The 56,482-nt window shown below is 74.5% G+C and carries 51 protein-coding genes (1 of these 51 cut by a window edge); 25 read left to right on the top strand and 26 right to left on the bottom strand.

All coding sequences use genetic code 11. From position 1 onward, the window contains the following. A protein-coding gene (locus tag B9L22_RS19315; RefSeq protein ID WP_233140257.1) for a phosphoenolpyruvate carboxylase crosses the window boundary here: on the top strand, nt 1–2,253 show its 3' portion. Its footprint begins 357 nt before the window's first position; 2,253 of the gene's 2,610 nt are visible here — the last part of the coding sequence; the start codon falls outside the window, past its left edge; its stop codon occupies nt 2,251–2,253. Between the two features lie 326 nt (nt 2,254–2,579). Beyond that, nucleotides 2,580–2,945 (top strand): STAS domain-containing protein, encoded by a 366-nt coding sequence (locus B9L22_RS19310; RefSeq protein ID WP_021482430.1) that lies wholly within the window; start codon nt 2,580–2,582, stop codon nt 2,943–2,945. A gap of 52 nt (nt 2,946–2,997) precedes the next feature. On the opposite strand, the gene ppgK is transcribed toward B9L22_RS19310, so the two are convergent. Next, nucleotides 2,998–3,795, bottom strand: a complete 798-nt coding sequence (gene ppgK / locus B9L22_RS19305) for a polyphosphate--glucose phosphotransferase (RefSeq protein WP_021482429.1) — start codon at nt 3,793–3,795, stop codon at nt 2,998–3,000. Further along, a complete protein-coding gene (map, locus tag B9L22_RS19300) occupies nt 3,792–4,697 on the bottom strand; it encodes a type I methionyl aminopeptidase (protein ID WP_086151558.1) in 906 nt (301 codons plus the stop codon). Before map ends, ppgK begins: the two co-directional genes overlap by 4 nt. Nucleotides 4,698–4,766: 69 nt before the next feature. Between map and B9L22_RS19295 the strand changes: the two genes are divergently transcribed. Then, entirely contained in the window at nt 4,767–4,988 is a 222-nt protein-coding gene (locus B9L22_RS19295) for a hypothetical protein (RefSeq protein WP_086151557.1), read from the top strand. Next, nucleotides 4,985–5,902: an N-acetylmuramoyl-L-alanine amidase gene (locus B9L22_RS19290; RefSeq protein WP_158097230.1), complete on the top strand. Its 918-nt coding sequence runs from the start codon at nt 4,985–4,987 to the stop codon at nt 5,900–5,902. The genes B9L22_RS19295 and B9L22_RS19290 overlap by 4 nt, the downstream gene beginning before the upstream one ends. Before the next feature lie 21 nt (nt 5,903–5,923). On the opposite strand, the gene panB is transcribed toward B9L22_RS19290, so the two are convergent. After that, a complete protein-coding gene (gene panB, locus B9L22_RS19285; RefSeq protein WP_034653916.1) occupies nt 5,924–6,772 on the bottom strand; it encodes a 3-methyl-2-oxobutanoate hydroxymethyltransferase in 849 nt (282 codons plus the stop codon). Nucleotides 6,773–6,827: 55 nt separating this feature from the next. Continuing rightward, nucleotides 6,828–8,531, bottom strand: coding sequence for an NAD+ synthase (locus B9L22_RS19280; RefSeq protein ID WP_076405461.1), 1,704 nt, complete (start codon nt 8,529–8,531; stop codon nt 6,828–6,830). Nucleotides 8,532–8,648: 117 nt separating this feature from the next. On the opposite strand from B9L22_RS19280, the gene glnA (B9L22_RS19275) reads away from it, so the two are divergent. Continuing rightward, complete coding sequence (gene glnA, locus B9L22_RS19275) at nt 8,649–9,986, top strand: type I glutamate--ammonia ligase (protein WP_021483141.1); 1,338 nt, start codon at nt 8,649–8,651, stop codon at nt 9,984–9,986. Beyond that, nucleotides 9,983–13,138: a bifunctional [glutamine synthetase] adenylyltransferase/[glutamine synthetase]-adenylyl-L-tyrosine phosphorylase gene (locus B9L22_RS19270; RefSeq protein WP_086151555.1), complete on the top strand. Its 3,156-nt coding sequence runs from the start codon at nt 9,983–9,985 to the stop codon at nt 13,136–13,138. Before glnA (B9L22_RS19275) ends, B9L22_RS19270 begins: the two co-directional genes overlap by 4 nt. Before the next feature lie 20 nt (nt 13,139–13,158). On the opposite strand, the gene B9L22_RS19265 is transcribed toward B9L22_RS19270, so the two are convergent. Next, the gene (locus B9L22_RS19265) at nt 13,159–13,866 is read right to left on the bottom strand and encodes an NADPH-dependent F420 reductase (protein WP_086151554.1); all 708 of its coding nucleotides are present in this window, start codon (nt 13,864–13,866) and stop codon (nt 13,159–13,161) included. Nucleotides 13,867–13,889: 23 nt separating this feature from the next. Between B9L22_RS19265 and B9L22_RS19260 the strand changes: the two genes are divergently transcribed. Further along, nucleotides 13,890–15,485 (top strand): SLC13 family permease, encoded by a 1,596-nt coding sequence (locus tag B9L22_RS19260; RefSeq protein ID WP_233140253.1) that lies wholly within the window; start codon nt 13,890–13,892, stop codon nt 15,483–15,485. Nucleotides 15,486–15,605: 120 nt separating this feature from the next. Beyond that, on the top strand, nt 15,606–17,339 hold the full coding sequence (locus B9L22_RS19255) for an NAD(P)/FAD-dependent oxidoreductase (RefSeq protein WP_086151553.1): 1,734 nt from the start codon (nt 15,606–15,608) through the stop codon (nt 17,337–17,339). Between the two features lie 119 nt (nt 17,340–17,458). Here B9L22_RS19255 and B9L22_RS19250 read toward each other — a convergent pair whose 3' ends face one another. Both B9L22_RS19250 and glnA (B9L22_RS19245) read right to left on the bottom strand, forming a co-directional pair. Then, complete coding sequence (locus B9L22_RS19250; RefSeq protein WP_086151552.1) at nt 17,459–18,376, bottom strand: glycoside hydrolase family 19 protein; 918 nt, start codon at nt 18,374–18,376, stop codon at nt 17,459–17,461. A 178-nt stretch (nt 18,377–18,554) separates the two neighbouring features. Then, complete coding sequence (gene glnA, locus B9L22_RS19245) at nt 18,555–19,979, bottom strand: type I glutamate--ammonia ligase (protein ID WP_021480398.1); 1,425 nt, start codon at nt 19,977–19,979, stop codon at nt 18,555–18,557. Between the two features lie 262 nt (nt 19,980–20,241). Here glnA (B9L22_RS19245) and B9L22_RS19240 point away from each other — a divergent pair, with 262 nt between their 5' ends. Further along, a complete protein-coding gene (locus B9L22_RS19240; protein ID WP_031315289.1) occupies nt 20,242–20,718 on the top strand; it encodes an RDD family protein in 477 nt (158 codons plus the stop codon). A 108-nt stretch (nt 20,719–20,826) separates the two neighbouring features. On the opposite strand, the gene B9L22_RS19235 is transcribed toward B9L22_RS19240, so the two are convergent. From B9L22_RS19235 to B9L22_RS19215, 5 genes are all read right to left on the bottom strand, one after another. Then, the gene (locus tag B9L22_RS19235) at nt 20,827–21,570 is read right to left on the bottom strand and encodes a DUF4191 domain-containing protein (protein ID WP_086151551.1); all 744 of its coding nucleotides are present in this window, start codon (nt 21,568–21,570) and stop codon (nt 20,827–20,829) included. Nucleotides 21,571–21,580: 10 nt separating this feature from the next. Beyond that, nucleotides 21,581–22,591, bottom strand: a complete 1,011-nt coding sequence (gene lipA / locus B9L22_RS19230; protein ID WP_031315287.1) for a lipoyl synthase — start codon at nt 22,589–22,591, stop codon at nt 21,581–21,583. A 106-nt stretch (nt 22,592–22,697) separates the two neighbouring features. Beyond that, nucleotides 22,698–24,020 (bottom strand): MFS transporter, encoded by a 1,323-nt coding sequence (locus tag B9L22_RS19225; RefSeq protein WP_086151550.1) that lies wholly within the window; start codon nt 24,018–24,020, stop codon nt 22,698–22,700. An 82-nt stretch (nt 24,021–24,102) separates the two neighbouring features. Then, nucleotides 24,103–24,774: a lipoyl(octanoyl) transferase LipB gene (gene lipB, locus B9L22_RS19220; protein ID WP_086151549.1), complete on the bottom strand. Its 672-nt coding sequence runs from the start codon at nt 24,772–24,774 to the stop codon at nt 24,103–24,105. A gap of 9 nt (nt 24,775–24,783) precedes the next feature. Next, nucleotides 24,784–25,287, bottom strand: coding sequence for a MarR family winged helix-turn-helix transcriptional regulator (locus B9L22_RS19215; protein WP_233140252.1), 504 nt, complete (start codon nt 25,285–25,287; stop codon nt 24,784–24,786). Nucleotides 25,288–25,307: 20 nt separating this feature from the next. On the opposite strand from B9L22_RS19215, the gene B9L22_RS19210 reads away from it, so the two are divergent. Beyond that, nucleotides 25,308–27,686 (top strand): MMPL family transporter, encoded by a 2,379-nt coding sequence (locus tag B9L22_RS19210; RefSeq protein ID WP_086151547.1) that lies wholly within the window; start codon nt 25,308–25,310, stop codon nt 27,684–27,686. On the opposite strand, the gene B9L22_RS19205 is transcribed toward B9L22_RS19210, so the two are convergent. Next, the gene (locus B9L22_RS19205) at nt 27,599–28,312 is read right to left on the bottom strand and encodes an HNH endonuclease family protein (protein WP_233140250.1); all 714 of its coding nucleotides are present in this window, start codon (nt 28,310–28,312) and stop codon (nt 27,599–27,601) included. The two genes, B9L22_RS19210 and B9L22_RS19205, sit on opposite strands and share 88 nt — an antisense overlap. Before the next feature lie 172 nt (nt 28,313–28,484). On the opposite strand from B9L22_RS19205, the gene B9L22_RS19200 reads away from it, so the two are divergent. Both B9L22_RS19200 and B9L22_RS19195 read left to right on the top strand, forming a co-directional pair. Next, nucleotides 28,485–29,525, top strand: a complete 1,041-nt coding sequence (locus tag B9L22_RS19200; protein WP_086151545.1) for a Gfo/Idh/MocA family protein — start codon at nt 28,485–28,487, stop codon at nt 29,523–29,525. Between the two features lie 87 nt (nt 29,526–29,612). After that, nucleotides 29,613–31,133 (top strand): hypothetical protein, encoded by a 1,521-nt coding sequence (locus B9L22_RS19195; protein ID WP_086151544.1) that lies wholly within the window; start codon nt 29,613–29,615, stop codon nt 31,131–31,133. Between the two features lie 76 nt (nt 31,134–31,209). On the opposite strand, the gene B9L22_RS19190 is transcribed toward B9L22_RS19195, so the two are convergent. The 3 genes from B9L22_RS19190 to lpdA form a co-directional block, all read right to left on the bottom strand. After that, nucleotides 31,210–32,103 (bottom strand): TIGR01777 family oxidoreductase, encoded by an 894-nt coding sequence (locus tag B9L22_RS19190; RefSeq protein WP_086151543.1) that lies wholly within the window; start codon nt 32,101–32,103, stop codon nt 31,210–31,212. A gap of 170 nt (nt 32,104–32,273) precedes the next feature. After that, the gene (sucB, locus tag B9L22_RS19185) at nt 32,274–34,091 is read right to left on the bottom strand and encodes a 2-oxoglutarate dehydrogenase, E2 component, dihydrolipoamide succinyltransferase (protein WP_086151542.1); all 1,818 of its coding nucleotides are present in this window, start codon (nt 34,089–34,091) and stop codon (nt 32,274–32,276) included. 30 nt (nt 34,092–34,121) lie between these two features. Further along, complete coding sequence (gene lpdA, locus B9L22_RS19180; RefSeq protein ID WP_061269200.1) at nt 34,122–35,504, bottom strand: dihydrolipoyl dehydrogenase; 1,383 nt, start codon at nt 35,502–35,504, stop codon at nt 34,122–34,124. Between the two features lie 215 nt (nt 35,505–35,719). On the opposite strand from lpdA, the gene B9L22_RS19175 reads away from it, so the two are divergent. Beyond that, nucleotides 35,720–36,076 (top strand): hypothetical protein, encoded by a 357-nt coding sequence (locus B9L22_RS19175; RefSeq protein WP_043658675.1) that lies wholly within the window; start codon nt 35,720–35,722, stop codon nt 36,074–36,076. Nucleotides 36,077–36,160: 84 nt separating this feature from the next. Here the strand turns inward: B9L22_RS19175 and B9L22_RS19170 are convergent, their stop codons facing one another. Continuing rightward, nucleotides 36,161–37,666, bottom strand: a complete 1,506-nt coding sequence (locus tag B9L22_RS19170; RefSeq protein WP_086151541.1) for a leucyl aminopeptidase — start codon at nt 37,664–37,666, stop codon at nt 36,161–36,163. 89 nt (nt 37,667–37,755) lie between these two features. Here B9L22_RS19170 and B9L22_RS19165 point away from each other — a divergent pair, with 89 nt between their 5' ends. Genes B9L22_RS19165 through B9L22_RS19150 form a run of 4 tightly spaced genes read left to right on the top strand, consistent with a single transcriptional unit; the run spans nt 37,756 to nt 39,977 of the window. Then, nucleotides 37,756–38,112 carry a hypothetical protein gene (locus B9L22_RS19165; protein ID WP_086151540.1) on the top strand — a complete coding sequence of 119 codons (357 nt, stop codon included), beginning with the start codon at nt 37,756–37,758 and terminating at the stop codon, nt 38,110–38,112. 16 nt (nt 38,113–38,128) lie between these two features. Continuing rightward, nucleotides 38,129–38,662, top strand: a complete 534-nt coding sequence (locus B9L22_RS19160; protein WP_233140249.1) for a hypothetical protein — start codon at nt 38,129–38,131, stop codon at nt 38,660–38,662. After that, nucleotides 38,659–39,771, top strand: coding sequence for a quinone-dependent dihydroorotate dehydrogenase (locus tag B9L22_RS19155; RefSeq protein WP_086151539.1), 1,113 nt, complete (start codon nt 38,659–38,661; stop codon nt 39,769–39,771). The genes B9L22_RS19160 and B9L22_RS19155 overlap by 4 nt, the downstream gene beginning before the upstream one ends. After that, entirely contained in the window at nt 39,768–39,977 is a 210-nt protein-coding gene (locus tag B9L22_RS19150) for a hypothetical protein (protein ID WP_076405433.1), read from the top strand. Before B9L22_RS19155 ends, B9L22_RS19150 begins: the two co-directional genes overlap by 4 nt. 109 nt (nt 39,978–40,086) lie before the next feature. On the opposite strand, the gene B9L22_RS19145 is transcribed toward B9L22_RS19150, so the two are convergent. After that, the gene (locus B9L22_RS19145; RefSeq protein WP_086151538.1) at nt 40,087–41,598 is read right to left on the bottom strand and encodes a PLP-dependent aminotransferase family protein; all 1,512 of its coding nucleotides are present in this window, start codon (nt 41,596–41,598) and stop codon (nt 40,087–40,089) included. A 62-nt stretch (nt 41,599–41,660) separates the two neighbouring features. Between B9L22_RS19145 and B9L22_RS19140 the strand changes: the two genes are divergently transcribed. Continuing rightward, complete coding sequence (locus B9L22_RS19140; protein WP_233140248.1) at nt 41,661–42,386, top strand: YitT family protein; 726 nt, start codon at nt 41,661–41,663, stop codon at nt 42,384–42,386. Nucleotides 42,387–42,444: 58 nt separating this feature from the next. On the opposite strand, the gene B9L22_RS19135 is transcribed toward B9L22_RS19140, so the two are convergent. Both B9L22_RS19135 and B9L22_RS19130 read right to left on the bottom strand, forming a co-directional pair. Then, nucleotides 42,445–43,458 carry an aldo/keto reductase family protein gene (locus tag B9L22_RS19135; RefSeq protein ID WP_021483071.1) on the bottom strand — a complete coding sequence of 338 codons (1,014 nt, stop codon included), beginning with the start codon at nt 43,456–43,458 and terminating at the stop codon, nt 42,445–42,447. 50 nt (nt 43,459–43,508) lie between these two features. Beyond that, a complete protein-coding gene (locus B9L22_RS19130; protein ID WP_086151537.1) occupies nt 43,509–44,102 on the bottom strand; it encodes a DUF3043 domain-containing protein in 594 nt (197 codons plus the stop codon). A gap of 74 nt (nt 44,103–44,176) precedes the next feature. Between B9L22_RS19130 and B9L22_RS19125 the strand changes: the two genes are divergently transcribed. Beyond that, a complete protein-coding gene (locus B9L22_RS19125; protein ID WP_051028480.1) occupies nt 44,177–45,586 on the top strand; it encodes a dipeptidase in 1,410 nt (469 codons plus the stop codon). Nucleotides 45,587–45,658: 72 nt separating this feature from the next. Here the strand turns inward: B9L22_RS19125 and B9L22_RS19120 are convergent, their stop codons facing one another. After that, on the bottom strand, nt 45,659–46,189 hold the full coding sequence (locus B9L22_RS19120) for a thioesterase family protein (protein WP_034652193.1): 531 nt from the start codon (nt 46,187–46,189) through the stop codon (nt 45,659–45,661). A 93-nt stretch (nt 46,190–46,282) separates the two neighbouring features. On the opposite strand from B9L22_RS19120, the gene B9L22_RS19115 reads away from it, so the two are divergent. After that, nucleotides 46,283–46,648, top strand: a complete 366-nt coding sequence (locus B9L22_RS19115; protein ID WP_233140247.1) for a DUF3817 domain-containing protein — start codon at nt 46,283–46,285, stop codon at nt 46,646–46,648. A 36-nt stretch (nt 46,649–46,684) separates the two neighbouring features. Here the strand turns inward: B9L22_RS19115 and B9L22_RS19110 are convergent, their stop codons facing one another. Next, nucleotides 46,685–47,284, bottom strand: coding sequence for a DJ-1/PfpI family protein (locus tag B9L22_RS19110; protein WP_086151535.1), 600 nt, complete (start codon nt 47,282–47,284; stop codon nt 46,685–46,687). A 56-nt stretch (nt 47,285–47,340) separates the two neighbouring features. After that, the gene (gene nadA, locus B9L22_RS19105; protein ID WP_043658512.1) at nt 47,341–48,549 is read right to left on the bottom strand and encodes a quinolinate synthase NadA; all 1,209 of its coding nucleotides are present in this window, start codon (nt 48,547–48,549) and stop codon (nt 47,341–47,343) included. A gap of 138 nt (nt 48,550–48,687) precedes the next feature. Between nadA and B9L22_RS19100 the strand changes: the two genes are divergently transcribed. Then, nucleotides 48,688–49,905, top strand: a complete 1,218-nt coding sequence (locus B9L22_RS19100) for a glycerate kinase (RefSeq protein WP_086151534.1) — start codon at nt 48,688–48,690, stop codon at nt 49,903–49,905. A gap of 220 nt (nt 49,906–50,125) precedes the next feature. After that, nucleotides 50,126–50,476 carry an iron-sulfur cluster insertion protein ErpA gene (gene erpA, locus B9L22_RS19095; protein ID WP_043658948.1) on the top strand — a complete coding sequence of 117 codons (351 nt, stop codon included), beginning with the start codon at nt 50,126–50,128 and terminating at the stop codon, nt 50,474–50,476. A gap of 115 nt (nt 50,477–50,591) precedes the next feature. On the opposite strand, the gene B9L22_RS19090 is transcribed toward erpA, so the two are convergent. Together B9L22_RS19090 and B9L22_RS19085 are read right to left on the bottom strand one after the other, a co-directional pair. After that, nucleotides 50,592–50,888 carry a sulfurtransferase TusA family protein gene (locus B9L22_RS19090; protein WP_363469058.1) on the bottom strand — a complete coding sequence of 99 codons (297 nt, stop codon included), beginning with the start codon at nt 50,886–50,888 and terminating at the stop codon, nt 50,592–50,594. Next, nucleotides 50,885–52,030, bottom strand: coding sequence for a cysteine desulfurase family protein (locus B9L22_RS19085; protein WP_086151533.1), 1,146 nt, complete (start codon nt 52,028–52,030; stop codon nt 50,885–50,887). The genes B9L22_RS19090 and B9L22_RS19085 overlap by 4 nt, the downstream gene beginning before the upstream one ends. 401 nt (nt 52,031–52,431) lie before the next feature. On the opposite strand from B9L22_RS19085, the gene coxB reads away from it, so the two are divergent. Genes coxB through B9L22_RS19070 form a run of 3 tightly spaced genes read left to right on the top strand, consistent with a single transcriptional unit; the run spans nt 52,432 to nt 55,570 of the window. Next, nucleotides 52,432–53,352, top strand: coding sequence for a cytochrome c oxidase subunit II (coxB, locus tag B9L22_RS19080; protein WP_021482035.1), 921 nt, complete (start codon nt 52,432–52,434; stop codon nt 53,350–53,352). Continuing rightward, entirely contained in the window at nt 53,352–55,175 is a 1,824-nt protein-coding gene (gene ctaD / locus B9L22_RS19075) for a cytochrome c oxidase subunit I (RefSeq protein WP_021482036.1), read from the top strand. Before coxB ends, ctaD begins: the two co-directional genes overlap by 1 nt. Then, nucleotides 55,172–55,570, top strand: a complete 399-nt coding sequence (locus tag B9L22_RS19070; RefSeq protein WP_043658950.1) for a cytochrome c oxidase subunit 4 — start codon at nt 55,172–55,174, stop codon at nt 55,568–55,570. The genes ctaD and B9L22_RS19070 overlap by 4 nt, the downstream gene beginning before the upstream one ends. A gap of 769 nt (nt 55,571–56,339) precedes the next feature. Here B9L22_RS19070 and B9L22_RS19065 read toward each other — a convergent pair. Further along, on the bottom strand, nt 56,340–56,482 hold a 143-nt coding region (locus B9L22_RS19065), incomplete at its 5' end, for a Fe-Mn family superoxide dismutase (protein ID WP_233140255.1).

Raw genomic sequence — 56,482 nt, 5'->3', positions numbered from 1 at the left:
GAGGAGGCGCTGCGCCGGCTGCGTCGCCTCGAGTTCCGCCCCGTGCTCACCGCGCACCCCACGGAGGCGCGCCGTCGTGCGGTCTCCGGCGCGGTGCGGCGCATCGCGACGCTCCTCGACGAGCGGGACGCGCAGCGCCTCGGCGGCACGTCGCTCGCGGAGAACGAGCGTCGTCTCCTCGCCGAGATCGACACGATGTGGCGCACCGCCCCCATCCGCGAGCACAAGCCGTCGGTCCTCGACGAGGTGAAGACGGCGCTCGGCGTGTTCGACGCGACGATGTTCGACACGTTCCCCACCGTCTACCGCCGCCTGGACGACTGGCTGCTGGGCGACGAGGCGGGGCGCGAGGAGCCGCTCGTGCGGCCGTTCGTCAGCCTGGGCACGTGGATCGGCGGCGACCGCGACGGCAACCCGAACGTCACGGCCGACGTCACGCGCCAGGCCGCGGCGATCGCCGCCGACCACGCGCTCGCGGCGCTCGAGCAGCAGGCGCGCGCCGTCGGGCGCAAGCTCACGCTCGACCAGGACGGCACGCCGCCGTCGGACGGCCTGCGCGCCCTGTGGGAGCGCCAGCGCCGGCTCTCGGAGGCGGTCACCGTCGCCGCGTCGGAGGCGTCGCCGCGCGAGCCGCACCGTGCGGTCCTGCTCGTCGTCGCGGACCGCATCGCCGCGACGCGGGCCCGCAACGCCGACCTCGCCTACCCGAACGCCGAGCAGCTCGAGTCCGACCTGCGGGTCGTCCAGGAGTCGCTCGTCGCGGCGGGCGCGCCCCGCGCGGCGTACGGGGACCTGCAGCAGCTCGTGTGGCAGGTCGAGACGTTCGGGTTCCACCTCGCGGAGCTCGAGGTGCGCCAGCACTCCCAGGTCCACGAGGGGGCGCTCGCCGAGATCGCGGAGAAGGGCCTGCACGGCGACCTCTCCGACCGTACGCGCGAGGTGCTCGACACATTCCGCGCGCTCGGCGCGGTCCAGCAGCGCTACGGGATCCGTGCCGCACGCCGCTACATCGTGTCGTTCACGCAGAAGCCGGAGCACCTGGCCGCGGTGTACGAGCTCGCGGAGCTCGCGTTCGAGGGCTCCGACGAGGCGCCCGTGGTCGACGCGATCCCGCTGTTCGAGACCTTCGCCGACCTCCGGGCGAGCGTCGACATCCTCGAGTCCATGCTCACGCTGCCGCAGGTGCAGCGCCGGCTCGCCGAGAACGGGCGCCGCGTCGAGGTCATGCTCGGCTACTCGGACTCGTCGAAGGACGTCGGCCCGGTGTCCGCGACCCTCGCCCTGCACGACGCGCAGAGCCGCATCGCGCAGTGGGCCGAGCGCCACGACATCACGCTCACGCTGTTCCACGGCCGCGGCGGTGCCCTCGGCCGCGGCGGCGGCCCGGCCAACCGTGCCGTGCTCGCCCAGCCCCCAGGCTCGGTCGACGGCCGCTTCAAGCTCACCGAGCAGGGCGAGGTCATCCTCGCGCGCTACGGCGACCCGACGATCGCGTCGCGCCACATCGAGCAGGTCGCCGCGGCGACGCTGCTCGCGTCGGCGCCGTCGACGGAGAAGCGCAACGCCGAGGCGACCGAGCGCTACCGCGACCTCGCGGCCGCGCTCGACGAGTCGTCGCGCCGCCGGTTCCACGAGCTGGTGCGCGCGGACGGGTTCCCCCAGTGGTTCTCGCAGGTGACCCCGCTCGAGGAGGTCGGCCTCCTGCCGATCGGCTCCCGCCCGGCACGTCGCGGCCTGTCGGTCTCGTCGCTCGACGACCTGCGCGCGATCCCGTGGGTGTTCTCCTGGTCGCAGGCGCGCATCAACCTCGCAGGCTGGTACGGGCTCGGCACGGCGCTGCGCGAGTTCGGCGACCTCGAGCTGCTGCGCGAGGCGCACCGCGAGTGGCCGCTCTTCGCGACGCTGCTGGACAACGTCGAGATGTCGCTCGCCAAGACGGACGAGCGCATCGCCGAGCGGTACCTCGCGCTCGGGGACCGCGACGACCTCGCGCAGGCGATCCTCGACGAGCTGCGCCTCACGCGCGAGCAGGTCCTCGCGGTGACGGAGAACGCGTGGCCGCTCGCCGGCCGGCGCGTGCTGGGCCGCGCGGTCCAGCTCCGCAGCCCGTACGTCGACGCGCTCTCGCTGCTCCAGGTCCGCGCGCTGCGCGGCCTGCGCTCCGGCGCGGAGGGCCCCGTGAAGGACGAGCTTCAGCACCTGCTGCTGCTCACCGTCAACGGGGTCGCGGCCGGCCTGCAGAACACCGGCTGAGGTCCGGCGCCCGCCACGACAGCCGTCACGTCGACCCGAGACCGGGTCCGTGGCGGCCGTCGTCGTCTGGACAGCCGTCCAGTTGTTGAATGAATCCTCAACCATCGCCCGGGTGAACGGCCGCCCACGGGGGTCTGGGTAAAGTCTTCGCCAGAGGCCTACCAGCCGACGCTATCCGTGGGGTACTCTGGCGACGACCGACCACGCCGGAGTCCTGCTGTCGCCCGACGACGTACGAGAGCAGGGGGCCGACAGGTCGGGGCGTCGGGCAGGAGGCGCGGCACTCGTCGGGGTGGGCGAGGCAAGGCGGGACGAAGGGCGGGGCAGTGTTGGTACAGGAGCTCGAACGCAGCGACACCGGGGCAGGGACGGGCGGCATCCGGCTGCTCGAGGAACGCGACGCGAGCGTCGTGGACATGTGGGGCGAGATCGACGTCGCCCTGCGCAGCGAGGCGAGCGCCGCGCTCGCCAACGCTCTCGAACGCGACGTACCCGTGGTCATCGACACGTCCAAGGTGACGTTCATGGACTCGACGGGCATCGCGTTCCTCGTGCAGTTCTACACGATCGGCTCCGAGGAGGGGCTGTCCGTGACGCTGCGCAACCCGCCGACGGTCGTCACGGACGTCCTCGAGATGCTCGGCGTCATCGAGATCTTCGGCACCGAGCACCACGAGGTCAGCCCGGCCTGACGGCACCGGCGAGCCCGGCCCCTCCGGACCGGGCTCGCGCCATGGGCGATCGTCAGACGGCGTCGGCCGCGAGCGACGCGGCACCCACGATCCCGGCCGCGTTGCGCAGCTGGGCGGGCACGATCGGCGCCCGCAGGTGCAGCAGCGGCAGGAAGTGCTCGTGCTTCTTGCTCACGCCGCCGCCCACGACGATGAGGTCGGGCGAGAACAGGTCCTCGACGACCCCGAAGTAGCGCTGGAGCCGCTCGGCCCACTGCGCCCAGTCGAGGTCCTCGCGGTCGCGCGCGGCGTCGGAGGCCCGGGTCTCGGCGTCGTACCCGTCGATCTCCAGGTGCCCGAGCTCCGTGTTGGGGAGCAGGTGGCCCTCGACGAGGATCGCGCTGCCGATGCCGGTGCCGAGCGTCGCGACGAGCACGACCCCGTCCGCGTCGCGCGCGGCGCCGTAGCGCACCTCGCCCACGCCCGCGGCGTCGGCGTCGTTGACGGCGACGACGTGCCGTCCCGTCTCGCGCGCGACGAGCGCCGGGAGGTCGACGCCCGTCCACGACTTGTCGAGGTTCGCGATGAACCGCACGACGCCGTGCTGGAGCGGGGCGGGGAACGCGACGCCGATCGGCACGTCCTGCGGGAGGTCGTAGGCGCCCACGAGCTCGGCGATCACCTCCGCGACGGCCTGCGGCGTCGACGGCTGGGGGGTGGGGATGCGGTGCCGCTCCTGCGCGAACTCGCCCGTGGCGAGGTCGACCGGGGCGCCCTTGATGCCGCTGCCGCCGACGTCGATGCCGAAGGCGGTGCGGGGGCGCGGGCGGTCCGCGGGGGGTGCGGCGTGCGAGTCCTGGTGGGCGTTCATGGCAGTGTGAGGATCTCCGCTCCGTCGTCGGTCACCAGCAGCGTGTGCTCGAACTGCGCGGTCCGCGAGGCGTCCGCGGTGACTACCGTCCACCCGTCGTCCCACATCCGCCACTCGGACGTGCCGAGGGTGAGCATGGGCTCGATGGTGAAGACCATCCCGGGCTCGATCACGGTCGCGTGGTCGGGCGCCGCGTCGTAGTGCGGCACGACGAGCCCCGAGTGGAACGCGCGCCCCACGCCGTGGCCCGTGTACTCGCGCACGACCCCGTACCCGAAGCGGGCGGCGTAGCGCTCGATGACGCGACCGACGACGTTGATCTGGCGGCCGGGCGCGACGGCCTTGATGCCGCGCGCGAGCGCCTCGCGCGTGCGCTCGACGAGCAGCGCCGACTCCGGGTCCACCTCGCCGACGGTGAAGGTGGCGTTCGTGTCGCCGTGCACGCCGCCCACGTAGGCGGTGATGTCGACGTTGACGATGTCGCCCTCGACGAGCTCGGTGGAGTCTGGGATGCCGTGGCACACGACCTCGTTGAGGGAGGTGCACAGCGACTTGGGGAACCCGCGGTAGCCGAGCGTCGACGGGTAGGCGCCGTGGTCGAGGAGGAACTCGTGGCCCACGCGGTCGAGCTCGTCCGTCGTGATGCCGGGGGCGACGTGGCGCCCGACCTCGACGAGCGCCTGCGCCGCGACGCGCGAGGCCACCCGGATGCGCTCGACGGTCGCGGGGTCGTTGACCTCACTGCCCTGGAAGGGCCGCGGTCCCGGCCGGCCCACGTACTCGGGGCGCTCGATCGTCGTCGGGACTTGCCGCTGCGGCCCCACGACGCCCGGCGTCAGGGGGCCGCGGCGCCCGGGGCGTGGGGGAGCGGCGGCGTCGGGCGGGACGGGGGCGGTGCTCATGGTCGCCAGTCTACGAACGCGCGGGCGACGTGGGCGGCCGGCCGGGCCGGGATGGGGGAGGATCGAGGCATGAGCACCGGATCACGCTTCAGCGACGACGGCGAGCCCGCGGCCACGGACGGGTACTACTACGACACGCGCACCGGCGAGGTGTACCGCGGCCCGAGCGCGTCGTGGTCGCACCGCATGGGGCCGTACCCGACGCGCGAGGCCGCTGAGAAGGCCCTGGAGACGGCGCGCGAGCGGACGGACGCCTGGGACGAGGAAGACCGCCGCGAGCGCGAGGAGTGACCCACGCCCCGCCGCCCGGCCCGCGCCGGGTGTGGTCGGGCCGTCTCGGCCTGCTCCTCGCCGGGCTGGCGGTGGGCGCGCTGACGTTCCTCGTCGCGCTGCAGGTCCGCGCCGTGTCGGGGGCCGGCCCGACGACGGTCACCCCCTCGGGCGGTGCCGTGCCGGCCGCGCCCGAGCCCGCGCCGTCGACGGCGTCGCCCGACCCGACCGCCACGGAGACCGGGCCGGCGCCCCCGCTCGCGGGCGTGACGGTCGCCGTCGACCCGGGGCACAACGGCGGGAACGGGGCGAACCCGCTCGTCGTGAACGCGCCCGTCCCCGACGGCCGGGGCGACACGAAGGCGTGCAACACGGTGGGGACGTCCACGGACTCGGGCTACCCGGAGCACGCGTTCACGTGGGACGTGGCGGGGCGGCTCGCGGCACGCCTGACCGAGCTGGGCGCCGTCGTCGTGCTCACGCGCCCCGACGACGCGGGCGTGGGCCCGTGCGTCGACGCGCGCGGCCGGTTCCCGCAGGAGAACGACGCGGACGTGCTCGTCTCGCTCCACGCGAACGGCACGGAGGACCGCCGCGCGCACGGGTTCTTCGCGATCGTGTCCGACCCGCCCGTGGACGAGGCCCAGGGGGAGCCGAGCGTCGCGCTCGCGCACGAGCTCGTGGCCGCGCTGACGGCGGCCGGGTTCGCGCCGTCGTCGTCGGTCGCGGCCGACGACGGCCCCGTCCAGCGGCGCGCCGACCTGGCGACGCTCAACCACGCCGAGCGGCCGGCCGTGATGCTCGAGCTGGGGGAGATGCGCAACCCCGAGGAGGCCGCGGTCATGGAGTCGGAGGAGGGGCGCCAGCGCTACGCGGACGCCGTCGCGAGCGGCGTCGCCGCGTGGGTCGCCGACGGCGGTGCGGGCGCGGGGTGACCCGGCGCCCGCGCCGGGTGCTCAGCGGGCGAAGCTGTGAGCGTCGTCGGGGAAGGTCCCGCCGCGCACGTCGGCGGCGTAGTCGGCCGCCGCCTGGCCGAGCGCGGCGCCGATCTCGGCGTAGCGCTTGGCGAACCGGGGCGACCAGTCCGTCATCCCGGCCATGTCGGTCCAGACGAGCACCTGGCCGTCGCACGCGGCGCCCGCGCCGATGCCGATGGTGGGGATGCGCAGGATCTCGGTGACGCGCGCGGCCACCTCGACCGGCACCATCTCGAGCACGACCGCGACGGCGCCCGCCTCGGCCACGGCGAGCGCGTCCTCGCTGAGGCGCTCCGCGGCGTCGTCGCCCCGCCCCTGGACGCGCGGGCCGCCGAGCAGGTTCTCGGACTGCGGCGTGAAGCCGAGGTGCCCGACGACGGGGATGCCCGCGTCCGTGAGCGCCTGGATCTGCGCCGCGACGCGGCGGCCGCCCTCGAGCTTGACCGCGCTCACGCCCGTCTCCTTGAGGAACCGGACGCCGGTGGCGAGCGCCTGCTCGGGGCCCGCCTCGTACGAGCCGAACGGCAGGTCCACGACGGTGAACGCGCGGCGCGCGGCGCGCGCGACGGCGCGGGCCGGGGGGATGAGGTCGTCGACCGTGACGGGCAGGGTCGACGCGTGCCCGTGCATCGTGTTGCCGATCGAGTCGCCGACGAGCAGCATGTCGATCCCCGCGTCGTCGAAGATGCGCGCGGTCACCGCGTCGTAGGCGGTGAGCATGGTGATCTTCTCGCCGCGCGTCTTGGCCTCGGCGAGGTGGTGCACGCGGACGCGGCGCGGTCCCGTGCCGCCGGTCGCGGCGGGCTCGGGGGCGGTGTGAGCAGACATGACGGCCTTTCCTGGGTGCGGGAGGGGGCGGACGGCGCGCGGGGTGCCGGCGTCGTCAGGCGAGCGGCTCGCGCCAGCGGTTCGTGATCGGCAGACGGCGGTCGCGGCCGAACGCGAGCGCCGTGACCTTCGGGCCCGGCGGGTACTGCCGGCGCTTCCACTCGGCGCGGTCGACGAGCGTGACGACCTTGTCGACGACCTCGGGGTCGAACCCGCGGGCGAGGAGCTCGGCGCGGCCCTCGGCGTGCTCGATGTAGGCGTCGAGGACCTCGTCGAGCAGGTCGTAGGGCGGCAGCGAGTCCTGGTCGGTCTGGCCGGGGCGCAGCTCCGCCGACGGCGGCTTGGTGATCGACGACTCCGGGATGGGCGGGATCTCGCCGCGGTCGAGCGCGGCGTTGTTGCGCCAGCGCGCGAGCTGCCACACGCGCGACTTGTCGACGTCCTTGAGCGGCGCGAACCCGCCGATGCTGCCCGCGTCGTAGATCGTGGCGTACCCCGTCGCGAGCTCGGACTTGTTGCCCGGCGCGATGACGAGGTGACCCTCGCGGTTGGAGATCGCCATGAGGATCACGCCGCGCACGCGCGCCTGGAGGTTCTCCTCCGCGACGCCCTCCAGTGCGAGCTCGCCCTGGAACGCCTCGACCATGGGCGCGATGGGCTGGACGCGGTAGTCCGCGCCGAGCCGCTTCGCGAGGTCGGCCGCGTCGTCCTTGCTGTGGTCCGACGAGTACCGCGACGGCATCGAGACGCCGACGACGTTCTCGCCCCCGATCGCGTCCGCGGCGACGGCGGCGGTGAGCGCCGAGTCGATGCCGCCCGAGACGCCGAGGACGACCGAGCGGAAGCCGTTCTTGCGCACGTAGCCCGCGAGGCCCGTCACGCACGCCCGGTACACCTCCTCGTCCGGGTGCAGCTCCGGGGCGCGCGGCCCGCGCGGGGCGCCGTCGGCGGGGAGCTCCCAAACGAGCAGGTCCTCCACGAACTGCGGTGACGAGGCGACCACCGTGCCCGCGGCGTCGGTGACGAACGAGCCGCCGTCGAACACGAGGTCGTCCTGGCCGCCCACGAGGTTCACGTACGCGACCGGGGCGCTCACCTCGCGCGCGCGGCGCGCGGCGAGGTCCGTGCGGACGTGTCCCTTGCCCTCCTCGTACGGCGAGCCGTTGAGCACGAGCAGCAGGTCGAGCCCGTTCCCCGCCTCGTCGAGCGTCGCCATCTCCGCGACGGGGCCGCCGTCCTGCCAGATGTCCTCGCAGATCGCGATGCCGACGCGGCGCCCCTCGACCTCGACGACCGTCGTCGTCTCGCCGGGCGCGAAGATGCGGAACTCGTCGAACACGCCGTAGTTGGGCAGGTGGTGCTTGTCGTACGCGGCCTGCACGGCGCCGTCGCGCAGCACGACGGCGCGGTTGGTCGGGAGGTCGGCGGGGGAGCCCGAGGCCTCGCGCTCCGCGGCGCCCGCACCGCGGGGCGCGCCCGAGGTGCCCACGGTGCCGAGCACGACGGTGACCGCGCCCAGCCCCTCGGCGTCGAGCCGCGCCGCGATGTCCGCGGCGGCGTCCCACGCCGCGCGCCGGAACGACGCCCGCAGCGCGAGGTCCTCGATCGGGTAGCCGGTGAGGGTCATCTCCGGGAAGGCGACGAGCTGCGCGCCCGCGGCCGCGGCCTCCCGGGTGCGCTCGAGGACCAGGGCGGCGTTGCCGTCGAGGTCCCCCACGCACGTGTCGACCTGTGCCAGCGCGACGCGCAGATCAGCCATGCGTCCACCCTAGACGAGCAGGGCGGACGGCTCGTCCGGGGTGGACGCCGCGCGGCACGACGTCCAGGACACGACCGTGTCACCCGTTCGTCACACGGATCAGGCAGGATGTACCGCATGGACAGGCAGCAGGAGTTCGTGCTCCGCACGGTCGAGGAGCGCGACATCCGCTTCATCCGGCTCTGGTTCACCGACGTGCTCGGCATGCTCAAGTCGGTGGCGATCGCGCCGGCGGAGCTCGAGTCGGCGTTCGCCGAGGGGATCGGGTTCGACGGCAGCTCGATCGAGGGCCTCACGCGCGTGTACGAGGCCGACATGATCGCCAAGCCGGACCCGACCACGTTCCAGGTGCTGCCGTGGCGCGGCGAGCGGCACGGCACCGCCCGCATGTTCTGCGACATCCTCACGCCCGACGGCGAGCCGTCCCTCGCGGACAGCCGCAACGTCCTCAAGCGTGCGCTCGCCCGGGCGAGCGACAAGGGGTTCACGTTCTACACGCACCCCGAGGTCGAGTTCTACCTGTTCAACCAGCCGGCCGACGCCGGGTCGCCGCTCGTCCCCGTCGACCAGGGCGGGTACTTCGACCACCTCGCGCGCGGGAGCACGCACGACTTCCGGCGCGCCGCGATCACGATGCTCGAGTCCATGGGCATCTCGGTCGAGTTCTCCCACCACGAGGCCGGGCCGGGGCAGAACGAGATCGACCTGCGCTACGCCGACGCGCTGACGACGGCCGACAACCTCATGACGTTCCGCACGGTCGTCAAGGAGGTCGCGCTCGAGCAGGGCGTGTTCGCGTCGTTCATGCCCAAGCCGATGGCCGACCACCCCGGCTCGGGCATGCACACGCACCTGTCGCTCTTCGAGGGCGACCGCAACGCGTTCCACGAGCCCGGCGCCCAGTTCGAGCTGTCCAAGACGGCGCGCCAGTTCATCGCGGGCCTGCTCGTCCACGCCGCCGAGATCACCGCGATCACCAACCAGTACGTGAACTCGTACAAGCGCCTGTGGGGCGGGGCCGAGGCCCCCAGCTACGTGTGCTGGGGCCACAACAACCGCTCCGCGCTCGTGCGCGTCCCCATGTACAAGCCGGGCAAGGGCAACTCGAGCCGCGTGGAGTACCGCGCGCTCGACTCGGCCACCAACCCGTACCTGGCGTTCGCCGTCATGCTGGCCGCCGGGCTCAAGGGCATCGAGGAGGGCTACGAGCTCCCCGAGGAGACCGAGGACGACGTCTGGGAGCTCACCGACGCGGAGCGTCGTGCGCTCGGCATCAAGCCGCTCCCGCAGTCGCTCGACGAGGCGATCCGCATCATGGAGGGCTCCGAGCTCGTCGCCGAGACCCTGGGCGAGCACGTGTTCGACTTCGTGCTGCGCAACAAGCGCCAGGAGTGGGACGCGTACCGCGCGCAGGTCACGCCGTTCGAGCTGAAGCGGTTCCTCCAGGTCCTGTGAGCGGGTCCACGACGACGTCCGGTCGGTCCGGCGGGTCCCGCCGGCCCACGCTCACGGGTCGGCTCGCGCGGTTCGGCTTCGCCGACATCACGCGCTCGGCCGGCCTGCTCGCGGACCCGGACCTGGCGCTGCTGCTCGACCCGGGTGCCCGGTCCGTCGACGGTTCCGAGGCCGGCGCCGCCGACCCGGCGGGCGTCGTCGACGACGAGCTGCTCGCCGCGTTCGGCCAGGCCGCCGACCCGGACCTCGCGCTCCTGCAGGTCGTGCGGCTCGCGGGCGCGCTGCGCCCCGACGTCGAGGCGCGCGGTGCGCTCGCGGACCTCGCGCGCGGCACCCTGCGGCCCGGCCCGGCCCGCGACCGCCTCCTCGCGGTGCTCGGGGCGTCGGTCGCGCTCGGCGACGACGTCGTGCGGCGCCCCGCGCTGCTCGAGGTCGTCGCGGACCCGGCGCCGGGCACCGGGGTGGCCGCGGGCGACGTGCGGGCCGAGCTGCTGCGCGCCGTGGGCGCCGACCCGGACGCCGCCGTCCCGGTCGCGGCCGAGCCGGGGCCCGAGCGGGTCGACGCGCTGCGCCGCGCCTACCGCGAGCGGATCCTGCGCATCGCGGCGACCGACCTCACCGTCACCGACCCCCTGACGCGCATGCCCGCGGTCGGTGCGGCCCTGGCCGACCTCGCCGCCGCTGCGCTCGAGGGTGCGCTCGCCGTCGCGCGCGCGGAGCTCGACGACCACGGTGCGGGGGTGCGCCTCGCGATCATCGGCATGGGCAAGTGCGGAGCGCGCGAGCTCAACTACGTCTCCGACGTCGACGTGATCTACGTCGTCGAGCCCGCCGACGGCTTCGACGAGGAGCACGCCACGACCGTGGGGGCGCGCCTCGCGACGAGCCTCGCGCGCGTGTGCTCCGGCACGTCCGGCGAGCCGGCCCTGTGGCAGGTGGACGCCGCGCTGCGCCCCGAGGGCAAGCAGGGGCCGCTCGTGCGCACGCTCGCGAGCCACGTCGCGTACTACGAGCGCTGGGCCAAGACGTGGGAGTTCCAGGCGCTGCTCAAGGCGCGCACCGTCGCGGGCGACCGCGAGCTCGGGCGCGCGTACGAGGAGGCGATCGCCCCGTTCGTGTGGTCGGCGGCGGGCCGCGAGAACTTCGTCGAGGACTCGCAGGCGATGCGCCGCCGCGTCGAGGCGCACGTGCCCGCGGCGGAGGCCGACCGCCAGCTCAAGCTCGGCAAGGGCGGCCTGCGCGACGTCGAGTTCACCGTGCAGCTGCTCCAGCTCGTGCACGGGCGGTCCGACGACTCGATCCGCAGCCGCAGCACCCTCACCGCGCTCGCCGAGCTCGCCGCCGCCGGGTACGTGGGGCGCGAGCACGCGGCCCGGCTCGGCGTCTGCTACCGGTTCCTGCGCTCGCTCGAGCACCGCATCCAGCTCTTCCGGCTCCGGCGCACGCACCTGCTCCCGACGGCCGACGACGAGCTGCGCCGTCTCGCCCGATCGCTCGGCATGCGGACCGAGGGCGCGGCGGGCCTCACCGAGCGGTGGCGCGCGACGCGGCGCGAGGTGCGCGGCCTGCACGAGGAGATCTTCTACCGGCCGCTCCTGCCGGTCGTCGCGCAGCTCTCGCCGGACGAGGTGAGCCTGGCGCCGGAGGCCGCGAAGGCCCGCTTCGCCGCCATCGGCTACCGCGACCCGGCGGGCGCCATGCGGCACGTCACCGCGCTCATCGAGGGCGTGAGCCGCCGCGCTGCCATCCAGCGCCAGCTCCTGCCCGTGATGCTCGGCTGGTTCGCCGAGGGCGCCGACCCGGACGCCGGGCTGCTCGCGTTCCGCACGCTCTCCGAGACGCTCGGCACGACGCACTGGTACCTCCAGCTCCTGCGCGACTCCGGGTCCGCGGCCCAGCGGCTCGCGCACCTCCTGGCGAACTCGCGCTACATGGCCGACGCGCTCGGCCGGTCGCCCGAGTCCGTGCGCTGGCTCGCGGGCGACGCGGACCTCGTCCCGCGCGGCATCGAGCGCCTCGCCGCGGAGACCGACGCGATCCTCACGCGCGCCGACGAGGTCGAGCCGGCCACGGTGAGCCTGCGCGCCGTGCGTCGGCGCGAGCTGGCCCGCACGGGCGCCGCCGAGCTGCTCGGGGTCGTCGACCCGGTCGACGCGGCGCGCAGCATCTCCGACGCGGCGGACGTCGTGCTCGCGGGCGCGCTCCGGGTCGCGGAGTTCGTGGCACGCGACGAGCTCGGGTACGACGCGCCGGACCTGTCGTCCGCGCCGGCGCGCCTGCTCGTCGTCGCGATGGGCCGCCTGGGCGGCCGCGAGATGGGCTACGGCTCGGACGCCGACGTCATGTTCGTGCACGACCCGGCGCCCGGTGCGGCCGGCGACGCCGCCCAGGCGTACGCGCTCGCCGCGGCGACGCGGCTGCGGCAGCTGCTGTCCGCCGTCGGGCCGGAGCCCGCGCTGCCCGTGGACGCCGACCTGCGGCCCGAGGGGCGCAACGGCCCGCTCGTGCGCTCGCTCGCGTCGTACACCGAGTACTACGAGCGCTGGTCCAGCGTGTGGGAGGCGCAGGCGCTCCTGCGCGCGCGACCCGTCGCGGGCGACGTCGCCGGGCTCGGCGAGGCGTTCACGCGCGTCGTGGACGCCCGACGCTACCCGGACGGGGGCCTCGACCTGGCCCACGTGCGCGAGGTGCGGCGCATCAAGGCCCGGGTCGAGGCGGAGCGGCTCCCGCGCGGGGTCGAGGCGTCGCGGCACCTCAAGCTCGGGCGCGGGGGCGTGTCCGACGTCGAGTGGACCGTCCAGCTCCTCCAGCTCCAGCACGCCCACGAGGTGCCCGCGCTGCGGACGACGTCCACGGTGGACGCGCTCGACGCCGCGGTCGACGTCGGGCTCGTCGACCCCGACGACGCCGCGACCCTCGGCGAGGCGTGGCACCTCGCGTCGCGCCTGCGCAGCGCGCTCGTGCTGTGGTCCGGGCGCACGACGGGCACGACGGTGGACGTGCTGCCGCACGACCGCTTCGCGCTCAACGGCCTCGCGCGCGTGCTCGACCTGCCGGGCGTGGACACGGGCGCCGAGCTGGAGGAGCACTACCTCCGCACGGCCCGCCGGGCCCGCACCGTCATGGAGCGCGTCTTCTACGGCGAGGACTGACCGCGGGCCGCGCGGGGCGGTCAGATCGTGCGCGGGGCGCGCGCGAGGTTGGCCCGCAGCTCGTCGGCGTCCTGGCGCGCGACGTACGCCGGGCGGTCGCGCTCGACGCGCCACGACTCCGCGAGCGGGCTCGTGTCGACGGTGTCGAAGCCGAGCTCGTCGTAGAACCGCGCGACCCACGCGGCGGCCTCGGGGAAGTCGCTCGACGTCGCCAGCGCGCGGCGCCCCGGCGTCCCGGCGGGCGTGCCGTCGGTCGTGATGTGCGCCGACTGGATGTGGTTGAACGCCTTCGCGACCTTGGACGACGGCAGGTGCTCCTGGAGCAGGCCCGACGACGTCGCCTCGCCGCGGTCGAGCGCCTCGACGTGGCCGTCGCGCTCCCAGTAGTAGTTGTTCGTGTCGAGCACGATCTTCCCCGCGAGCGGCTCGACCGGGACGTCGCGGTACGCGTGGAACGGCACCGCCACGACGGCCACGTCAGCGGCCCGCGCCGCTTCCTCCGCGGTCGCCGCGCGCGCCCGCGGACCGAGCTCGGCGACGAGGTCGTCGAGCGTGCGGGGGTCGCGCGAGTTCGCGATGACCACGTCGTACCCCTGCCCGACGGCGGCCCGCGCCACCTGGGAACCGATGTTGCCTGCGCCGATGATCCCGAGAGTCGTCATGGTCATCGACAACGCGTCCGCGGCGTCACTATTCCGCACGGCTCGCCGTCCGGGCCGTTGTGGCATCCTGACGTCCGAGAGGGGGCCCCATGATCGATCCGCTGGTCGCCACCTTCGCGATCCTGGCCCTCGCCGTCGTGGGCTTCATGACGAACCGCCTGCCGCTCGTCGTCGTCGCGCTCTTCGTGCCCGTCGCGCTGTGGGCGACGGGCGTGCTCCCGCTCGACGAGGCGCTGGGCGGCTTCAGCGACCCGATCGTGCTCTTCATCGCGTCGCTCTTCGTGCTCAGCGACGCGCTGGACTCGACCGGCGTCACGGCGTGGATCGGGCAGTGGCTCGAGCGGCGCGCGTCGCTCGGGCGTGCGGGCCTGCTCACGCTCATGGTGGGCGTCGCCGCGCTGCTCGCCGCGGTCATCAGCATCAACGGCGCCGTCGCGGCGCTGCTCCCCGTCGCGGTGGTCGCGGCGGCGCGCGCCGGGATCGTGCCGTCGCGCATGCTCGTCCCGCTCGCGTTCGCCGCCGGCGCGGGGTCGCTGCTCACCCTCACGGGGACGCCCGTGAACATCATCGTCTCCGAGGCGGCGGCCGAGGCCGGCGGCCGCGAGTTCGGCTACTTCGAGTTCGCGCTCGTCGGCGTCCCGCTCGTCCTCGCCACCGCGCTGCTCGTCGTGACCCTCGGCGACCGGCTGCTGCCCGAGCGCGTCCCCGAGCACCTCGCCGACACCGCGACCGACCCGCGCGAGCGCGTGCGCTCGTGGCGCGAGAGCTACACGCCCGACCTCGACACGGGTCGCCTGTTCACCGGCGGCACCGGGGTCGTGGAGGTGGTCATCGCACCCCGCTCGACCCTCGTCGGGCGCACCGTCAGCCCGGGCATGACGACACGCGACGAAGGGCTCGTCGTGGTCGCCCTCCGGCGGGGCGAGGCGCACGCGTCGGCGTCCGACGCCGAGCGGGCCTCCGGGACGCTGACCCTCCAGCCGGGCGACGCCGTGCTCGTGCGCGGGCCGTGGGACGCGCTGCACCGGTACACGCAGTCGCCCGACGTGCTCGCGGTCGACTCGGCGCGCAGCCTGCAGCGCGGCGTCCCGCTGAGCCGCGGGTGGCGCCGCTGCCTCGCCGTGCTCGTCGTGACCGTCGTGCTGCTCGCGACGGGCGTCGTGCCGCCCGTCATCGCCGGCCTGCTCGCCGCGGGCGCCCTCGTGGTCGGCGGGGTGGTCACCGTGCCGCAGGCGTTCCGCGCGATCTCGTGGGACACCGTCGTGCTCATCGCGGCGCTCATCCCGCTGTCCGCGGCGTTCGTCTCGTCCGGGGCGGCGGAGGCGATCGCCGGGCTCGTGCTCCGGCTCACGGGCGACGGGTCGCCGCGCCTCGCGCTCCTCGTGGTGTGCGTGCTCACGCTCGTGCTCGGGCAGTTCATCTCGAACGTCGCGACGGTGCTCGTCATGGCCCCCGTCGCGGTGTCGTTCGCGCAGACGCTCGACGTGAGCGTGCTGCCGTTCATGATGGCGCTCACGGTCGTGGGCGCGGCCGCGTTCCTCACCCCGATCGCCACCCCCGTCAACCTCATGGTGCTGCAGCCCGGCGGGTACCGGTTCGGCGACTACTGGCGCCTCGGCCTGCCGCTCGCCCTCGTCTTCCTCGCGGCCGCGGTCCTCTACGTGCCGCTCGTCTGGCCGTTCTGAGCCGCGACCTCGTGACCGTCCTGCGGTCGCCGTGGCACGACGTCGCAGGTCGTGGCACGGTATACCGCGTCGCGCGGGCACCGGGCCCGCGCCGACGTACCTGACACGGGGGAGTCGTCCATGGCGGAGACCACGAACGGCACGCTCTACGACGCGGTCGTCATCGGGGCGGGCTACTCGGGCCTCGCGATGCTGCACCACCTGCGCGAGATCGGTCTGTCCGTGCTCGTCGTCGACGCCGCGGACGGGATCGGCGGCACCTGGTGGGCCAACCGCTACCCGGGCGTGCGGACCGACTCCGAGTACCTCGCGTACGCGTACTCGTTCTCGCGGGAGGTGCGCGACGAGTGGGACTGGTCCGAGCGCTACCCGCGCGGTGAGGAGATCCGCGCCTACCTCGAGTTCGTCGCCGACCGGCTCGACCTGCGCCGCGACGTCCGGCTCGGCGTCGCCGTCGAGCGGGCCGAGCACTCCGACGCGACGAACCTGTGGACCCTCACCCTCGCGGACGGCTCCCGGCTGCAGGCGACGTACGTGGTCTCCGCGACCGGCCTGCTCTCCCGGCCCCTGTACCCGGACCTGCCCGGGCTCGACACGTTCGCGGGGCCGGTCCACCACTCGGCCCGCTGGCCGCACGACGGCGTCGACCTGGCGGGCAAGCGCGTGGGTCTGCTCGGGGTCGGTGCCTCGGGGATCCAGATGCTGCCCGAGCTCGCGGCGGTGGCGGAGCACGTCACCGTCTTCCAGCGCACCCCCAACTACGTGCTGGAGACGACGAGCCCGGCCGTGACGGCCGACGAGCTCGCCGCCCTGCGCGCGCGCTACGACGAGGTCTTCGAGCGCGCCGCGCGCCACCCCTTCGGCGTGCCCATGGAGATCCCCACGCGGTCCGCGCTCGAGGTCGACGCCGAGGAGCGCCGCCGGGTGTTCGAGTCCCGCTGGGAGGCGGGCGGCTTCCGGTTCGCCAACGAGTGCTTCACGGACCTCGTGTCCAGCCCCGAGGCGAGCGAGCTCGCGTCCGAGTTCCTGCGCGGCAAGATCCGCGAGGTCGTCGAGGACCCGCGGACGGCCCGCCTGCTCACCCCGACGACGTACCGCTTCATGGGCAAGCGACCCCCGACGGGCCACGGCTACTACGCGGCGTACAACCGCGAGAACGTCGAGCTCGTCGACGTGCTGAGCACGCCGATCACGCGCGTGACGCCGCGCGGGGTCGTCGTGGGGGAGGTCGAGCACGAGATCGACGTGCTCGTGCTCGCCACCGGCTTCGACGCCATGACCGGGGCGCTCACGGCGTTCGACGTCGTCGGGCGGGACGGTGTCACCCTGCGCGAGCGCTGGGAGCGCGACGGTCTGCGCACCTACCTCGGCATCTCCGTGCACGGCTTTCCGAACTTCTTCATGTCGCTCGGGCCGCAGACGCCGCTGTCCAACCTCACGGTGCCCGTCCAGCGCGGCGCCCAGTGGCTCCAGCGCGCGCTCGCGTACGCGCGGGAGCACGGCGTCGACCAGCTCGAGGCCACGCCCGAGGCGGAGGAGTGGTGGCGCGCCGAGACGGACCGCGCGGCCCGTGCGACCGTCATGTACGAGGAGGGCAAGAAGGCGGGCGCCTGGTTCGTGGGCGGGAACGTGCCCGGCAAGCGCGAGGAGATCGCCGTGTACCTCGGTGGCGGGCACGTCTACCAGGACGAGTGCGCCCGCGCCGCGGCCGAGCACTACGCCGGGTTCCGTCCCGGCGCGGGGCTGCCGTCGTCCCACGTCGTGCGGTCTGAGGCTGACCCGGAGACTGCGCCCGACGCCGGCTCGGCGTCCAGGGCGGAGGACACGCCGGTGGCCGCCGGGGTCGGCGGCTGACCGGCGGGCTCGGCGGCTGACCGGCGGGTGCGGTGCGCCCCCTGCGTGCACCGCGCCCGCCGCTCACGCCGCCGGACGTGCTGCGGCCGACCGGCCGCCCACGCCGCGGTCCGGACCGCTCAGCAGGTCAGGCCCGAGCCCGGGGCCACGCCCAGCACCTCGGTGATCCGCACGTAGCGGTCGACGCGCGACTGCACCGACGCCGGGTTGCCGCCGTTGCACTCGAGCGCCCCGTTGAGCGAGTTGATCGTCTGGCCGAAGCCCGCGCCGGACACCATCGCCTGGTGCGACGTCATCACGCCGGGCCCGTTCTGGGTGTTCCAGTACCAGAGCGCGGTCTGCCAGGCGACGGACGGGTCCTCCTCGACGAGCCACGGGTCGTTGAGGAGGTCGATGCCCAGGGCGTCGCCGGCAGCCTTGTAGTTGAAGTTCCAGCTGAACATGATCGGCCCGCGCCCGTAGTAGGCCGTCTGGCCCGCCGGGCAGCCGAACGGCTGGGAGTAGTCGCACTTGATCCAGTAGTTCGCCTCGTTGATCTCCTTCACGTACCGGAGCCCGACCGACTCGAAGTCCGCGTGCGTGAGGAACGCCGCGGCCTCGCGCGTCCGGGTCTCCGGCGTCCCCGTGCTGGCGAACGCCGGGTACGCACCGAGCGCGTCGACGAACCCGTCGTACGTGTAGAACGGGTGCCGCTTCGGGAAGATCGCGTCGAACTCCGCGCGGCTCACCACGAAGTCGTCCCCGCCGCCCGTGCACCGGCCCGCGTCCACCCAGACGCTCGTCGACCCCGGCGTCTCGCGCTGGGTCCACCACCGCGCCGTCCAGTTCCGCCCGTGGTGCGACGCCGTCTTCCCGCCCGAGTACGCGGTCGTCGGTGACCACGTCGCGGCGCACGCGGGGGCGCTCGCGGGCTGGGTGGCGCTCGCGGGGGAGAGGCCCGTCCCCGCGCCCGCCGGGGCGGTGACGGACACGGCGAGGACCGCCGAGGTGAGGACGGAGACGACGGTGGTGAGGGCGCGCCGGAAGCGAGTGCTCATGAATCCCCCTGCTGTTGCGGGCGGCATCGTTACCGCCGCTCGCAAACGTAGCGCGGGGGTGCGCCGGCGACAAGGGCCTGCTCGTCGCACCACGCGGAACGGCGCCCGGCCGGCACCGAAGAGGTGCGGGTCGGGCGCCGTTCGCTGTCATCCTGGGCAGGGCCGCGAGGCCCTCCGATCAGATGTCGTAGTAGAGCTCGAACTCGTGCGGGTGCGGGCGCAGGCGGATCGGGTCGATCTCGTTGGCACGCTTGTAGTCGATCCACGTCTGGATGAGGTCCGGCGTGAACACGTCGCCCTGCGTGAGGAACTCGTGGTCGGCCTCGAGGTTGTCCAGCGCCTCGGAGAGCGAGCCGGGGACCTGCTGGATCTGCGCGTGCTCCTCGGGCGGCAGCTCGTACAGGTCCTTGTCGATCGGCTCCGGCGGCTCGATGCGGTTCTTGATGCCGTCGATGCCGGCGAGGAGCTGCGCGGCGAACGCGAGGTACGGGTTGGCCGACGGGTCCGGCACGCGGAACTCGACGCGCTTCGCGGCGGCGGACGAGCCGGTCACCGGGATGCGGATGCAGGCGGAGCGGTTGCGGGCCGAGTAGACCAGGTTGACCGGGGCCTCGTAGCCGGGGACCAGGCGGTGGTAGGAGTTCACCGACGGGTTGGTGAACGCGAGCAGCGACGGCGCGTGCTTGAGCAGGCCGCCGATGTACCAGCGCGCGAGGTCGGAGAGACCGCCGTAGCCCTTCTCGTCGAAGAACAGCGGCTTGCCGTCCTTCCACAGGGACTGGTGCGAGTGCATGCCCGAGCCGTTGTCGCCGAAGATCGGCTTCGGCATGAACGTGACGGACTTGCCGGCCTCGAACGCCTCGTTGCGGATGACGTACTTGAACTTCATCAGGTCGTCGGCCGCGTGCAGCAGCGTGTTGAAGCGGTAGTTGATCTCCTGCTGGCCTGCGGTGCCCACCTCGTGGTGCGCGCGCTCGACCTCGAGGCCGACCTTCTCCAGCGTCGCGCACATCTCGTCGCGCAGGTCCGCGAAGCGGTCGGACGGGGAGACGGGGAAGTAGCCGCCCTTGTAGCGCGTCTTGTACGCGAGGTTGCCACCCTCCTCCTCGCGGCCCGTGTTCCACGCCGCCTCGATGGAGTCGAGGTAGTAGAAGCTCGAGTGCTGGTTCGTCGCGAAGCGCGCCTCGTCGAAGAGGTAGAACTCGGCCTCGGGCGCGAAGAACGCCGTGTCGGCGATGCCGGTGGAGCGCAGGTACGCCTCGGCCTTGGCCGCGATGTTGCGGGGGTCGCGCGAGTACGGCTCGCCCGTGAACGGGTCGACGATGGAGAAGTTCACGACGAGCGTCTTGCGCTTGCGGTACGGGTCCACGAACGCGGTCTTGACGTCCGGCACGAGCTTCATGTCCGACTCGTGGATCGCCTGGAAGCCGCGGATCGACGACCCGTCGAACATCAGGCCGTCCTCGAACGCCGACTCGTCGAACTGCGAGACGGGGATGTTGAAGTGCTGCATGATGCCGGGCAGGTCGCAGAACCGGACGTCGACGAACTCGACGCCTTCGTTCCGCGTGAAGGCGATTGCCTCCTCCGCGTTGTTGAACATCCGTTGCTCCTTGATCGGGTGATGCCGTCGGGCTGCGCGGCGGACGAGCCGCTGACGTGGCGCCCACGAACCTAGGCCGGGGCGGTTTCCCTGCGGTGTACCCCTTGTTTCGGTCGTGTTACGTCCCGCGTCCCCGTGTGACGATCGTGCGACACGAGGGCGCGCGGCAGCCGACGTGGGGTCGGTGTGCCGTTCGGCACGATACCGCCGTCCGACCGCCGGCGGGCGGTCCCGTCCACCGCGTGGCACGTACGCTGGTCCCGTGGTTTCACGCGAGGACATGGGTTCGTGGCTCGAGGGCGCCCCGGGCGGTCAGCACAGCGGTCGCGGTGCGCGGCTGGGACTCCCGCCGGACGGCCCCGGCTCCCTCGCGACGCTCGGCCGGCGCGTCGTCGCGCTGGTCATCGACTGGGTCCTCGCGACCCTGGTCGCGTTCCTCTTCTTCCGGCCCGCCGCCCCGGGGTTCTTCGAGGGCATCTCGGCGCTGCCCGTCTGGTCGCAGCCGCTGGTCTTCGCGATCGAGAACGTGCTGCTCGTGAGCACTCTCGGATTCACCGTCGGCCACCGCGTCATGGGGATCCGCGTCCGGCGTCTCGCCGAGCCGGCCCGCATGGTCGGCCTCGGTCGCGGCGTGCTGCGCACGGTCCTGCTCTGCCTCGTCATCCCGGCGGTCGTGTGGGACGCCGACGGTCGCGGCCTGCACGACCGTGCCGCGGGCACGGTCCTCGTCCGCTCCTGACCCCGGGCGGCCCGGCGGCCGGATCCCCACCCCGCGCACGACGACGCCCGGCCGGCAGAGGGAAGATCCTCGCCGACCGGGCGTCGGTCGTGATGCAGGGGGTGCGCGTCAGCGCCCCTTGAGGCCCTTGCGGTCCGGGCGGGCCCGGGTCGGGTCGATCCCCTTGGGGATCGGCAGGCGCGAGACGCCGAGCGCGCGCAGGCGCTTGGAGACCTCCGCCGTCTCGGGCTTCGTGAGGGTCGGCTTCAGCTTCTGGACCGCGCGGGGGAGCTTGGGCAGCGCCACCTGGTCCTCGCCGTCGCCGACCTGGATCGTGGTGACGGGCACGTTCGGCAGCACGCGCGCGACGCGCTTGCGCTCGGCGTCGAGCAGACGCTTGGCGCGGTGCGGCGGGCCCTCGCTCACGAGCACCACGCCCGCGCGCCCGACGCCGCGGAACACGAGGTCCTGCGTGCGGGGGTCGATCGCGACGGGCTCCTCGTCGAACGTCCACCCGCGGCGGATCGTGCCGAGCGCGGCGCGCGCGGCGCCGGGCTGACCCTCGATCTGCTGGTAGGCGGCGCGCTCGGCGCGGCGCGTGAGGACGAACATCGCGCCCAGCGCCGCGAACGGGATGCCGACGATGAGCGTGTAGACCCACTGGCCCCACCACAGGCCGATGCCCAGCGCGACGGCGAGGATGCCGACGAACACGCCGAGCATGACCCACGTGACCGCCGGGTCCTGCTTGCGGGTCATCTGGTAGGCGGCCCACACCTGGTGGTACCAGCGCTGCTTCTTGGGCTTCTTCTGCTTCGCGACCTGCTCGCCGGCGGCGCGCGCGCCGGTGCTGTCCGAGTTCTTGCGGGCCATGCCGGTCAGTCTAGTGGGGTGCGCGGGCCAGCAGGCTCGCGGCCTCCTGGCGGGACGTCGTCGGCTCGGCGAGGTGCGCGAGCGCGGCGGGGATCTCCATGCCGCGTCGCGTCATGGCCTGGCCCCAGAGCCGCCCGGCGCGGTACGACGACCGCACGAGCGGGCCGGACATGACGCCGAGGAAGCCGATCTCCTCCGCGGCGTCCGACAACTCGACGAACTCCTCGGGCTTGACCCAGCGGTCCACCGGGTGGTGGCGCAGCGACGGGCGCAGGTACTGCGTGATCGTCACGAGGTCACAGCCGGCGTCGTGCAGGTCCTGCAGCGCCTCCTTCGCCTCGTCGATCGTCTCGCCCATGCCGAGGATGATGTTCGACTTGGTGACGAGCCCCGCCTCGCGCGCCCGCGTGAGCACGGACAGCGAGCGCTCGTACCGGAAGCCGGGCCGGATCTGCTTGAAGATGCGCGGGACCGTCTCGAGGTTGTGCGCGAGCACCTCGGGCCGGGAGTCGTTCACCTCGTCGAGCAGCTCGGGGATCGCGTTGAAGTCCGGGATGAGCAGCTCGACGCCCGTGCCGGGGTTGAGCGCGTGGATCTGGCGGACGGTCTCCGCGTAGAGCCAGGCACCGCCGTCGGGCAGGTCGTCGCGCGCGACGCCCGTGATGGTCGAGTAGCGCAGGCCCATCGCCTGGACGGACTCCGCGACGCGGCGCGGCTCGTCCGCGTCGAAGTCGGCCGGCTTGCCCGTGTCGATCTGGCAGAAGTCGCACCGGCGCGTGCACTGGTCACCGCCGATGAGGAAGGTCGCCTCGCGGTCCTCCCAGCACTCGAAGATGTTGGGACAGCCCGCCTCCTCGCAGACCGTGTGCAGACCCTCGCGCTTCACGAGCCCCTTGAGCTCGGAGTACTCCGGACCCATGGTCGCGCGGGTCTTGATCCACTCGGGCTTCTTCTCGATCGGCGTCGCGGCGTTGCGGGCCTCGACCCGCAGCATGCGCCGTCCTTCAGGTGCGATCGTCACGGGTGTCTCCCGGTCGTCGTGGCGAGTGAGCGCCGACGTCGCGCCGAGCAAACGGGCGGGCGGCGCACCGTTCGGGTGCGCGCCCTGGTACGACGCCGGACTCCGGTCAGACTACGCGCTCGCGCTCGTCGTCTCCCGCGCGTCGCTCACCCTGTGGACGTGACGTCAGCGACACCCCGGTCACGACGAGCAGGACCGCCGCGACGACCGGCAGCGCGAACGCGCTCGTCGTCGAGACGGTGTCGGCGAGCGTGCCGCCCCCCGACGCGCCGATCGCGACCCCGACGACGTTCGCGCTGGCCACGAGCGTCATGGCCGACGCCGTCCGCCCGGCCGGCGCGCGCTCGCCCGCGACGGTGAACACGGTGACCATGACGGGCCCGACGAACAGGCCGGTCGCCGCCACGGCGACGACGACGGCGGTCAGCGAGCCGCCCGCGGCGGCGAGCACGAGACCGGCGGTGCCGACGAGGAGCCCGGCCGCGAACGTGATCCAGCGGCTGCGCAGCCCCCAGCGGCGGGGGAGGGCGACCACGGAGAGCGCGGTGATCGCGGAGCCGACGCCCATGACGGCGTACACGAGGCCCGCGCTGCCGGGCACGCCCGCGTCGCGCGTGAGCGCGGTGAGCGCGGCCTGGGTCCCGCCGAACAGCAGCCCCATGGCGAGCATGCCGACGAGGACGACCGCCTCCCGCCGCACGAGCGCGGCCGTCCCGCCGTCCGCCGCACCGGCCGTCGTGGCGTGCGAGCCGGGGCCGTGCGGCGCGGTCGCGCGCGCCGTGGGGTGGAGCGCGAACGCGGCGCCGAACACGGCGATGCCACCGGCCGCGGCGAGCACCGCGACCTGGGGCGAGCCCGCGGACGCGAGGACGCCCACGAGGGCGGGCCCCAGGACGAAGCTCACCTCGTCGGCCGTGCTCTCGTAGCTCATCGCGGCCTCGACGGTGCGCGGCTCGTCGGCCGCGAGGCGCAGCCAGCGCACGCGGGCCAGCGGGCCGACCTGGGGAGCGCTCGCGCCGGTCGCCGCCGCGGCGAGCAGCACCGCGGCCGCGGCGCCCGGCGCGGACGCCGAGAGGACGAGCGCCAGCACGGCAACCGTCGCGACCGGCACGCACACGAGCAGGACCCGGCGCTGGCCGACGCGGTCGGCGAGCGCGCCCTGGGTCGGGCCGCCGAGCGCCGTCCCGAGCGCCGTCGCCGCGGAGGCGAGGCCGCCGAGCGCGACCGACGACGTCGTCGACGACACGAGCAGGAGCGTCCCGATCGTCAGCATGGAGAACGGCAGGCGCGCGAGGAACGCGACGGGGAGGAACGCGCGGCCCGCGAGCTGGGGGAGCCGGGCGTAGCCCGTGCGGACGGGAGCGCCGCCGGGCGGGGGAGGTGCGGGGGTGCGGGGGCGCGACGTCGCGCGCGCAGGGGTGGTGGTCATGCGGTCCAGGTCCTCGGGGTCGTCCGGCCGCGCGCCGACCCACCCGTACTCCGGCGCGCGAGGATTCCCTGGAGCCTCCAGCCTATCCCGCGAGCGCGGCCGGCGGGGCGTCCGCGGCGCCCGCGGCGAGCAGCGGGCCGAGCGCCGTCCCGAGCGCGTCGACGAGGAGCGGCGAGACCTCGGCGAGCGTGACCTCGCGGCCGAGCTCCGCCGTGAGCGACGTCACGTCGGCGTCCTCGATACCGCACGGGACGATCCGTTCGAACCGCGACAGGTCGGGCACGCAGTTCAGCGCGAGGCCGTGCATCGTCACGCCGCGCGCGACCCGCACGCCGATCGCGCAGACCTTGCGCTCGCGGCGGGTCTCGTCGGCCGCGACCCAGACCCCGCTGCGGCCCTCGACGCGCATCGTCGCGAGCCCGAGGCGGGTGCAGACCGCCATGACGGCCTCCTCGAGCGCCCGGACGTACGCGACGACGTCCACGGGCTCGGCGAGCCGGACGATCGGGTAGACGACCTGCTGGCCGGGGCCGTGCCAGGTGATCTTCCCGCCGCGGTCGACGTCCACGACGGGGGTGCCGTCGTCGGGTCGGTCGGAGCGGTTCGTGCGCCGCCCGGCCGTGTAGACGTCGGGGTGCTCGACGAGGATGAGGGTGTCGGGCCGCGTGCCCGCGACGACGTCGTCGTGCACCGCGCGCTGGAGGTCCCAGGCCTCGTGGTAGTCCGTGATCCCCGGCAGCGCGAGCAGGTCCATCGGGTCAGGCTAACGCTCGTCGCCCGGTGCGCGGGGGAGGGTCTCGAGGAGGGTGAGGAGCGCCGCGCGCAGGGCGGCGATCTGGTCGTCGTCGAGGCCGCGGGTCGCGAGGTCCTCCGCGGGGCGGCGGCGCGCCGCCGCGAGCCCGGCCGCGCGCCCGGCGTCGGTGATGGCCACGGCCCGACGGCGACGGTCGGCCGGGTCGTCGGTGCGGGTCACGTAGCCGGCCCGTTCCAGCCGCGCCACGATCCGGCTCATCGTCTGCTCGGTGACGCCCGACTCGTCCGCGAGGACGCGCTGGGACCGCGGTCCGGACAGCAGGTGCATGAGCACGGGGAAGCCGGCGTGGTTGAGGTCCCACTGCCCGAGGTGGGCGTTCCACTCCCGTTCGATCCGGCGCGCGACGGCGAAGAGCAGCCGGCCGGTGGCCCACTCCTGGGGGTCGCTAGGGGCGGGGTCGCCGACGTCCGGGTCGACGTGCGGCCCGGTGCGGTCCCTCGGTGCAAGCTCCAACGTGCTTTCCTCCCTCCACCATGGCACCATTACTCAGCATGCTGAGCAATCGGACGGGCGGGTTCCTCCGCGGACTGATCATTGTCGCAGTCATCGGTCTCTGGATGGCCATCGGCGCACTGGGCGGTCAGGCGCAGGGTCGTCTGAGCAGCGTGCAGACCAACGACGCCGCGGCGTTCCTGCCCGCGAGCGCGGAGTCGACGCGCGCCGCCGAGGTCGCGCAGGAGTTCACCGACTCCGAGACGCTGCCCGCGCTCGTCGTCGCGACGACCGGCGATGGGAGCGCGCTCACTCCCGACGACCTCGCGGCGCTCGACGCCTACGCGCAGGCCGTCCCCGCCGCGCCGCTCGAGGGGACGTCGGGCGACGAGCCCGCGACCGTGGGCGACGTCTCGATCGCCGACCCGGTCCTCGTGCCGTCCGAGGACGGGGAGGCCGCGCTCGTCGTCGTCTCGCTCGACGCGTCCGTCGCGTCGGACCGCATCGGGGCGGACGAGAGCAGCGTGAGCGAGCTCGCCGTCGGCGCGCTGCGCGAACTCGCCGCAGCGGACGCGGCCGACGGCGGCCTCGCCGGCACGTCGCTCGACGTGTGGGTCACCGGCCCCGCCGGGTTCGTCGCCGACCTCGTCACGGCCTTCGGCGGGATCGACACCGTGCTGCTGCTCGTCGCGCTCGGTGCGGTGCTCGTCATCCTCGCGGTCGTCTACCGCTCGCCGATCCTGCCGTTCATCGTCATCCTCACGGCCGTGCTCGCCTTGACGCTCGCCGGTCTCGTCGTCTACGAGCTCGCGGCGGCGGACGTCCTGACGCTCAACGGGCAGTCCCAGGGCATCCTCTCGATCCTCGTCGTCGGGGCCGCGGTCGACTACTCGTTGCTCGTGGTGGCCCGCTACCGCGAGGAGCTGCGCCTCGTCCGGTCGACGGCGACGGCGCTGCGCCGCGCCGTGCGGGCCTCGGTCGAGCCGATCGCGGCGAGCGCCGGCACCGTCATCGCGGGTCTGCTCTGCCTGCTCCTGTCCGACCTGTCGTCCAACCGCAGCCTCGGCCCCGTCGCGGCGATCGGCATCGCCGCGGCGTTCGTCGCCGCGCTCACGCTCCTGCCGGCGCTCCTGCTCGTCGCGGGGCAGCGGTCCCGCGCGCTGTTCTGGCCGCGCATGCCGCGGTACGACGCCGACCACGCGGCCCACGAGGCCGCCGTCGCGCAGGCGTCGCCCGAGGGCGAGAACAGCGTGAGCATCGACGGGCACGGCGTGTGGTCGCGCGTCGCGAGCTTCGTCGGGTGCCACGACCGGCGCGTGTGGATCGTCACGGCGCTCGTCCTGGCCGCGTGCGCGGCGTTCGTGCCGACGCTCGACGCCGAGGGGACCGGCGACTCGGAGGTCTTCCTCGCGGACGTCGACTCCGTCGCGGGCGAGGAGGCGCTCACCGCGCACTTCGAGGGCGTGTCCGCGCAGCCGGCGACCGTCATCGCGCCCGAGGCGGACCTCGACGCGGTCGTCACGGCGGCCGAGGGCACGGACGGCGTCGCCGCGGCGACGCCCGTCACCGACCAGCCCGCCGTCGCCCCCGGGGCGCCCGCGCAGGGCGACCCGCTCGTCGTCGACGGGCAGGTGCGCGTCGACGTCACGACCGAGGCGCCGTCCGACAGCCAGGAGGCCGTGGAGACGGTCTCGGCGCTGCGCGACGCCGTGCACGAGGTCTCGCCCGACGCCGTCGTCGGCGGCGCCGCGGCCGAGCGCCTGGACACCCAGCTCGCCGGGCAGCGCGACCTGCGGGTCATCGTGCCCGTCGTGCTGGTCGTGATCCTGCTGATCCTCATCCTGCTGCTGCGGTCCGTGCTCGCGCCCGTGCTGCTCATGCTCGCGAACGTGCTGTCGTTCGGGGCCGCGCTCGGCGTCGCCGCGATCGTCTTCAACCACGTGCTCGACTTCCCCGGCGCGGACCCGGCCGTCCCGCTCTACGCGTTCTGCTTCCTCGTCGCGCTGGGCGTGGACTACTCGATCTTCCTCATGACCCGCGTGCGCGAGGAGAGCCTGCGCGTCGGCACGCGGCGCGGCGTGCTGCGCGGGCTCGCGGTCACGGGGTCGGTCATCACGTCCGCGGGCGTCGTGCTCGCGGCCACGTTCGCCGCGCTCGGCATCATCCCGCTGCTCTTCCTCGCCCAGCTCGCGTTCATCGTCGCGTTCGGCGTCCTCGTCGACACCCTCGTGGTGCGGTCGCTCCTCGTGCCCGCCCTCGTGCACGACGTCGGCCGTCGCGCCTGGTGGCCGAGCGCCCTCGGGCGTCTGGACCGCGGACCGGGGGAGCCTGCTCAGCCCGCCGGGAGCGGCTCGGCCGGGCAGTCCGCCAGCACGCGCGCCATCGCCTCTGACTCCGACGGCGTGACCGAGAGCTCGTAGGCCGCCTTCACGGCGATCTGCCGGGCGACGTACGGGCACCGGAACGCGTGGTTCGGGGGCAGCCACGCCGACGCGTCGCGCGCGCCCTTCGACTGGTTCGCCGGGCCGTCGGACGCGAGCAGGTTCAGGGGGTCGTTCGCGAACTGCCGCCGCGTCTCGTCGTCCCAGGCGCGAGCGCCCTTGCGCCACGCGTCGAGCAGCGGCACGACGTGGTCGATCTGGACCGCCGCGCTCGTCGCGTTGCCGCGGCGGAAGTCGATCGTCTCGCCCGTGTACGGGTCGTCGAAGGTCCCGGTGCGGACCTCGCAGACGTCGCCGCGCGTCGAGAAGGTCAGGTCCGTGAGGTCGCGCGCGAGGATGTCGTTGCGGGTGTCGCACCCGTTGCCGTCGACGTCGGCCCACGCCGCGCCGAACAGCGCGCGCTCGTAGCCGGTGTCCGGCCCGGGGCCCTTGACCTCGAGGCCTGCGAGGGCCTCGAGCGCGCTCCCGGCGACCGGCTCCGGGTCGGTGTCCGCCGCGACGGACCGCTGGTTGATGACGTTCGCGACGACGATCGCGATCGCCAGGGCGATGAGGACGTAGCGCAGGACGCTCCGACGAGGGACCTGGCGGCTCGTGGTGCTCAAGGGTCGACCTTCCCGAAACCGAATCTCGGCCCGACCCCCGCGAGACGGTACGCAGCGCTCCATATCGGACCAACGCGCACATTCTGCCAGGTCGCCCGGAGTGCTCCGGCCCGCGCCCGACGTGCCCCGTGCACCCCCGGCGCCCGGCCGCGACGCCGCTAGATTGGTCGGCATGGACACCGCCGCACGCACGCTCAGGGTCGGGATCGTCGGGTACGGAGGGGCCGGCCGCGGCATCCACGCACGTCTCGTGCGCGAGGCCGGGCACACCGTCACGGCCGTCGTCGTGCGCTCGCCGGAGCGCCGCGCCGCCGCCGCCGAGGACTGGCCCGGCGTGCACCTGCACGACGACGTCGAGGCCCTCCTCGCCGACCGCGCGGCCTACGACGTCGTCGTCGTGGCCAGCCCGTCCGCGCTCCACGCGGACCACGCGACCGCGCTCGTGCGCGCGGGCGTCCCCGTCGTGGTGGACAAGCCGCTCGCCCTGGGCGCCACGGCCTCGCGCGCCGTCGTCGACGCCGCCGAGGAGGGGGGGACCCCGCTCACCGTCTTCCAGAACCGCCGGTGGGACCCGGAGCAGCTCACGCTGCGGTCCGTGCTCGACCGCGGCGACCTCGGCCGGGTCCACACGTTCGAGCGCCGCTGGGAGCGCTGGCGTCCCGTGCCGCAGCAGCGCTGGAAGGAGAACGACCTCGTCGGGGGCGGCCTGCTCCTCGACCTCGGGCCCCACCTCGTCGACTCCGCCACCCAGCTCTTCGGTCCCGTCACCGGGGTGTGGGCCGAGCTCCGCTCGCACACGACCCCCACCGAGGACGACGTGTTCCTCGTGCTCCACCACGCCCCGGACGCCGACGGGAACGCCGTCGTGAGCCGCCTCTGGGCGGGGTCCGTCGTCGGCGCACCCGGCCCGCGCACACGCGTGCTCGGCACGGGCGGGGCGTACGTCGTCACGACGTTCGAGAACGACGCGTCGCCCTTCGAGGTGTTCGACGACGCCGCGCCCGCGGGCACCCTCGGCTGGGTCACGCGCGGTCGCGAGCGCGAGCCCGTGCCGCTGGCCCCCGGCGGGCACGCGGACTTCTACCGCGCGGTCGCCGCGTGGCTGCTCGACGACGGCCCCGTGCCGGTCGACCCGCGCGACGCCGTCCGCACGGCCGAGGTGCTCGACGCCGCGCGCCGCAGCGCGCGGGAGGGTCGCCTGCTCGACGTGTGACGGGGTGCCCGGCCCGGACCCGGCCGGGGGCAGACTCGTCCTGTGGACGACGGCTCGCGCAGGCGTGTCGTGCGGTGGGATGGGGGCATGCCGTCGTCGTCCCGCCGCCCGCGCCCGCCCGGGCCGCCCGTCGCCGACCTCGGGCCGGCGCTCGCGGCGGCGGGGTGGTCGCTGCGGCGGGAGCCGGGTGCGGTCGGCGGGGCGGTCGCCCGTGACGCCGCCGGGACGGTGTGCGAGGTCGCGCTGCTCGCGGCGCCCGAGGATCCGGGGCCGCGGGCCGCGCTCGTCGAGCACCTGCGCGGGCTCGGCGGGGAGCACGAGCACCTCGCGGCGGTGCGCGGCGTCGTGGCGGCGGGCGGGTCGTCGCTCGCCGTCCTCGTCGACCACGTCGGCGGGCTACGCCTCGACGAGCTCGCCGCCGCGCGCGAGCCGCTCCGCGCGGGGGAGGCGGTGACGGTCCTCGTCCCGGTCGCCCAGGCGCTGACGGCGCTCCACCGCGAGGGCCGCAGCCACGGCGCCCTGGACGCCGCGTCGGTCGTCGTCGCCCCGGACGGCCGGACGGTGCTGCGCCCGCCGCTGGCGCCCACGACGGCGTCGAGCGCCGACGACGTCCGCGACCTCGCCCGCACGGTCCTCGGTCTCGTCCCTCCGCCCGCGTCGAGCCACCCCGCGCACGCGGCGCCGCCCGACCCCGACGAGGCGCGGGCCCTCGCCGCGCTGCACGCGGAGCTCGCCGTCGCGCTCCGCGACGAGCCGGCCGCCCGTCCCGCCGTCGGGACGTTCGCCGCGCGCTGCTACGACGCGGTCGAGCCGCAGCCGATCGTCATGCCGGACCCCGCGCGGCTCGTCGCCGGCGCCCTGGCGGGTCGGCGAGCTCCCCGCCCGGCGGTGCCGGGGCGGCGATCGGTCCGCGACGACGTGGTCGCGGCGTCCGGTCGCCGTGGGGTGCGCGGACCGCGTGGTTTCCCGGCGCGGTCGGCGCGGCCGTCCGGCCTCGGGCGCGGGGCGAGGGCCGGTGCGCACGCCCGCCGACCGGACCGGCGGCGCCTCCCGTGGTCCGGCCGCACGACGACGGCCCTCCTCGGCGGCGCGGGGCTCGTCGTGGCGATGGTCGTCGCGCTCGCGGTCGGCACGCCGTGGCCCTCGCCCGTGCGCGACGACGGTCCCGCGACCACCCGCACGGCGTCGGGCGCGGATCCGGCGACCGACCCCACGCTCGACCGGGCCGACCCGCTCGGTGCGGCGCGCACCCTCACGGCGCGGCGGCTGGAGCTCCTCGCGGACGGTGCGGGGGACCTGTCCGCGGTGGTGGTCGACGGTTCGGCCGCGGAGGCCCGCGACGCCGAGCTGCTCGCCGCGCTCGACGGCGTCGACGTCGTCGGGGCACGGGCCGAGGTCTTCGACGCCCGGCACGCCGAGCCCCGGCCACCGGATGTCGACGAGGGGCACGGGGACGAGGTCGCGACGGTGGCCGTGGACTACGCGGTGGCGGCCCACCACCAGCGCACGGTCGCGGGCGAGGTGGCGGTGCCCGCCACGCCGCGGACCACGGTCGTCCTGGTCCTGCGGTGGACCGACGCGGGGTGGCGCGTCGCCGAGGCGCGGTGACCTCGCCCACACCGCAGGGCGAGCCGTCGTCGAGCGCGCCGGGTGCCGTCCGCTGCCCGGCTGTGAGGACCGCCGGTCAGCGGCTCTCGACGACCTCGCGCGCGGCGTCCTCCAGGACGGGGTCGGACCACGTGAACCCGCTCGCCTCGAGGACGGTGGGCAGGGCGCGCTGGGAGCCGAGGATGTCGGACGCGAGCTCGCCGAGCGCGACGTGCAGGGCGAACGACGGCACCGCGAGCACGGCAGGACGGTGCAGCGCCCGCGCGAGCGCCCGGGTGATCTCGGCGTTGGTCGCCGGGTGCGGGGCGGACAGGTTGACGGGGCCGTGCACGGGCGCGGTGAGGAGGTGCTGCAGCGCGGCGACCTCGTCGCGCAGCGTGATCCAGCTCCAGTACTGCGTCCCGGGGCCGAGGCGCCCGCCCACGCCGAGCCGCAGGAGAGGCAGCAGCCGGCCGAGCGCGCCGCCGTCGGGGGAGAGGACGATGCCGGTGCGGGCGTGCACGACACGGACCCCTGCCTTCTCGGCGGGTGCGGTCGCGGCCTCCCACTCGCGGACCAGCCGCGCGAGGAAGCCGTCTCCGGACGCGGACGTCTCCGTGAGCACCTGGGAGCCCCGGTCGCCGTAGTACCCGATGGCGGAGCCCTGGAGCCACACCGGTGGCGGCGAGTCGAGGCCGGCGATCGTGCGGGCGAGCAGCCCGGTGGTGCGCGTGCGGGACGTGACGAGCGTCCGCTTGTACGCCGTCGTCCAGCGGTGGTCGCCGATGCCCGCTCCGGCGAGGTTGACGACGGCGTCCGCCCCCGCGAGCACGCCCGGGTCCAGCCGGCCGGAGTCGGGGTCCCACTCGTGCTCGTCCGAGGTCTGCGGTGCGCGGCGCACGAGGCGGCGCACGTGATGACCGTCCGCGCGCAGACGTTCGAGCAGCTCGGTGCCGATGAGCCCGTGCGAGCCCGCCACGACGATGTCCATGGGGGACACGCTACGGGTCTGCGGCGGACTCGGCACGGTCCGCGAGGCGTGCCCCTGGACGGAAGGGGAGGACGCGCGAGGGCCCCGACCGGGGTGCGGTCGGGGCCCTCGTCAGCGTCGCGCCGGAGCAGGCCGGCGCCGTCCGCGGCGGGTGCCGCGGAGCGGGTCCGTCAGAGGCCGACCTCGGCCTCGAACGCGCCCTCCTCGATGCGGTTCTTGATGGTGGTGAGGAAGCGCGCGGCGTCCGCACCGTCGACCAGGCGGTGGTCGTAGGACAGGAAGATGAAGCACGTCGAACGGATGCCGATCGTGTCGTTCCCGTCCACGTCCGTCACGACGACGGGGCGCTTCGTGATCGTGCCCGTGCCGAGGATCGCGACCTGACCGACCGGGACGATCGGCGTGTCGAAGACGGCGCCGCCCGAGCCGGTGTTCGTGATCGTGAACGTCGCGCCCGCGAGCTCGTCCGGACCGACCTTGTTGGCACGCGTGCGCGCGCCGAGGTCGGCGATCTTGCGCGCGATGCCGGCGAGGTTGAGGTCGCCCGCGTCCTTGATGACGGGGACGACGAGGCCGCGCTCGGTGTCGACCGCGATGCCTACGTTCTCCTGGCCGTGGTAGGTGATCTCGTCCTCGGCGAAGGTCGCGTTGATCTTCGGGTAGGCCTTGAGCGCCTCGACCGCAGCGAGCGTGAAGAACGGCAGGAACGTGAGGTTCGCGCCCTCGCGTGCCTTGAAGTCCGCCTTGGCGCGGTTGCGCAGGGCGGCGACGCGCGTGACGTCGACCTCGACCGCCGTCGTGAGCTGGGCCTGCGTGCTCAGCGCCTCGACCATGCGGCTCGCGACCAGCTTGCGCAGGCGGCTCGTCTTCTCGGTCGTGCCGCGCAGCGGGGAGACCGCCGGGACCGACGCCTTCTTCGGGGCGCCACCGGCCGCGGGGGCGGCCGGTGCGGCCGCGGCGGGCGCCGCCTTGGCCTCCTCGGCCTTGCGGGCTGCCTCGAGCACGTCCTCCTTGCGGATGCGGCCGCCGACGCCCGTGCCCGTGAGGGACGAGAGGTCGACGCCCTTGTCCGCGGCGAGCTTGCGCACGAGCGGCGTGAGGTACGTGCCGCCGGCCTTGGCGGCCGGGGCCGGGGTCGCGCCAGGAGCCGACGGCGCGGCCGGCTTCTCCGCGGCGGGAGCGGGGGCGCTCGTCGCGGGGGCGGGCGTCTCCTCCTGCGCGGCCTGCGCGGGGACGTCCGCCTCGCTCGCCGGGGTGCGCGCCTCGGTCGGCGCCTCCTCCTGCTTCGGAGCCTCCTGCTTCGGGGCCTCCTGCACGGGCTGCTCGGCCGGAGCGGCCGGGCCCCCGGCCGGGGCGGCACCGGAGCCGACGATCGCGAGCACGGCGCCGACCTCGACCGTCTCGTCCTCCTGGACGAGGATCTGCTGGACGGTGCCCGCGACGGGCGACGGGACCTCGGTGTCGACCTTGTCGGTCGAGACCTCGAGCAGCGGCTCGTCGACCTCGACGGTGTCGCCGACCGACTTGAGCCACCGCGTGACGGTGCCCTCGGTGACGGACTCGCCGAGCGCCGGGAGCTTGATCTCCTCGCCGCCACCGGCGGAGTCGCCGGACGGCGCGGGCTGCTCGGCGGGCGCGGGGGCGGCGGGCGCCTCCTGGGCGGCCGGCTGCTCCGGCTCCGGCGCGGCCTGCGGGGCCGGAGCCTCGGTCTCGGCCTCGGCGGGGGCCGGCGCGGAGCCGCCACCGCCCGAGCCGTCGCCGATCACGGCGAGGTTCGCGCCGACCTCGACGGTCTCGTCCTCCTGGACGAGGATCTGCTCGAGCGTGCCCGCGACGGGCGACGGGATCTCGGTGTCGACCTTGTCGGTCGAGACCTCGAGCAGCGGCTCGTCGACGGCGACGGTGTCGCCGACCGACTTGAGCCAACGGGTGACGGTGCCTTCGGTGACGGACTCGCCGAGGGCCGGCATCTGCACGTTCTCAGACATGACCTGCCTGGTCTCCTTCGATCGTTGGGGTCAGTTGTGGGCGTGCAGAGGCTTGCCGGCCAGGGCCAGGTGCGCCTCTCCGAGTGCCTCGTTCTGGGTGGGGTGAGCGTGGACCAGGGCGGCGACGTCCTCGGGGTACGCCTCCCAGCCCACGATCAGCTGGCCCTCGCCGACGAGCTCGCCGACGCGGGCGCCGATCATGTGCACGCCGACGACGGGACCGTCCTTGCGGCGCACGAGCTTGACGAAGCCGCTCGTCCCGAGGATCTTGCTCTTGCCGTTGCCGGCGAGGTTGTACTCGAGGGACTCGACCTGGTCGGCCCCCCACGTCTCGGCGGCGTCGGCCTCGGTGACGCCGACGGACGCGACCTCGGGCTCGCAGTACGTGACCCGGGGGATGGACGACTCGACGATCGGCGTCGGGTCGAGGCCCGCGATCTGCTCCGCGAGGAAGATGCCCTGCGCGAAGCCGCGGTGGGCGAGCTGGAGGCCGGGGACGATGTCGCCCGCGGCCCAGATGTTGCCGACGCCCGTGTGCAGGCGCTCGTCGACGATCACGAAGCCGCGGTCGAGCGTGAGGCCCTGCTCCTCGAACCCGAGGTCTGCGGTGCGCGGGCCGCGCCCGACGGCGACGAGCAGCAGCTCGGCCTCGAACGTCTTGCCGGACTCGAGGGTCACGGTGACCCCGGAGTCGGTCTCCTTGACGCCGGCGAACCGGTCGCCGAGCGAGAACGCGATGCCCCGCTTGCGGAACGCGCGCTCGAGCGCCTTCGACAGCGCCACGTCCTCGTTCGGCACGAGGTGGGGCAGCGCCTCGACGATCTGGACGTCGGCGCCGAACGACTTCCACACGCTCGCGAACTCGACGCCGATGACGCCGCCGCCGAGCACGACGACCGACTTCGGCACGCGGTCGAGCCGCAGCGCCTGGTCGGACGTGACGACCCGGCCCCCGATCTCGAGACCGGGCAGCGACCGGGCGTATGAGCCGGTGGCGAGCACGACGTGGCGGCCGGTGTAGCGGGTGCCGTCGACCTCGACCGTGTCCTGCGACACGAGGCGCCCGTGGCCCTCGACGTACGTGATGCCGCGCGAGGAGACGAGTCCCTGGAGGCCCTTGTACAGGCCGGCGACGACGCCGTCCTTGTACGCGTTGACCCCCGCCATGTCGATGCCCTCGAGCGTGCTGCGCACGCCGAACTTCGCGCCCTCGCGGGCGCCGTCGGCGAGCTCGGCCGCGTGGAGCAGCGCCTTGGTGGGGATGCACCCGTTGTGCAGGCAGGTACCGCCGAGCCGGCCCGACTCGACGAGCGCGACGTCGAGACCGAGCTGGGCGGCACGCAGCGCGGTGGCGTAGCCGGCGCTGCCTCCGCCCAGGACGACGACGTCGAATGGTGTGCCGGGTTCGGCCACGTGCGACTCCTTCAGCGAGGGGAGAGCGAGAGCGGGCGTCCACGGCACGACGGCGGGCCGGACGGGAACCGCTGACCCACGGTGCGTGAACGTTCTCCGGGAGCCATCTTGGCACCTCGGGGACGGGCTCCCCAATCGAAACCTGGGCCGTACGGCTGTGACGCTGGAGACAGCGTGCCCACCGTATGACCAGGGTCACGCTGTACCCTGCCGCTGTGCCCCGGCTGCCCAAGCTGTCCAGCCTGTTCTCCCGCCGTCCCGCGACGACCTCGTCGCCGGGCGGCGCCGCGGCCGCGCCGTCGGACGCCCGCCGCGCGACGCTCGCGCACCTGCAGGAGTTTGTGCGCACGCGCGTCGGCGTCGAGGCGTACGTGGAGCCGCCCACGCCGGACACGGGCGCGACGCTCCTGCTCATCGCGACGACGGGGGAGTGGACGCGACGGCGCGTCCCGGACGAGAAGACGGCGTTCGACGTCGCCGGCTCCCTGGGCGTCCCGGTCTACAACGTGCGCTTCACCGGGTACCCGCAGCGCATGCGGGACTGGAACTCGCGCCAGCGCAGGAGCTCCTGACCGGACCGCCCGCCGGGCGAGCAGGCGGTCCTGGTCCGTCCGGTCGCACGGACGGACCAGGACCACCTGCTCGGCGGGGCCGGGTCAGCGGCGGGCGCGGCCCTCGACCAGGCCCAGCAGGGTGCGGACGGCGACGCCCGTGCCGCCGACCGGGGTGTACCCGTGCGCGGAGCCCTCGTTGAACGCGGGGCCGGCGATGTCGAGGTGGGCCCACGGGGTCTCGCCGACGAACTCCTGGAGGAACAGCCCGGCGACGAGCATCCCGCCGAACCGGTCGCCGATGTTGGCGAGGTCCGCGACCTTCGACTTCAGCGACGCGCCCAGCTCCTCGGGCAGCGGCATCGGCCAGAACTGCTCGCCCGCGGCGTCGGCCGCCGCGACGACCTCCGCGCGCACGTCGTCGGCGCCCATGACCGCCGAGACGCGGTTGCCGAGCGCGACCATCTGGGCGCCGGTGAGCGTCGCGACGTCGAGCACGACGTCGGGCTTCTCCTCGACCGCCGCGACGAGGCCGTCGGCCATGACGAGGCGGCCCTCGGCGTCGGTGTTGAGCACCTCGACCGTCTTGCCACCCCGGATCGTGATGACGTCGGACGGGCGCTGCGCGGTGCCGGACGGCATGTTCTCCGCCAGGCACAGCCAGCCCGTGACCGCCACGGGCAGACCCAGGCGCGCGGCAGCGACGACGGTCTGGAGCACCGCGGCGGCGCCGGCCATGTCGGACTTCATCGCCTCCATGCCCTTCGCGGGCTTGATGGAGATGCCGCCCGAGTCGAACGTGATGCCCTTGCCGACGAGCGCGACCTTCGCCGCGGGGCGCGACGGCGTGTAGGCGACCTTGACGAGGCGCGGCCCGCGCGCCGAGCCCTGGCCGACGCCGACCAGGCCGCCGTACCCACCCGCGGCGAGCGCCTTGTCGTCGAGCACGGTGACCTTGAGGCCCTTGGCGCCGGACTCCTTGACGGCCTGCTTCGCGACGTCGGCGAACGCGGCCGGGTACAGGTCGTTCGGCGCCGCGTTGACGAGGTCGCGCGTCGCGTTGACGGCGGCGGCGACGACCGTCGCGCGCTCGACCGCGGCCTTCGCGGCGGCGCTGCGCGCGTTCGCCGCGAGGATCTCGACGGTCGCGGGCGGACGGCTCCCGGCCGACGTCGCGGCCTCGCCCGTGCGGTAGCGCGCGAACGTGTACGTGCCGAGGAGTGCGCCCTCGGCGACGGCGGCGAGCTGCGCGTCGTCCTCGACGGGCAGCGCGACGGCGACCGACGCGGTGCCGGCGAGCGCGCGCAGCGCGGCCCCTGCCGCACGGCGCAGCGCCTCGGCGCCGAACGTGCCGTCGGCCCGGCGGGCGCCGAGGCCCACGAGCACGAGCACGCCCGCCTTGAGGTCGGGACCGGCGGGGACCTTGCGGACCTCGTCGTCGGCGCCCGTGATGCCGAGCGCGGGTGCGAGGTCCTCGAGGGCGGCGACCACCGGACGGGGCAGGTCGCCCCCGACGATCGCGACGCCGTCGGACGTCGTGTGGGTGCCGACGACGAGCGCGTCGACCTTGGCACCGGCGGGATTCTTGCTGGAGACGGTCAGTTCAGCCACCCCGCGATGCTATCCCCGGCCGCCCGCGGGGTCCGCCGGGCCTGTGGACGATTCCCGCGGCGCCCACCGCCCCCGGTACGCTCGGCGGCGTGGTCTTCCCCCTCCTGCTCCTCGTGGTCGCGGCGTGCGTCGCGCTCGCCGCCTGGGCGGTCGTGTTCGTCGCGCGCGACCGTGCGGTGATCCTGCGCCAGCTGTGGGGCGCCGCGGTGATCGAGGGGCTGATCCTCGTGCAGGCGGTCGTGCTCGGCGTGCTCGGCGCGACCGGGACGGCGCCCACCGACCCGGTCCTGCTGTGGGGCTACCTCGTGACCGCACTCGTCATCCTGCCCGTCGCCGCGCTGTGGGCGTTCGCGGAGCGCTCGCGCTGGAGCTCCGTCGTGCTCGCGGTCGCCGCGCTCACGGTCGCGTTCCTCGAGTGGCGGCTGTGGCAGATCTGGAACGCCTGACCTGGAGGCCCACGCCATGAGCGCACCTGCCGCCCCCGACGGGGCGGACCCGGCGGCGACGCCCGCAGCGGGCGGTCGCCCGGACCCACGGTCGGGGCAGCGCCGCACCAACGGCGGCTTCGGCCGGGTGCTCGTCGCCGTCTACGGGATCTTCGCGCTCGCCGCGACCGCCCGCGCCGGGGTGCAGCTCCTGCGCGACTGGCACGAGGCGCCGCTCGCCTACGCGCTGTCGGCGCTCGCGGCGGCGGTCTACGTCGTCGCGACGATCGCCCTCGCGCGGGGCGGCCGCGTCGCGCGCCGCGTCGCGTGGCTCGCCGTGGGCGTCGAGCTCGTCGGCGTCCTGACCGTCGGCGCGTTCTCGCTCGCCGATCCCGAGGCCTTCCCGCGCGCGACCGTCTGGTCGGGCTTCGGCCAGGGCTACGGCTACGTCCCGCTCGTGCTGCCGTTCGTCGGGCTCTGGTGGCTCTGGCACACCCGGCCCGCCGCGCCCGGCGCGACCACCCCGCCCCCCACCACCCCCGCCACCGACGCCCCGGAGGACGCCGCATGACCCGCCGCCGACCGCTCCTCTACGGCCTCCTCTTCGACACCGTGTTCCGCCGGATGGACCCCGAGCAGGCGCACCACGTGGCGTTCGACCTCATCGGGTTCGCCGGGCGCGTGCCCGTGCTGCGCGACGTCGTCCAGGGGGCGCTCGCGCCCTACCTGGGCCGCGCGGCGGGGGGCCGGGGGAGCGTCGAGGTGCTCGGCAAGGTGTTCCCGGCGCCGTTCGGGCTCGCGGGCGGCTTCGACAAGGACGCCCGGGCGGTGCGCGGACTGACGATGCTTGGCTTCGCGTTCGTCGAGATCGGCACCGTGACGGCGCACGCCCAGCCCGGCAACGAGCGGCCGCGCCTGTGGCGCGAGCTCGACGTCCAGGGCGTGCGCAACCGCATGGGGTTCAACAACGAGGGTGCCGCGGCGGCCGCGCGCCGGCTCGCGGCCCTGCGCTCGACGCGGGGCGGGCGGGCCGTGCTCGTCGGGGCGAACATCGGCAAGACGAAGGTCACGCCCGCCGAGGAAGCGGCCGCGGACTACGCGACGAGCGCGGGGCTGCTCGCGCCGTACGCGGACTACCTCGTGGTGAACGTGTCGTCCCCGAACACGCCGGGCCTGCGCGACCTCCAGGAGGTCGAGTCGCTGCGGCCGATCCTCGTGGCCGTGCGCGAGGCGGCCGACGCGGCCACGGCGGACGCGGGCGTCGGCCGGGTGCCGCTGCTCGTCAAGATCGCCCCGGACCTCGCGGACGAGGACGTCGACGCCGTCGCCGACCTCGTGGACGAGCTGGACCTCGACGGCGTCGTCGCCGTGAACACGACGATCGGGCACGACCGCGGGCCCGGCGGCCTCTCGGGCCCGCCCGTCCGCGCGCGCGGCCTGGCCGTCGTCGCGCGCCTGCGCGAGCGGCTCGGGCCGCAGCGCGCGATCATCGGCGTCGGGGGGATCACCACCGCGCACGACGCGCGCGACTACCTGCACGCGGGCGCGGACCTCGTGCAGGGGTACACCGGGTTCCTCTACCAGGGACCACTGTGGGCGGCGCGGATCAACCGCTCGCTCGCGCGGCACCCCGAGCCCGGCGCGCACGTGCGGGGCGCCGACGCGAAGGAGGCACGATGATCCGGCCGCAGTGGGTCTGGGAGCTCGACGACGCCGAGGGGCGCGCGCTCGCCTCGCCGGTGAGCCCCGTCTTCACGACGCAGTACGACGCGGAGCAGTGGCTCGGCGAGACCTGGCGGAGCCTCGCCGCGGAGGGCGCTGCCGCCGCCCGGCTCCTGCACGACGGCAGCCAGGCGACGGCGACGGTGGAGCTGCGCGTCCCCTGACCGGGTCGCCCGCCTCCTGACCTGGACGCACGGCCGGCCGGGCCGGGCCGGGCGACGCGGGCAACGCGGGCACGCGAGCCCGTCGCGCGCCGTCGTCCCGGGGGGACCGTCAGCCCGCGACCCGGGCCCACGCGGCGGCGAGCCGTGCCACGGCGTGCTCGAGCTGCTCGGGCGGTCGGGAGAACGTCAGGCGCAGCCGGTCGGCCGCGCTGCCGTCGGGCGTGAAGGTCGGGCCGGCGTTGACGAGGACGCCCTCGGCCGCCGCCGCCGCGGCGAGCGCCTGCGCGACCGGCGCGCCCAGGTCGACCCACAGCGAGAGCCCGCCCTCGGGCACGTCCACACGCCACTGCGGCAGCGCCCGCGCGAGCAGGCCGCACAGGAGGTCGCGCTGCGCGCGGAGCGTGCGACGGCGCTCGGCGAGCACCGCGGGGGCGTCGTCGAGCAGCTCGACGACGGTGAGCTGCTCCAGCACCGCGGTGGCGATGTCCGCCGACTGGCGCGTGCGCGCGAGGCGCGCGACGAGGTCCGGGTGGGCGCGGACCCAGCCGACCCGCAGCCCGCCCCAGAACGACTTGGACGCCGAGCCGACCGTGACGACGTACGGCGAGGTGCCGTCGCCCGCGAGCGGCTCCACGACCGGACCGGTGGCGTCCGGGTCGCCGTCGAGGTCGAGGTCGGTGAGCGTCTCGTCGCCGACCACGGTCACGCGGTGGCGCGCCGCGGAGTCCCGCACGCCCGCCCGCTCCTCGGGCGTGAGGGTGTAGGCGGTCGGGTTGTGGAAGTCGGGCACGAGGTAGACGAGGCGCGGCGCGACCTGGCGCAGCGTGGAGTCGAACAGGTCGACGTCGAACCCCGGCGCGTCGTGGTCGTGGCCGCCTCGCGCCCCGCGATCGCCCCGGCCCACGGGGACGGGCACCAGCCGCGCGCCCGCCCGTCTCAGCGACTCCATCGCGTGGTAGTACGTGGGCGACTGCACGACGGCGCGGTCTCCCGCCCCGAGGAGGGTGTCGGCGAGCGTGGTGATGGCGTGCTGGGCACCCGTGGTGACGAGCACCTCGTCGGGCGTGGTGGGCGTGCCGCGGCGCGTGTGGTGGTCGGCGAGGGCCTCGCGGAGCACGCCGAGGCCGTACGGCTCGTAGCCGCCGCCGGACAGGTACTCGGGCAGCCGCTCCAGCGCGCGCGAGTAGGCCGCGTGCAGGCCGCTCGGGGCCGCGGAGGTCGCCTGTGACAGGTCGGCGAGGTCGATCGGCGCGGTGCGTGGCGCGGGCCCGGGCGGGGCGTCCCCGCCGACCGCGCGGTCCGCGGGCCGGCGCGCGCTCGGGCGGGGGAGCACGACGACGGTCCCCGAGCCGGTGCGCGAGCGTGCGAACCCGAGCTCGCGCAGCCGCCCGTACGCGGCGGCGGTCGTGGTGCGCGAGACGCCGAGCGCGACGGCGAGGTCGCGCTCGGACGGCAGGCGCGTGTGCGGCGCGAGGGTTCCCGCGAGGACGGCGGCCCGCAGCGCGTCGGCGAGGGCGGTGTACGCGGGGCCGCCCGCGTGCCACCGGCCGAGCAGCCGGGCGGCGGCAGCGGGGGACAGGTGGCGGTGGACGTCGACCGTCCCGGCCGGGGCGAGGCTCATGAGGCCACTCTCTCGCGATTGGCTATGGATGTCGATGCCACTTGGCGGTCAGGATGACACCCATGAGCCCCACCCGTCGCACCGCCCAGCTCCTCCTCGGCCTGCTCGGCTACGCGCTGTCTATGGCGATGCTGATCCACGCGGGCCAGGGCGGGATGCCGTGGGACGTGCTGCACCAGGGCGTCGTCCGCCGCACGGGGCTGCCGTTCGGCGTCGTCGTCGGGTCGCTCAGCGTGCTGGCCCTGCTCGCCTGGATCCCGCTCCGGCAGCGGCCCGGGATCGGCACGGTCGCGAACGTCGTCGTCATCACGCTGACGATCGACCCGGCCATCGCTCTCGTCACGCGCCTCGTCCCCGACCCGGGCGTCGCCGCGAGCGTGGCCCTGGCCGTCGGGGGCATCGTGCTCAACGGCCTCGCGACGGCGGCCTACCTGGGCGTGCGGCTCGGCCCGGGACCGCGCGACGGGCTCATGACCGGCCTGGTGGCGCGCACGGGCTGGTCGGTGCGGCTCGTGCGGACCCTCCTCGAGGTCGTCGTCGTGACGCTGGGCTGGGCGCTCGGCGGCACGCTCGGCTGGGCGACGGTCGCCTACGCGCTCGCCGTCGGGCCGATCGTCCAGCTCACGGCGCGCTGGTTCGCGCCGCGCGGGCTCGTCGTCGCCGCGGCCTCCGAGGCGGCGGCGGACGTCGAGGCTGCGTCGGACGTCGAGACGATGTCGCGGGAGCCCGTCCCCGCGACCGCGGGCCCCCGGCCGGACGAGGGAGGCATGCCCGCGTCCGGCCGGTGAGGAGACGACGACGGCCCCGGCGTGCTGCCGGGGCCGTCGTCGCGTGCGGTGGCGTGCGTCAGGCGACGCGGCCCTGCGGGGCGTTCTCCGCCGTCTTGCCCGGGTCGCGCTCGACGGCGCCCCCGAGGATCTCGTCGATGCGCGTCATGAGCTCTGCGGGGATCGTCACGCCCGACGCCTTGACGTTCTCCGCGACCTGCTCGGGGCGCGACGCCCCGACGAGCGCCGCGGCGACGTTGTCGTTCTGCAGCACCCACGCGATCGCGAGCTGCGCCATGCTCAGGCCCAGCTCGTCGGCGACGGGCCGGAGGTTCTGCACGCGCGTGAGCACGTCGTCGGTGAGGAAGCGCTGGATCATGCGCGCGCCGCCCTTGTCGTCGGTCGCGCGCGATCCCGCCGGCAGAGGCTTGCCGGGGAGGTACTTGCCGGACAGCACGCCCTGCGCCATGGGCGACCAGACGATCTGCGAGAGCCCGAGCTCGCGCGACGTCGGCACGACCTCGTCCTCGATGACGCGCCAGAGCATGGAGTACTGCGGCTGGGAGGAGATGAGCTGGAACCCGAGGTCCTGCGCGAGCGCGTGGCCCGCGCGGATCTGGTCCGCCGTCCACTCGGAGACGCCGATGTACAGGGCCTTGCCCTGGCGCACGATGTCGGCGAACGCCTGCATCGTCTCCTCGAGCGGCGTCTCGGTGTCGTACCGGTGCGCCTGGTAGAGGTCGACGTAGTCGGTGCCGAGCCGCTTGAGGGAGCCGTTGATCGACTCCATGACGTGCTTGCGCGACAGGCCGGTGTCGTTGGGGCCGCCGGGGCCGGTCGGCCAGTAGACCTTCGTGAAGATCTCGAGCGACTCGCGCCGCTGGCCCTTGAGGGCGTCGCCGAGCACCTGCTCGGCCTTCGTGTTGGCGTAGACGTCCGCGGTGTCGAACGTCGAGATGCCGGCGTCGAGGGCTGCGTGCACGCACGCGGTCGCGACGTCGTTCTCGACCTGGGATCCGTGGGTGAGCCAGTTGCCGTAGGTGATCTCGGAGATCTTGAGACCCGAGTTGCCGAGGTAGCGGTAGGTGGGCATGGACCCAACCTAGCCGCGGGCCCGGCCGCTCGCGGGGCCGGGCGCCGTCGTCACTCGGGGTAGACGCCGTGCTTCTTGTGCGTGGGCTTGGGCAGGCGCGCGCGGCGGAGCTGGAACGCCCGCATGACCGCGTACATGACCGTGCCCTTGGGGACGTCACCGAACTTCGCGAGGAGGCGCTTGCGCAGGCGCCGCCACATGATGAAGCCGTCGACGACGGTGAGCAGCACGATGACGTACAGCGTCATGACCGTGAGGAACGCGAGCTCCTGGTTCTGCGCCGTGAGGAACGAGAACACGATGAAGACGAGGGCGACGGGCAGGAAGAACTCGCCGAGGTTCCAGCGGGCGTCGACGTACTCGCGCACGTAGCGCTTGACCGGGCCCTTGTCGCGCGGCGGCAGGTAGCGCTCGTCGCCGGTCTGCATGGCCTGGTACTGACGGTCGCGCATCTCGCGCTGCTTCTCCCGCGCGGACTTCGCGGCGGCGCGGCGGTCGTTCGGCACGAGGGGACGCTTGTTCGCGGCCTCGGAGACCTTGCGCTTGGGGGTCGGGCGGCCCTTGCCGGCGCGCTCGATCTCGGCCGCCTCCTCGACGGGGTCGGGGGCGGCGGGGGTCGCGGCGGCCTTGTTGCGGGAGAACACCCCTCCAGGGTAGTCGAGCCGACGGGGTGCCTGGACGCGGGTCCGGGGCCGCACGGTGTCGTACCGTGCTGGTCGTGACGAACTCACCCGAACCCACCGCCCCCGCGCCCGGCACCGCCCTCGCGACCACGCTCCGCGAGACCGTCGCCCGGCTCTTCCCGGCGCTGCGCGCCGACCTGGAGTCGCTCGTGCGCGTGCCGAGCGTCTCGAACGCCGCGTTCGACCAGGCGCACGTCGCCGCCAGCGCCGACGCCGTGGCCGCGCTCCTGCGCGACGCCGGCCTGCCCGAGGTCCAGGTGCTGCGCGCCCGTGCCGAGGACGGCACCGAGGGCGCGCCCGCCGTCGTCGCGCGTCGCCCGGCGCCCGACGGCGCCCCGACCGTGCTGCTGTACGCGCACCACGACGTCCAGCCCCCGGGCGACGCCGGCACGTGGGAGACCGACCCGTTCGAGCCGACCGAGCGCGACGGCCGTCTCTACGGCCGCGGCGCGGCCGACGACAAGGCGGGCGTCGTGGCCCACCTCGGCGCGCTGCGTGCCCTCCTGGAGATCGGCGACCTCCCCGTCGGAGTGACGGTGTTCGTCGAGGGCGAGGAGGAGATCGGCTCGCCGACGTTCCTGCCGTTCCTCACGCAGCACCGCGACCTGCTCGCGGCCGACGTCATCGTCGTCGCCGACTCCTCGAACTGGAAGATCGGCGTGCCTGCGCTCACGACGTCGCTGCGCGGGCTCGTGGACTGCGAGGTCGAGGTCGCGGTGCTCGACCACGCGGTGCACTCGGGCATGTTCGGCGGCCCCGTGCTCGACGCCGTGACGCTGCTCGCGCGGCTGATCACGACGCTGCACGACGACGCGGGCAACGTCGCCGTGCCCGGGCTCGCCACCGCGGACGAGCCGACCGTGGACTATGCCGAGGCCGACTTCCGCGCCGACTCCTCGCTCCTCGACGGCACCGTGCTCGCGGGCGAGGGCAGCATCGCCGGGCGGCTGTGGACCAAGCCGGCGATCGCCGTGATCGGGCTCGACGCGCCGAGCGTCGCGCACGCGTCGAACACCCTCACGCCCCGCGCGACCGCGAAGCTCTCGGTGCGGCTCGCGCCCGGCCAGGACCCGGCGGCCGCGATGGCGGCGCTGCGCACGCACCTCGAGTCGCACGCGCCGTTCGGCGCGCGCGTGACCGTGCGCGACGGCGAGCAGGGCAAGCCGTTCCTCGCCCCCGGCGACTCCGACGCGATGCGGGCCGCACGGTGGGCGTTCGCGACGTCGTGGGGCACGGACCCCGTCGACATCGGCATCGGCGGGTCGATCCCGTTCATCGCCGACCTGCTCGAGGTCTTCCCCGACGCGGCGATCCTGGTCACGGGCGTCGAGGACCCGGACTCGCGCGCGCACGGCGCGAACGAGTCGGTCCACCTCGGCGAGCTCGAGAAGGTCGTGCTCGCCGAGGCGCTCCTGCTCGCCCGGCTCGGCGGCGCGGTCGCCTGACCCGCGCCCGCCGGACCGCACGCGGCGGCGCTCCCCGGTCGGCCGGGGAGCGCCGCCGTGCGGCGTCAGGCGTCAGGCACGGTGCGCGACGTCGACCGCCCGGGCCCACCGCGCGACGTCGTCCGGGAGCTCGGGGGAGGTGACGTCGCCGCCCAGGAGCCCGACGACGTCGGGCGCGGCGATCCGGTCGCCGGACCCGCGCGCGAGGAAGCGCCCGGCGACGAGGCCGCGCGCGCAGAGGTCCCCGCGGCGCGTGAACACCTGCTCGAGGTACACGACGCGCTCGTCCCACCCGAGCACGCGCGTCGTGATCTCGAAGCGGTCCCCGAGCTGCAGGGAGCGGCGGTACTTCATGGTCGACGCCGCGACGACGGGGTACCAGCCCTTGTCCTTGAGCAGAGGGAACCCGCCGAGGTCGGCGATGAAGTTGCTGCGCGCGACGTCCATCATCTGCAGGTACACGCCGTTGTTGACGTGCAGGTAGAAGTCGAGGTCGCCCGGGCGCACGCGCATGCGGGTGACGGACGGCTCGAGGACGCCGCGGCCCGGCACGGCCTTGCGCGGCATCGTGCTGGCGACGAGGAGCTGGATCTGGCGGGTCACCGGGGCAGGCTACTACCGCGCACCAGCGGTATCGGGTATCCGCCACCGACGGCGGGGGACGCCCCTCCAGGTCGGTGTGCGAGGATGCGCGCCGTGACGACGACGAGCCCCGCCCCTCGCCCCACCGCCACCGCCGACACCGAGTCGCCCGCCCCGCACCCGTGGCAGGTCCGCGCGTTCCGCGCGGTCGCGATCGCCGAGGCGTTCTCCTGGGCCGGCCTGCTCGTCGGCATGTACCTCAAGTGGGTCGCGGGGACGACCGAGCGCGGCGTGGAGATCTTCGGGCCCGTCCACGGGGCGCTCGTGCTCGCGTACGTCGCGCTCGCCGTGCTCGTCGCCGTGCGCGTCCGCTGGTCGCTCTGGACGACCTTCCTCGCGCTCGCCGCGACCGTCCCGCCGTTCTGCACCGTCCTCTTCGACGTGTGGGCGCACCGCACCGGCCGCTACGCGCGCCGCTGACCGCTCGGGTCGACTGACCCCAGACCGTCTGACCGCTCAGACCGGCGGGTCGGGGTCGTACTGGATCCCGCGCCGCACGGCGCGTGCGACGTCGGCGCTCTCCAGGCGCGCGACGAGGTGCAGCGCCATGTCGATCCCCGCGGACACGCCGGCGGACGTGACGACGTCGCCGTCGTCGACGTAGCGCGCCTCCGTGTCGACCACGACGCTCGGGTCGATCCGCGCGAGCTCGTCGTAGTGCGCCCAGTGCGTCGTCGCGGGCCGGCCCGCGAGCAGCCCCGCCGCGGCGAGGACGAGCGAGCCCGTGCAGACGCTCGCGATCACCGGGGTGCGCGCCCGCATCGCGCGCAGCCACTCGAGGTGCACGCGGTCGGCGAGCAGCGGGCGCGTCCCGCGACCGCCGGGGTACACGAGCAGGTGGAGGGGGCCGACGTCGTCCGCCGAGCGGTCGGGGAGCAGCCGGAGGCCCTTCGCGAGCCGCACGCCGCCGCCGTCCCACGAGAACGTCGACACCTGGGGCTTGAGCGCGGAGTGCTCGGCCCACGCCGACAGCACCTCGAACGGCCCGGCGACGTCGAGCTCCTCGGCCTCGTCGAAGACGAAGATCCCGACGTTCGTCCCGTTACCCGTTCCCATGGCCACCTCCGCGCGCCCCCGCGTCCCGAGGGCCTCGACCGCTCCTGCCCGCGCGCCTAGAGGCCGGGCAGGGCGAGCATCTGGTCGAGCGCGACGCGCGCCCAGTGCGCGTCGTCGGCGTCCACGACGATCCGGTTCACCACGCGACCGGCGACGAGCGACTCCATCGCCCACACGAGGTGCGGCAGGTCGATCCGGTTCATCGTCGAGCAGAAGCACACCGTCGAGTCGAGGTAGTGCACCTGCTTGTCCGGGTGCGCCCGCGCGACGCGGCGCACGAGGTTGAGCTCGGTCCCGATCGCCCACGCCGAGCCCGGCTCGGCGGCGTCGAGCATCTTGATGATGTACTCCGTCGACCCGACGAAGTCCGCCGCCGTGACGACCTCGTGCTTGCACTCGGGGTGCACCAGCACGTTGACGTCCGGGACGGCCGCACGGACGTCGTCGACGTTCTTCGCCGAGAACCGCCCGTGGACCGAGCAGTGCCCGCGCCACAGGATCATGCGCGCGTCGCGCAGCTCGGCGTCGGTGAGGCCGCCGTTCGGCTTGCGCGGGTCGAACACGACGCAGTCGTCGAGCGACATCGCGAGCTTCAGCACCGCGGTGTTGCGCCCCAGGTGCTGGTCGGGGAGGAACAGGACCTTGCCCGTGCCGTCCACGCCGCCCACCTGGTCGAACGCCCAGCGCAGCGCGACCTCCGCGTTCGACGACGTGCACACCGTGCCGCCGTGGCGCCCCGTGAAGGCCTTGATCGCGGCCGAGGAGTTCATGTAGGTCACGGGGATCGTCGAGTCGGCGATGCCGACCTCCTGCAGCACGTCCCACGCGTCCTCGACCTGGTCGATGGCGGCCATGTCCGCCATCGAGCAGCCCGCCGCGAGGTCCGGCAGCACGACCTGCTGCGCGTCGGAGGTGAGGATGTCCGCGCTCTCGGCCATGAAGTGCACGCCGCAGAACAGGATGAACTCCGCCTCGGGGCGGGCGGCCGCCTCGCGCGCGAGCTTGAAGGAGTCGCCCGTGACGTCGGCGAAGTCGATGACCTCGTCGCGCTGGTAGTGGTGGCCCAGGACGAACGCCCGCTCGCCGAGCGCAGCGCGCGCCGCACGGGCGCGCTCGACCAGGTCGGGGTCGCTCGGCGCGGGCAGGTCGCCCACGCACTCGACGCCCCGCTCGGACGCGAGGTCGCGGCCCTGCCCCAGCAGGAGCAGGGCGGACGGGCTGGGCTCGACGAAACCGCCCGGGCGTGCGGTGCTCGGACCGCCCACGGACGACAACAAGGTGCTCCCGGTGCTCACGGGACCATCGTCGCACAGCGCCGCGGAGACGGAGAGGGCCCTCCCACCCCGACTCGGCGCGCCCCGGCGCGACCCGCCGGACCGCGCCCGGGCTGGCACAATCCGGGCATGCGCGTGCTGCTCACCGGGTCCGCCGTCCCGCCCCCGCCCGACGGCGCGTGGCCGGGCCGCGACGTCGTGCCGACTGCCGCCGGACCGAGCCTCGCCGACGTCGCCTCGTGGTGGTCCGCGCACGGCGCCGTGGACACCGTGCCCCTCGCCGCGTCGGGGCCCGCGTTCCTCGACGCCCTCGCTCCCGTCGCGCCCGAGATCCTCGCGGGCGTCGTGCCGGGCCCGGGCGGCGCGGAGGTCCCGGTCGCCGTCCGACGGCGCGCGTCCTCCTCGCGCGAGGGCGCGCAGGCCCGGACCGTCGTCGTCGACGTGTCCCAGGTCCCGGCCACCGGGGAGGCCGTCGTCGTCGATGCCGACGGGACGCCGACGACGGTGCCCGCCCGCTCGTCGACCGCCGTCGGGCACCTGCTCGCGCTCGCGGTCGACGCCGCTCGGGCGGGGACGGATCCCGGCCGGGTCGTGCTCGCGACCGGGGCCAGCACGAGCCACGACGCGGGCCTCGGGGCGCTCCTCGCGCTCGCGGGCGAGCCGCAGGCGTCCGGGGGCGCGCCGGACGTCACGCCCGCCGGGCTGGTCGACGTCGTGCGCGCCGCGCGCGCCGCGCTGGGCGGCTCGCACCTCGTGGCGGCCGTCGCGTCCGACGTCCCGCTCCTCGGTCTGCACGGCGCGAGCGCGACCCTCGACGCGCGCGGTGTCGACCCGCTGGTGGCCCAGCACCTCGAGCGCGCGCTCGGCGCGGTCGCGCACGACGTCGCCGCCGCCGTCGACCGCGCGGACGCGGCCGGGCCGGGGGAGCGCGGGATCGTCGGGCGCGACCTGCTCGCGGGCGCGACCGCGGGCCGCCGCCTCGCCGGGCTGCCGGGGGCGGGCAGCGGGGGAGGGCTGGGCTTCGCCGTCGCGGCGCTGGGCGGCAGGCTCGTGCCCGCGCTCCGGGTCGTGGCGGACGACGTCGGGCTCGACGCGCGGCTCGCGGACGCGGACGTCGTCGTGGTGCTCGCCGACGAGCTCGGCGCGCACGAGCTCGGCGAGGGGACCGTCCGCGAGGTGGCCGGCCGGGCGGCGCGGCACGCGCTCCCGGTGGTGGTCGTCGCGCGCGCGGTCGTCGCGGGCCGCCGCGAGCAGGCGGCCGCCGGGCTCAGCGGCGCGTACGCGTGGGGCGACGGCGACCCGCGCGACCTCGTGGAGCGCGTCGCCCGCACGTGGTCGCGCGGCTGAGGCGTCAGCCGAGGTCGACGTCGCCGTCCGTGCGGCTCCTCCGCCGACGTCCTCGCACCCCGTGCGGCGAGGCCCGTTCGACCTTCGTGCCACGCGGGGTCGTAGACTCGGGAACACCACCGGCACGTGTGGTGTTGAGGACCTGACGGGATCTCTCTCGAGAGATCCGAGAAGCCGGCCACCACCGGGGCAGCACTGCCCCCGACAGCGCGGAGACGAGATGAGCGAGACCACCGACATTGCCACGCACGGCGTCAACCTGACCGACGAGGCCGCGGACAAGGTCCGCACGCTCCTCGAGCAGGAGGGTCGTGACGACCTGCGCCTGCGTGTCGCGGTGCAGCCCGGCGGCTGCTCCGGCCTGATCTACCAGCTCTACTTCGACGAGCGCGTGCTCGACGGCGACGCGCTGCGCGACTACGACGGCGTCGAGGTCGTGGTCGACAAGATGAGCGTCCCCTACCTCGAGGGCGCGACGATCGACTTCGCCGACACGATCGAGAAGCAGGGCTTCACGATCGACAACCCCAACGCGGGCAGCGCCTGCGCCTGCGGCGGCTCCTTCAGCTGAGCCGTCCGGCGTGCCGCGCGCACGCCACCGGACCGCACGAGCCCGGTCACCCGTCCGCGGGTGGCCGGGCTCGCGTCGTCCGCGGGTCGTGCCGCCCTGCCCTGTCCGCGGCGGGTCAGCCGCCGATCTCGACGGTGATCGCCCAGGCCTCGGCATCCCCCTGGCCGCTGAGCTGCTCCTCGCCCACGACCGTGTGCCCGCGCATCCGCGCCCACGCGGGGACGTCGAGGCGGGCGGCCGGGTCGGTCGACCACACGGTGAGCCGAGCGCCCGGTGCGAGGCCGCGCGCTGCCGCAGCGAGCCGGATCACGGGGAGCGGGCAGCGCAGCCCGCGCGCGTCGACCACGTCGCCGGCCGCGCCCGCGTCGCCGGACGCGCCGGACGCCGGCAAGGGCGGGGGAGCGCCGGTCACAGGCCCTGCACCCCCAGCGCCGCGCGCACGCGGGCGACGGCGTCCGGCAGGGCGGCGAGCAGCCGCTCGACGTCGCCCTCCGTCGTCGAGCGGTCCAGGGCGACGCGCACGTTGCCGTGCGTGAGCACGCCCATCGCCGCGAGGACGTGCGAGGGCTCGAGCGAGCTCGACGTGCACGCCGACCCGGAGCCGACGGCGACGCCCTCGCGGTCCAGGTCGGTGAGCAGCGCCTCGCCGTCGACGTAGAGGAACGAGAAGGTCGCGACGTGCGGGAGCCGGTCGACCGGGTCGCCGACCACCTCGACGTCGGGGATCTGCGCGACCCGTGCCCGCACGCGGTCGACGAGCGCCCGACGCCGCGCGTCCTGCGCGTCCCGGTCGGCCAGCACCGCCTGCAGCGACACGGCCGCGGCGAACGCCGCCGGGACGGACACCCCGCCGGGTGCCCACGGGTCCGCGTCCTCCGGGAACGGGCTGCGCCGTCGGACGCGGGAACGCACCGCGAGGACACCGATGCCCGGACCGCCGCCCCAGTCCGCCGGGTCGGCGGCGAGCGCGTCCCAGGTCTCGGGGACGACGTCGTGCCCGAGCGTGGCCCCCGCGTCCACGAGCAGCGGGACCCCCGCCCGCCGCGCCGCCTCGTGCACGGCCGCGACCGGCTGACGCGTCCCCACCTCGCCGTTGGCGGCCTGGAGCGCGGCGAGCGCCACGCCGGGACGGCCGACGGCGTCGGTCATCTCCGCGGCGTCGACGCGGCCGGACCCGTCCACCCCGACGACCTCCCGCTCCAGGCCACCGTGCTCGGCGGCGTGCAGGACGGCGGCACGCTCGACGGCGCCGACGACGACCCGTCGCCCCGTGCGGTGACGCGCGCCGGCGAGCGCGGCGACGGCCGTGTGGAGGGACGCGGTGTGGTTGGCGGTGAAGACGACCTCCTCCGTGCGCGCGCCGAGCGCGGCGGCGACGGCCTCGCGGGCGCCGTCGAGCAGGGCCGCGGCCCGCCTGCCCTCCGCGTGCAGACGTCGGGGGTCGGCCCAGCCGTCGTCGAGCGCGCGGTCGAAGGCCTCGCGCGCGAGCGGGTGCCAGGGGGCGTGCCCCCCGTTGTCGAGAAGGACCCGGCGATCGGGGGTGGTGTGTGTCACATGGCCTCCAGGGCGCGGGCGGGGCCGTCGCGGAGCGGGGGACGGCCGGGTCGAGACGGCCCGAGCGGGCGCAGGGCGCCGGTCGGGGTCCGGCGCACGGCGTCGGATCGTTGCGCTCGCGCGCCCCGCGACGAGGTGCCTCCGGGAGTCCGAAGGTCCCACCGGCACGCTACCGTGCTGCCCGGTGGGCCGACGGTGTGGCAAGGATCTGACAGACTCGGGACGGGTGTGCCGAACCCACCCCTGACCGGCCACGACGTGTGCCGCATCTCCCCCGTCCGCAGCGCGTTCCGGGCCACGAAGGGCGGAATCCCGCGCTAGGCTTCGTGTGTCGAGGACGAAGGTCCTGTGCTGGGCTCGTAAAGACGGGCACGGGCAGGACGTGACGTGAAAGGCCCCCCTTGCACTCGCAACCCCCTAGCCGCACACGGCGCACCATCCTGCGGGCGACGGCCCTCGCCGTCGCCGTCGCCGCGGTGGCGTCCGGCTGCGCCACCGACACCGTCCAGCGCGGGTTCCTGCCCGGTTACGAGGACGGGGAGGTGACCAACCAGACCGCCCGGATCACGTCGCTGTGGACCGGCTCCTGGATCGCGGCCCTCATCGTCGGCGTGATCACGTGGGGCCTGATGCTGTGGTGCGTCGCCGCGTACCGCAAGCGCAAGGACGACCACCAGCTTCCCGTGCAGACGCGCTACCACCTGCCGCTCGAGATCATGTACACGGCCGTTCCGATCCTCATGGTCCTCGTCCTCTTCTTCTACACGGACCGCGACATGAGCGCGATCGTGGACAAGGACGTCGAGTCCGACCTCACGGTCCAGGTCATCGGCAAGCAGTGGAGCTGGGACTTCAACTACGTGGACGACGACGTCTACGAGACGGGCCAGCACCTGGCGGACGTCGGCGACACCATGACCGACGACGCGACGATCGACGGTGCCCCGGGCACGGCGGCGGCGCTGCCGACGCTCTACCTGCCCGTCGGTGAGTCGGTGCGGTTCGAGCTGCAGTCGCGCGACGTCATCCACTCCTTCTGGATCCCCGCGTTCCTCTACAAGCTCGACATGATCCCGCACCGGACGAACGAGTTCGTGGTCACCCCGGAGCGCGAGGGCGTCTACGCCGGCAAGTGCGCCGAGCTCTGCGGCGAGCACCACTCCGGCATGCTGTTCAACGTCGAGGTCGTCGACCGCGCGGAGTACGACGCGCAGATGGAGGCGCTCCGCGAGAAGGGCCAGGAGGGTCAGATCCCGGTGGAGGGCTTCAGCCGTCTCCAGGACCCGAACCCTGTCACCGCTACCACGGAGGGTGAGAACTGATGGTCGCGCAGGCCGAAGTCATCCCCGGTCTCGCGCCGCGGCGTCAGACCCTCGGGCGGACCGTGATCAAGTGGGTCACGTCCACCGACCACAAGACGATCGGGTACATGTACCTGATCACGTCGTTCATCTTCTTCTGCATCGGCGGCCTCATGGCCCTCGTGATCCGTGCGGAGCTCTTCGAGCCCGGCATCCAGATCGTGCAGAGCAAGGAGCAGTACAACCAGCTCTTCACGATGCACGGCACGATCATGCTGCTGCTGTTCGCGACCCCGCTCTTCGCCGGGTTCGCGAACGTGATCATGCCGCTGCAGATCGGTGCGCCGGACGTCGCGTTCCCGCGACTGAACATGTTCGCGTACTGGCTCTACCTCTTCGGTGGTCTCATCGCCTCGGCCGGCTTCTTCACGCCGCAGGGTGCCGCCTCGTTCGGGTGGTTCGCGTACGCGCCGTTGTCGAACACGACGTTCAGTCCAGGGCTCGGGGGAGACCTCTGGGTGTTCGGGCTCGCGCTCGCCGGCTTCGGCACGATCCTCGGTGCGGTCAACTTCATCACGACGATCATCACGATGCGCGCGCCCGGCATGACGATGTTCCGCATGCCGATCTTCACGTGGAACACGCTCATCACGAGCCTCCTCGTGCTCATGGCGTTCCCGCCCCTGGCCGCCGCGCTCTTCGCGCTCGGTGCCGACCGGCGCCTCGGTGCCCAGATCTTCAACCCCGAGAACGGGGGCGCGATCCTGTGGCAGCACCTGTTCTGGTTCTTCGGGCACCCTGAGGTCTACATCATCGCGCTGCCGTTCTTCGGCATCGTGTCCGAGATCTTCCCGGTCTTCGCCCGCAAGCCGATCTTCGGCTACAAGGGCCTCGTCTACGCGACGATCGCGATCGCGGCGCTGTCCGTCACCGTGTGGGCCCACCACATGTACGTGACCGGCGCGGTCCTCCTGCCGTTCTTCGCCTTCATGACGATGCTCATCGCCGTGCCGACCGGCGTGAAGTTCTTCAACTGGATCGGGACCCTCTGGCGAGGGAAGCTGACGTTCGAGACGCCGATGCTGTGGTCGATCGGGTTCCTCGTGACCTTCCTCTTCGGCGGTCTCACGGGCGTCATCCTGTCCAGCCCGGCGCTCGACTTCCACCTGTCCGACTCGTACTTCGTGGTGGCGCACTTCCACTACGTCGTGTTCGGCACCGTGGTGTTCGCGATGTTCGCCGGCTTCTACTTCTGGTGGCCCAAGTTCACCGGGCGCATGCTCAACGAGCGCCTCGGCAAGGTCCACTTCTGGCTGCTCTTCATCGGCTTCCACATGACGTTCCTCATCCAGCACTGGCTGGGCGTCGAGGGCATGCCGCGCCGCTACGCGGACTACGCGCCGTCCGACGGCTTCACGTGGGAGAACCAGGTCTCGACGGTCGGGGCGTTCATCCTCGCCGCGTCGACGCTGCCGTTCCTCTGGAACGTCTACACGACCTGGCGCAACGCGCCCAAGGTCCAGGTCGACGACCCGTGGGGCTACGGCCGCTCGCTCGAGTGGGCCACGTCCTGCCCGCCGCCGCGGCACAACTTCACGTCGCTGCCGCGCATCCGCTCCGAGTCGCCCGCGTTCGACCTGCACCACCCCGAGGTCGCCGCGATGGACCACGCGGAGCCGAACCCCAACGTCCTGGAGAAGGTCTACGGGGAGGCCGACCGCCGCGGTGAGAAGAGCGTCGCGCTCGACCGCCTCGGCGACAAGCAGGCAGGCAGCGACTCGACGTCGACGATCATCATCGACGAGCCGCGCACGGGTGACACGGACGAGGAGGCCGGCAAGTGAAGGTCGAGTACAAGCTGTTCATCTTCCTGACGCCCTTCTTCGCGCTCATCGGCGTGGTGTACGGGCTCTGGAGCGGCTGGGAGCCCGTCGGCAGCGCCGCGCTCCTCCTGACCGCGGGCCTCTCGGGCATGATCGGCGCCTACCTGGCGCTCACCGCCAAGCGGATCGACGCGCGGCCCGAGGACGACCCGGACGGCCTCATCGAGCAGGGTGCCGGCGATCAGGGCGTCTACGCCCCGTGGAGCTGGTGGCCGCTCGCGATCGCGGCGTCGGCTGCGATCGTCTTCCTGGGCCTCGCGGTCGGTTGGTGGCTGGTCTACGTGGGGATCGCGATGAGCGCGGTCGCCCTCGTCGGCTGGGTCTTCGAGTTCTCCCGCGGCCAGCACGCGCACTGACGCACCTCTTCCGGACGGCCCGATCCCCTCACGGGGGGTCGGGTCGTCCTGCTGTGTGCGGAGGGTCGAGGGGCGCGCCCATGGGGTCGAAGGCACGTGTGTGTGAGTGCCGGAGCCGTTCCTTGTGGCGCTCCGGCACCGTGGTGGCGTTCTACGCCGGGCTGGTGCCCACGCGGGGGCTGGAGCCGCGCAGGGCGGTGCAGGAGCACCCACGCCTGGGCTGGAGCCGCGCAGGGCGGCGCAGGAGCACCCACGTCAGGCTGGGAGCGTCCACGTCGGGGCGGGAGCGTCCACGCCGGGGCGGGAGCGAGGACGCCGGGACGGGAGCGCCCACGCCGGGCGGGAGCGACTACGCCGGTGCGGGAGCGCCCGTGCCGGGGTGGCCTCGCGCCGGGCGCAGGTGGGAAGCCGTCACGACGGCGCTCCGGGCACGGACCGGGTCGCTCTCCGAGCGGCTGGGGCATGTTCGTCAGACATTCAGCGCGGGACGATGCGTGGTGCGTGGTGCGTGGTGCGTGGTGGGCGGGGCCGGGCAGCCGCTGGAGCGCGCCGGAGCGTCGTGACGGCCTGGGACGACGTCGGTGACGCTCTGCGCCCAGTGACATGACGCGCCACCTCTTCGTGACCGCGGACTGACCGACGGGGTCGTGGCCCGAGGCGGCCGCCCAGAACGAGGTTGGTCCCGCTGTCTGGTGGATAGCGGGACCAATCTCGTTGTGGTGGGGGAGCGGGGTCGTGCTCGCCGACCGGGTGTCGTGCGGCGGGGTCGTCAGGGGACGATGAGACCGGCGGTCTGGGTCTTGGCGCGCTGGAGGCGGGCCTCGGCGTCGGACCAGTTGACGAGGTTCCACCAGGCGGTGACGTAGTCGGCGCGCACGTTCTGGTAGTCGAGGTAGTAGGCGTGCTCCCAGA

The sequence above is a fragment of the Cellulosimicrobium sp. KWT-B genome, from assembly GCF_002127155.1.
Lineage (GTDB): Bacteria > Actinomycetota > Actinomycetes > Actinomycetales > Cellulomonadaceae > Cellulosimicrobium > Cellulosimicrobium funkei.
The sequence above is the reverse complement of the archived record's forward strand: the minus strand, read 5'-3'. Positions and strand labels throughout refer to the sequence as shown.

What these genes read in the sequence shown, in the direction of transcription:
- ppgK (WP_021482429.1), bottom strand. Translation starts at nt 3,795, where the DNA reads ATGAACGCCCACCAGGACTCGCACGCCGCACCCCCCGCGGACCGCCCG.
- map (WP_086151558.1), bottom strand. Translation starts at nt 4,697, where the DNA reads ATGAGCACCGCCCCCGTCCCGCCCGACGCCGCCGCTCCCCCACGCCCC.
- B9L22_RS19295 (WP_086151557.1), top strand. Translation starts at nt 4,767, where the DNA reads ATGAGCACCGGATCACGCTTCAGCGACGACGGCGAGCCCGCGGCCACG.
- panB (WP_034653916.1), bottom strand. Translation starts at nt 6,772, where the DNA reads ATGTCTGCTCACACCGCCCCCGAGCCCGCCGCGACCGGCGGCACGGGA.
- B9L22_RS19280 (WP_076405461.1), bottom strand. Translation starts at nt 8,531, where the DNA reads ATGGCTGATCTGCGCGTCGCGCTGGCACAGGTCGACACGTGCGTGGGG.
- glnA (WP_021483141.1), top strand. Translation starts at nt 8,649, where the DNA reads ATGGACAGGCAGCAGGAGTTCGTGCTCCGCACGGTCGAGGAGCGCGAC.
- B9L22_RS19265 (WP_086151554.1), bottom strand. Translation starts at nt 13,866, where the DNA reads ATGCCACAACGGCCCGGACGGCGAGCCGTGCGGAATAGTGACGCCGCG.
- B9L22_RS19260 (WP_233140253.1), top strand. Translation starts at nt 13,890, where the DNA reads ATGATCGATCCGCTGGTCGCCACCTTCGCGATCCTGGCCCTCGCCGTC.
- B9L22_RS19255 (WP_086151553.1), top strand. Translation starts at nt 15,606, where the DNA reads ATGGCGGAGACCACGAACGGCACGCTCTACGACGCGGTCGTCATCGGG.
- B9L22_RS19250 (WP_086151552.1), bottom strand. Translation starts at nt 18,376, where the DNA reads ATGAGCACTCGCTTCCGGCGCGCCCTCACCACCGTCGTCTCCGTCCTC.
- glnA (WP_021480398.1), bottom strand. Translation starts at nt 19,979, where the DNA reads ATGTTCAACAACGCGGAGGAGGCAATCGCCTTCACGCGGAACGAAGGC.
- B9L22_RS19235 (WP_086151551.1), bottom strand. Translation starts at nt 21,570, where the DNA reads ATGGCCCGCAAGAACTCGGACAGCACCGGCGCGCGCGCCGCCGGCGAG.
- B9L22_RS19225 (WP_086151550.1), bottom strand. Translation starts at nt 24,020, where the DNA reads ATGACCACCACCCCTGCGCGCGCGACGTCGCGCCCCCGCACCCCCGCA.
- lipB (WP_086151549.1), bottom strand. Translation starts at nt 24,774, where the DNA reads ATGGACCTGCTCGCGCTGCCGGGGATCACGGACTACCACGAGGCCTGG.
- B9L22_RS19210 (WP_086151547.1), top strand. Translation starts at nt 25,308, where the DNA reads ATGGCACCATTACTCAGCATGCTGAGCAATCGGACGGGCGGGTTCCTC.
- B9L22_RS19200 (WP_086151545.1), top strand. Translation starts at nt 28,485, where the DNA reads ATGGACACCGCCGCACGCACGCTCAGGGTCGGGATCGTCGGGTACGGA.
- B9L22_RS19195 (WP_086151544.1), top strand. Translation starts at nt 29,613, where the DNA reads ATGCCGTCGTCGTCCCGCCGCCCGCGCCCGCCCGGGCCGCCCGTCGCC.
- B9L22_RS19190 (WP_086151543.1), bottom strand. Translation starts at nt 32,103, where the DNA reads ATGGACATCGTCGTGGCGGGCTCGCACGGGCTCATCGGCACCGAGCTG.
- sucB (WP_086151542.1), bottom strand. Translation starts at nt 34,091, where the DNA reads ATGTCTGAGAACGTGCAGATGCCGGCCCTCGGCGAGTCCGTCACCGAA.
- B9L22_RS19160 (WP_233140249.1), top strand. Translation starts at nt 38,129, where the DNA reads ATGAGCGCACCTGCCGCCCCCGACGGGGCGGACCCGGCGGCGACGCCC.
- B9L22_RS19155 (WP_086151539.1), top strand. Translation starts at nt 38,659, where the DNA reads ATGACCCGCCGCCGACCGCTCCTCTACGGCCTCCTCTTCGACACCGTG.
- B9L22_RS19150 (WP_076405433.1), top strand. Translation starts at nt 39,768, where the DNA reads ATGATCCGGCCGCAGTGGGTCTGGGAGCTCGACGACGCCGAGGGGCGC.
- B9L22_RS19145 (WP_086151538.1), bottom strand. Translation starts at nt 41,598, where the DNA reads ATGAGCCTCGCCCCGGCCGGGACGGTCGACGTCCACCGCCACCTGTCC.
- B9L22_RS19140 (WP_233140248.1), top strand. Translation starts at nt 41,661, where the DNA reads ATGAGCCCCACCCGTCGCACCGCCCAGCTCCTCCTCGGCCTGCTCGGC.
- B9L22_RS19135 (WP_021483071.1), bottom strand. Translation starts at nt 43,458, where the DNA reads ATGCCCACCTACCGCTACCTCGGCAACTCGGGTCTCAAGATCTCCGAG.
- B9L22_RS19110 (WP_086151535.1), bottom strand. Translation starts at nt 47,284, where the DNA reads ATGGGAACGGGTAACGGGACGAACGTCGGGATCTTCGTCTTCGACGAG.
- B9L22_RS19100 (WP_086151534.1), top strand. Translation starts at nt 48,688, where the DNA reads ATGCGCGTGCTGCTCACCGGGTCCGCCGTCCCGCCCCCGCCCGACGGC.
- erpA (WP_043658948.1), top strand. Translation starts at nt 50,126, where the DNA reads ATGAGCGAGACCACCGACATTGCCACGCACGGCGTCAACCTGACCGAC.
- ctaD (WP_021482036.1), top strand. Translation starts at nt 53,352, where the DNA reads ATGGTCGCGCAGGCCGAAGTCATCCCCGGTCTCGCGCCGCGGCGTCAG.